59 protein-coding genes, 1 tRNA gene and 1 riboswitch (1 of these 61 cut by a window edge) are annotated in these 55,391 nt (G+C 69.3%); of the genes, 28 read left to right on the plus strand and 32 right to left on the minus strand.

Annotated elements, in window-relative coordinates; all coding sequences use genetic code 11:
- Positions 1–27 precede the first annotated feature (27 nt).
- The 6 genes from JOD54_RS10035 to JOD54_RS10060 form a co-directional block, all read right to left on the minus strand.
- The gene (locus JOD54_RS10035; RefSeq protein ID WP_204450264.1) at positions 28–735 is read right to left on the minus strand and encodes a DUF7341 domain-containing protein; all 708 of its coding nucleotides are present in this window, start codon (positions 733–735) and stop codon (positions 28–30) included.
- Positions 732–1,265: a zinc finger domain-containing protein gene (locus tag JOD54_RS10040; RefSeq protein ID WP_204450265.1), complete on the minus strand. Its 534-nt coding sequence runs from the start codon at positions 1,263–1,265 to the stop codon at positions 732–734. Before JOD54_RS10040 ends, JOD54_RS10035 begins: the two co-directional genes overlap by 4 nt.
- Positions 1,262–2,464: a hypothetical protein gene (locus JOD54_RS10045; RefSeq protein WP_204450266.1), complete on the minus strand. Its 1,203-nt coding sequence runs from the start codon at positions 2,462–2,464 to the stop codon at positions 1,262–1,264. The genes JOD54_RS10040 and JOD54_RS10045 overlap by 4 nt, the downstream gene beginning before the upstream one ends.
- A gap of 30 nt (positions 2,465–2,494) precedes the next feature.
- Positions 2,495–2,716, minus strand: a complete 222-nt coding sequence (locus JOD54_RS10050) for a hypothetical protein (RefSeq protein WP_204450267.1) — start codon at positions 2,714–2,716, stop codon at positions 2,495–2,497.
- On the minus strand, positions 2,713–3,126 hold the full coding sequence (locus JOD54_RS10055; RefSeq protein ID WP_204450268.1) for a hypothetical protein: 414 nt from the start codon (positions 3,124–3,126) through the stop codon (positions 2,713–2,715). The genes JOD54_RS10050 and JOD54_RS10055 overlap by 4 nt, the downstream gene beginning before the upstream one ends.
- A gap of 68 nt (positions 3,127–3,194) precedes the next feature.
- Positions 3,195–3,467 (minus strand): hypothetical protein, encoded by a 273-nt coding sequence (locus tag JOD54_RS10060; protein WP_204450269.1) that lies wholly within the window; start codon positions 3,465–3,467, stop codon positions 3,195–3,197.
- 589 nt (positions 3,468–4,056) lie between these two features.
- Here JOD54_RS10060 and JOD54_RS10065 point away from each other — a divergent pair.
- The 3 genes from JOD54_RS10065 to JOD54_RS10075 all read left to right on the plus strand — a co-directional run bounded on the left by JOD54_RS10065 (position 4,057) and on the right by JOD54_RS10075 (position 5,565).
- Positions 4,057–4,455 (plus strand): hypothetical protein, encoded by a 399-nt coding sequence (locus JOD54_RS10065; RefSeq protein ID WP_204450270.1) that lies wholly within the window; start codon positions 4,057–4,059, stop codon positions 4,453–4,455.
- 158 nt (positions 4,456–4,613) lie between these two features.
- Positions 4,614–4,826: a hypothetical protein gene (locus tag JOD54_RS10070; RefSeq protein ID WP_204450271.1), complete on the plus strand. Its 213-nt coding sequence runs from the start codon at positions 4,614–4,616 to the stop codon at positions 4,824–4,826.
- A 76-nt stretch (positions 4,827–4,902) separates the two neighbouring features.
- The gene (locus JOD54_RS10075) at positions 4,903–5,565 is read left to right on the plus strand and encodes an HAD family hydrolase (RefSeq protein WP_204450272.1); all 663 of its coding nucleotides are present in this window, start codon (positions 4,903–4,905) and stop codon (positions 5,563–5,565) included.
- On the opposite strand, the gene JOD54_RS10080 is transcribed toward JOD54_RS10075, so the two are convergent.
- The gene (locus JOD54_RS10080; protein WP_204450273.1) at positions 5,558–6,916 is read right to left on the minus strand and encodes a helix-turn-helix domain-containing protein; all 1,359 of its coding nucleotides are present in this window, start codon (positions 6,914–6,916) and stop codon (positions 5,558–5,560) included. The genes JOD54_RS10075 and JOD54_RS10080 overlap by 8 nt on opposite strands.
- Positions 6,917–7,342: 426 nt before the next feature.
- On the opposite strand from JOD54_RS10080, the gene JOD54_RS10085 reads away from it, so the two are divergent.
- Positions 7,343–7,684: a hypothetical protein gene (locus JOD54_RS10085; RefSeq protein WP_204450274.1), complete on the plus strand. Its 342-nt coding sequence runs from the start codon at positions 7,343–7,345 to the stop codon at positions 7,682–7,684.
- Positions 7,685–7,739: 55 nt separating this feature from the next.
- Here JOD54_RS10085 and JOD54_RS10090 read toward each other — a convergent pair whose 3' ends face one another.
- The 5 genes from JOD54_RS10090 to JOD54_RS10110 are packed head-to-tail and all read right to left on the minus strand — an operon-like array spanning position 7,740 to position 11,407.
- Positions 7,740–8,750 (minus strand): methyltransferase domain-containing protein, encoded by a 1,011-nt coding sequence (locus JOD54_RS10090; protein WP_204450275.1) that lies wholly within the window; start codon positions 8,748–8,750, stop codon positions 7,740–7,742.
- Positions 8,747–9,172, minus strand: coding sequence for a lasso peptide biosynthesis B2 protein (locus tag JOD54_RS35970; RefSeq protein ID WP_372440398.1), 426 nt, complete (start codon positions 9,170–9,172; stop codon positions 8,747–8,749). Before JOD54_RS35970 ends, JOD54_RS10090 begins: the two co-directional genes overlap by 4 nt.
- Positions 9,173–9,183: 11 nt before the next feature.
- Positions 9,184–9,450 (minus strand): PqqD family protein, encoded by a 267-nt coding sequence (locus JOD54_RS10100; RefSeq protein WP_204450277.1) that lies wholly within the window; start codon positions 9,448–9,450, stop codon positions 9,184–9,186.
- Positions 9,434–11,251, minus strand: coding sequence for an albusnodin/ikarugamycin family macrolactam cyclase (locus JOD54_RS35975; protein ID WP_372440287.1), 1,818 nt, complete (start codon positions 11,249–11,251; stop codon positions 9,434–9,436). Before JOD54_RS35975 ends, JOD54_RS10100 begins: the two co-directional genes overlap by 17 nt.
- 9 nt (positions 11,252–11,260) lie before the next feature.
- Positions 11,261–11,407, minus strand: coding sequence for a lasso RiPP family leader peptide-containing protein (locus JOD54_RS10110; RefSeq protein WP_372440288.1), 147 nt, complete (start codon positions 11,405–11,407; stop codon positions 11,261–11,263).
- Between the two features lie 483 nt (positions 11,408–11,890).
- Between JOD54_RS10110 and JOD54_RS10115 the strand changes: the two genes are divergently transcribed.
- The 6 genes from JOD54_RS10115 (at position 11,891) to JOD54_RS10140 (ending at position 16,809) form a co-directional block, all read left to right on the plus strand.
- Complete coding sequence (locus JOD54_RS10115) at positions 11,891–12,052, plus strand: hypothetical protein (protein WP_204450280.1); 162 nt, start codon at positions 11,891–11,893, stop codon at positions 12,050–12,052.
- A gap of 23 nt (positions 12,053–12,075) precedes the next feature.
- A complete protein-coding gene (locus tag JOD54_RS10120) occupies positions 12,076–12,450 on the plus strand; it encodes a type II toxin-antitoxin system death-on-curing family toxin (RefSeq protein WP_204450281.1) in 375 nt (124 codons plus the stop codon).
- 125 nt (positions 12,451–12,575) lie between these two features.
- The gene (locus JOD54_RS10125; RefSeq protein ID WP_307859923.1) at positions 12,576–13,382 is read left to right on the plus strand and encodes a M48 family metalloprotease; all 807 of its coding nucleotides are present in this window, start codon (positions 12,576–12,578) and stop codon (positions 13,380–13,382) included.
- A gap of 22 nt (positions 13,383–13,404) precedes the next feature.
- Positions 13,405–14,601 carry a glycosyltransferase 87 family protein gene (locus tag JOD54_RS10130; protein ID WP_204450282.1) on the plus strand — a complete coding sequence of 399 codons (1,197 nt, stop codon included), beginning with the start codon at positions 13,405–13,407 and terminating at the stop codon, positions 14,599–14,601.
- The gene (locus tag JOD54_RS10135; RefSeq protein ID WP_204450283.1) at positions 14,601–15,965 is read left to right on the plus strand and encodes a dihydrolipoyl dehydrogenase family protein; all 1,365 of its coding nucleotides are present in this window, start codon (positions 14,601–14,603) and stop codon (positions 15,963–15,965) included. The genes JOD54_RS10130 and JOD54_RS10135 overlap by 1 nt, the downstream gene beginning before the upstream one ends.
- A 1-nt stretch (position 15,966) precedes the next feature.
- Positions 15,967–16,809 carry a putative RNA methyltransferase gene (locus JOD54_RS10140; RefSeq protein WP_204450284.1) on the plus strand — a complete coding sequence of 281 codons (843 nt, stop codon included), beginning with the start codon at positions 15,967–15,969 and terminating at the stop codon, positions 16,807–16,809.
- Here JOD54_RS10140 and JOD54_RS10145 read toward each other — a convergent pair.
- A complete protein-coding gene (locus JOD54_RS10145; protein WP_204450285.1) occupies positions 16,766–17,332 on the minus strand; it encodes a TIGR03086 family metal-binding protein in 567 nt (188 codons plus the stop codon). The two genes, JOD54_RS10140 and JOD54_RS10145, sit on opposite strands and share 44 nt — an antisense overlap.
- A 76-nt stretch (positions 17,333–17,408) precedes the next feature.
- Here JOD54_RS10145 and JOD54_RS10150 point away from each other — a divergent pair, with 76 nt between their 5' ends.
- Both JOD54_RS10150 and trxA read left to right on the plus strand, forming a co-directional pair.
- Positions 17,409–18,008, plus strand: coding sequence for a TetR/AcrR family transcriptional regulator (locus JOD54_RS10150; protein WP_204450286.1), 600 nt, complete (start codon positions 17,409–17,411; stop codon positions 18,006–18,008).
- An 84-nt stretch (positions 18,009–18,092) separates the two neighbouring features.
- The gene (trxA, locus tag JOD54_RS10155) at positions 18,093–18,461 is read left to right on the plus strand and encodes a thioredoxin (RefSeq protein WP_204450287.1); all 369 of its coding nucleotides are present in this window, start codon (positions 18,093–18,095) and stop codon (positions 18,459–18,461) included.
- A 59-nt stretch (positions 18,462–18,520) separates the two neighbouring features.
- Here the strand turns inward: trxA and JOD54_RS10160 are convergent, their stop codons facing one another.
- On the minus strand, positions 18,521–18,730 hold the full coding sequence (locus JOD54_RS10160) for a hypothetical protein (protein ID WP_204450288.1): 210 nt from the start codon (positions 18,728–18,730) through the stop codon (positions 18,521–18,523).
- 86 nt (positions 18,731–18,816) lie between these two features.
- The gene (locus tag JOD54_RS10165; RefSeq protein ID WP_204450289.1) at positions 18,817–19,029 is read right to left on the minus strand and encodes a KTSC domain-containing protein; all 213 of its coding nucleotides are present in this window, start codon (positions 19,027–19,029) and stop codon (positions 18,817–18,819) included.
- Between the two features lie 244 nt (positions 19,030–19,273).
- On the opposite strand from JOD54_RS10165, the gene JOD54_RS10170 reads away from it, so the two are divergent.
- The gene (locus JOD54_RS10170) at positions 19,274–21,163 is read left to right on the plus strand and encodes a serine/threonine-protein kinase (RefSeq protein ID WP_307859924.1); all 1,890 of its coding nucleotides are present in this window, start codon (positions 19,274–19,276) and stop codon (positions 21,161–21,163) included.
- Between the two features lie 637 nt (positions 21,164–21,800).
- On the opposite strand, the gene JOD54_RS10175 is transcribed toward JOD54_RS10170, so the two are convergent.
- Positions 21,801–22,751: a GlxA family transcriptional regulator gene (locus tag JOD54_RS10175; protein ID WP_204450290.1), complete on the minus strand. Its 951-nt coding sequence runs from the start codon at positions 22,749–22,751 to the stop codon at positions 21,801–21,803.
- Positions 22,752–22,837: 86 nt separating this feature from the next.
- Between JOD54_RS10175 and JOD54_RS10180 the strand changes: the two genes are divergently transcribed.
- The gene (locus JOD54_RS10180; RefSeq protein WP_204450291.1) at positions 22,838–23,074 is read left to right on the plus strand and encodes a hypothetical protein; all 237 of its coding nucleotides are present in this window, start codon (positions 22,838–22,840) and stop codon (positions 23,072–23,074) included.
- On the opposite strand, the gene JOD54_RS10185 is transcribed toward JOD54_RS10180, so the two are convergent.
- On the minus strand, positions 23,025–24,593 hold the full coding sequence (locus tag JOD54_RS10185; protein ID WP_372440289.1) for a dolichyl-phosphate-mannose--protein mannosyltransferase: 1,569 nt from the start codon (positions 24,591–24,593) through the stop codon (positions 23,025–23,027). The genes JOD54_RS10180 and JOD54_RS10185 overlap by 50 nt on opposite strands.
- A gap of 186 nt (positions 24,594–24,779) precedes the next feature.
- Between JOD54_RS10185 and JOD54_RS10190 the strand changes: the two genes are divergently transcribed.
- The 10 genes from JOD54_RS10190 to JOD54_RS10235 all read left to right on the plus strand — a co-directional run bounded on the left by JOD54_RS10190 (position 24,780) and on the right by JOD54_RS10235 (position 36,627).
- Positions 24,780–25,634, plus strand: coding sequence for a helix-turn-helix domain-containing protein (locus JOD54_RS10190; RefSeq protein WP_204450292.1), 855 nt, complete (start codon positions 24,780–24,782; stop codon positions 25,632–25,634).
- A 30-nt stretch (positions 25,635–25,664) separates the two neighbouring features.
- On the plus strand, positions 25,665–26,066 hold the full coding sequence (locus tag JOD54_RS10195; RefSeq protein ID WP_204450293.1) for a hypothetical protein: 402 nt from the start codon (positions 25,665–25,667) through the stop codon (positions 26,064–26,066).
- On the plus strand, positions 26,063–26,890 hold the full coding sequence (gene rsmI / locus JOD54_RS10200) for a 16S rRNA (cytidine(1402)-2'-O)-methyltransferase (protein ID WP_204450294.1): 828 nt from the start codon (positions 26,063–26,065) through the stop codon (positions 26,888–26,890). The genes JOD54_RS10195 and rsmI overlap by 4 nt, the downstream gene beginning before the upstream one ends.
- Positions 26,887–27,864, plus strand: coding sequence for a glycoside hydrolase family 183 protein (locus JOD54_RS10205; RefSeq protein ID WP_204450295.1), 978 nt, complete (start codon positions 26,887–26,889; stop codon positions 27,862–27,864). The genes rsmI and JOD54_RS10205 overlap by 4 nt, the downstream gene beginning before the upstream one ends.
- Before the next feature lie 77 nt (positions 27,865–27,941).
- Positions 27,942–29,729 carry a methionine--tRNA ligase gene (gene metG / locus JOD54_RS10210; RefSeq protein WP_204450296.1) on the plus strand — a complete coding sequence of 596 codons (1,788 nt, stop codon included), beginning with the start codon at positions 27,942–27,944 and terminating at the stop codon, positions 29,727–29,729.
- A complete protein-coding gene (locus JOD54_RS10215) occupies positions 29,726–30,586 on the plus strand; it encodes a TatD family hydrolase (protein ID WP_204450297.1) in 861 nt (286 codons plus the stop codon). Before metG ends, JOD54_RS10215 begins: the two co-directional genes overlap by 4 nt.
- A 307-nt stretch (positions 30,587–30,893) precedes the next feature.
- Positions 30,894–32,441: a resuscitation-promoting factor gene (locus JOD54_RS10220; RefSeq protein ID WP_307859925.1), complete on the plus strand. Its 1,548-nt coding sequence runs from the start codon at positions 30,894–30,896 to the stop codon at positions 32,439–32,441.
- A gap of 98 nt (positions 32,442–32,539) precedes the next feature.
- Positions 32,540–33,397 (plus strand): 16S rRNA (adenine(1518)-N(6)/adenine(1519)-N(6))-dimethyltransferase RsmA, encoded by an 858-nt coding sequence (gene rsmA / locus JOD54_RS10225; protein WP_204450298.1) that lies wholly within the window; start codon positions 32,540–32,542, stop codon positions 33,395–33,397.
- 109 nt (positions 33,398–33,506) lie between these two features.
- A riboswitch (SAM riboswitch) is annotated at positions 33,507–33,596 on the plus strand.
- Between the two features lie 195 nt (positions 33,597–33,791).
- Positions 33,792–34,799 carry a methionine ABC transporter ATP-binding protein gene (locus JOD54_RS10230; protein ID WP_204450299.1) on the plus strand — a complete coding sequence of 336 codons (1,008 nt, stop codon included), beginning with the start codon at positions 33,792–33,794 and terminating at the stop codon, positions 34,797–34,799.
- An 862-nt stretch (positions 34,800–35,661) separates the two neighbouring features.
- Entirely contained in the window at positions 35,662–36,627 is a 966-nt protein-coding gene (locus JOD54_RS10235) for a 4-(cytidine 5'-diphospho)-2-C-methyl-D-erythritol kinase (RefSeq protein ID WP_204450300.1), read from the plus strand.
- Positions 36,628–36,785: 158 nt separating this feature from the next.
- Here JOD54_RS10235 and JOD54_RS10240 read toward each other — a convergent pair whose 3' ends face one another.
- Positions 36,786–37,310, minus strand: coding sequence for a hypothetical protein (locus JOD54_RS10240; RefSeq protein WP_204450301.1), 525 nt, complete (start codon positions 37,308–37,310; stop codon positions 36,786–36,788).
- Positions 37,311–37,553: 243 nt separating this feature from the next.
- Between JOD54_RS10240 and JOD54_RS10245 the strand changes: the two genes are divergently transcribed.
- Both JOD54_RS10245 and JOD54_RS10250 read left to right on the plus strand, forming a co-directional pair.
- Entirely contained in the window at positions 37,554–39,341 is a 1,788-nt protein-coding gene (locus JOD54_RS10245; RefSeq protein WP_204450302.1) for an ABC-F family ATP-binding cassette domain-containing protein, read from the plus strand.
- A gap of 21 nt (positions 39,342–39,362) precedes the next feature.
- Positions 39,363–41,027: a fatty acyl-AMP ligase gene (locus JOD54_RS10250; RefSeq protein ID WP_204450303.1), complete on the plus strand. Its 1,665-nt coding sequence runs from the start codon at positions 39,363–39,365 to the stop codon at positions 41,025–41,027.
- Positions 41,028–41,344: 317 nt separating this feature from the next.
- On the opposite strand, the gene JOD54_RS10255 is transcribed toward JOD54_RS10250, so the two are convergent.
- The 7 genes from JOD54_RS10255 to JOD54_RS10290 all read right to left on the minus strand — a co-directional run bounded on the left by JOD54_RS10255 (position 41,345) and on the right by JOD54_RS10290 (position 47,892).
- Entirely contained in the window at positions 41,345–41,875 is a 531-nt protein-coding gene (locus tag JOD54_RS10255; RefSeq protein ID WP_275592652.1) for a DivIVA domain-containing protein, read from the minus strand.
- Positions 41,876–41,886: 11 nt separating this feature from the next.
- Entirely contained in the window at positions 41,887–42,465 is a 579-nt protein-coding gene (gene pth, locus JOD54_RS10265) for an aminoacyl-tRNA hydrolase (RefSeq protein WP_204450304.1), read from the minus strand.
- 74 nt (positions 42,466–42,539) lie between these two features.
- Entirely contained in the window at positions 42,540–43,163 is a 624-nt protein-coding gene (locus JOD54_RS10270) for a 50S ribosomal protein L25/general stress protein Ctc (protein WP_204450305.1), read from the minus strand.
- Positions 43,164–43,392: 229 nt separating this feature from the next.
- A complete protein-coding gene (locus JOD54_RS10275; protein ID WP_204450306.1) occupies positions 43,393–44,373 on the minus strand; it encodes a ribose-phosphate diphosphokinase in 981 nt (326 codons plus the stop codon).
- On the minus strand, positions 44,370–45,854 hold the full coding sequence (gene glmU, locus JOD54_RS10280) for a bifunctional UDP-N-acetylglucosamine diphosphorylase/glucosamine-1-phosphate N-acetyltransferase GlmU (protein ID WP_204450307.1): 1,485 nt from the start codon (positions 45,852–45,854) through the stop codon (positions 44,370–44,372). Before glmU ends, JOD54_RS10275 begins: the two co-directional genes overlap by 4 nt.
- A gap of 86 nt (positions 45,855–45,940) precedes the next feature.
- Entirely contained in the window at positions 45,941–47,701 is a 1,761-nt protein-coding gene (locus JOD54_RS10285) for a GGDEF domain-containing protein (RefSeq protein WP_204450308.1), read from the minus strand.
- Positions 47,702–47,821: 120 nt separating this feature from the next.
- Positions 47,822–47,892: transfer RNA gene (locus tag JOD54_RS10290), tRNA-Gln, on the minus strand.
- A gap of 306 nt (positions 47,893–48,198) precedes the next feature.
- Here JOD54_RS10290 and JOD54_RS10295 point away from each other — a divergent pair.
- Both JOD54_RS10295 and JOD54_RS10300 read left to right on the plus strand, forming a co-directional pair.
- A complete protein-coding gene (locus JOD54_RS10295) occupies positions 48,199–49,146 on the plus strand; it encodes an acyl-CoA desaturase (protein ID WP_204450309.1) in 948 nt (315 codons plus the stop codon).
- An 89-nt stretch (positions 49,147–49,235) separates the two neighbouring features.
- The gene (locus JOD54_RS10300; RefSeq protein ID WP_204456191.1) at positions 49,236–49,835 is read left to right on the plus strand and encodes a TetR/AcrR family transcriptional regulator; all 600 of its coding nucleotides are present in this window, start codon (positions 49,236–49,238) and stop codon (positions 49,833–49,835) included.
- Between the two features lie 42 nt (positions 49,836–49,877).
- Here JOD54_RS10300 and JOD54_RS10305 read toward each other — a convergent pair whose 3' ends face one another.
- The 7 genes from JOD54_RS10305 to JOD54_RS10335 all read right to left on the minus strand — a co-directional run.
- Positions 49,878–50,726: a tachylectin-related carbohydrate-binding protein gene (locus JOD54_RS10305; RefSeq protein ID WP_204450310.1), complete on the minus strand. Its 849-nt coding sequence runs from the start codon at positions 50,724–50,726 to the stop codon at positions 49,878–49,880.
- 260 nt (positions 50,727–50,986) lie between these two features.
- On the minus strand, positions 50,987–51,832 hold the full coding sequence (locus JOD54_RS10310; RefSeq protein WP_204450311.1) for a tachylectin-related carbohydrate-binding protein: 846 nt from the start codon (positions 51,830–51,832) through the stop codon (positions 50,987–50,989).
- Between the two features lie 27 nt (positions 51,833–51,859).
- Positions 51,860–52,711 carry a tachylectin-related carbohydrate-binding protein gene (locus tag JOD54_RS10315; RefSeq protein WP_204450312.1) on the minus strand — a complete coding sequence of 284 codons (852 nt, stop codon included), beginning with the start codon at positions 52,709–52,711 and terminating at the stop codon, positions 51,860–51,862.
- Between the two features lie 32 nt (positions 52,712–52,743).
- On the minus strand, positions 52,744–53,592 hold the full coding sequence (locus JOD54_RS10320) for a tachylectin-related carbohydrate-binding protein (RefSeq protein WP_204450313.1): 849 nt from the start codon (positions 53,590–53,592) through the stop codon (positions 52,744–52,746).
- Positions 53,593–53,771: 179 nt separating this feature from the next.
- Positions 53,772–54,632, minus strand: a complete 861-nt coding sequence (locus tag JOD54_RS10325; RefSeq protein WP_204450314.1) for a tachylectin-related carbohydrate-binding protein — start codon at positions 54,630–54,632, stop codon at positions 53,772–53,774.
- Positions 54,633–54,776: 144 nt separating this feature from the next.
- Positions 54,777–54,998, minus strand: a complete 222-nt coding sequence (locus JOD54_RS10330; RefSeq protein ID WP_204450315.1) for a hypothetical protein — start codon at positions 54,996–54,998, stop codon at positions 54,777–54,779.
- A gap of 19 nt (positions 54,999–55,017) precedes the next feature.
- Positions 55,018–55,391: the final stretch of a tachylectin-related carbohydrate-binding protein gene (locus JOD54_RS10335; protein WP_204450316.1), read on the minus strand. It continues 565 nt past the right edge of the window; only the last 374 of its 939 coding nucleotides appear in the window; the start codon falls outside the window, past its right edge; it ends in the stop codon at positions 55,018–55,020.

Here is a 55,391-nt window from a genome sequence, read left to right on the forward strand (position 1 = left end):
GATCATGTGGTCAACCGATGATCCGGTCTATTCGCAGTCCAGTGCGAGCACCGGCTTGCGTTGCTGGTCGAGCAGCTGCCCCAGGCGTTCCCAATGGTCCAGTGGCCAGCGCATGTCGCAGGCGGCGCAGGCGGCTTCGATCCGGTCGGTGTCGATCCACAGCGCTGGCTGACGCACCCAGTCGGCTTCGGTGTCCGACCAGATGAGCACGGTGGTTTCCCGGCAGGTGGGGCAGGCGCGTCCGCGGAGCCGGTAGCGGGGTTGGGGTTCCACGATGGCGCGGGCGGCGGTGACCCACCGTTGGGTCTGGTCGGCGGCGTGGGCCAGGTAGTCGGGGTCCTCCAGTTGCCAGTGTTCGGCGTGGGAGGACCAGAGCCGGACCTGGTTGGACAGTGCGTAGGTGGGGCGGTGGTGGCGGGGATGGTGGCCGTGGGCTGCGAGTTGGCGGCGCATCTCGGTGCCGATCTCGGCGACCAGCTCCAGGGCGTTGAGGCTGGCGGGTGGGCGGGAGCCGGTGCCGGTGGCGCCGGTGCGTTCGCTGCCGGGTTCGGTGGCCTGCACGAGCTGGTCGAGCAGGCACGGGATCAGGGCGCGCTCGCGGGTGCCGTTCTCGCGGGTGATGGTGCCGATCCCGGGGGCGCAGAGCTGGTCCACCGCGGCATCGAAAGCGAGTCGCGCCTGGACCGGGTCAACGATCTCCATCTGGTCGTCGTGGTCGTGGAGGGTGTGGTTCATCGGGCGGTCTCCCCGGTGCGGGCGGCGTCGAGTCGGGACGGGTGCAGGCCGGTGCGCCGGTCACGGCGTTCACGGCGGCCGAGGCGGTCACGGGTCAGCGGCCCACAGCCGTGGCCCGGGTCGGCTTTGCAGAACGGACACCTCGCCCGCATCGCCTCCTCGCGGTCAGGTGAGAGCGGCCATCCCATCGCCGCGTACACCGCGACGATCCCGCGGTCCCGGGCCGCCGCGGCACGTTCTCGAGTCGTTCCGGACCGGCGCTGCGCGGGCACCACCGGCCGGTGGGTGACCGGGTGGGTTCGGGCGATGCGGATGCGGTCGATCACGTCCGCGGGGGTGATCCGGCCGTGGTGCTGGGCTTGCAGGATGGTCAGGGCGGCGTGGCATTCCCCGGCGGAGTGCCCGCGGAGCTCATGCAGCCAGGCGTCGACCTGGGCGTCGGTGGGTGGGGTGTGGCCGGTGATCCGGTAGTGGGTGAGCAGGGCGCGCACTTCGAAGCGGGTCAGCGGCGGCAGCGCGGTGGCGCTCATGCGCGCACCCGCCCCGGCTCGGTGTCGGCTGGGAACGTGGCGGCCAGGGCGTCGGCGACGAGCGCGTGCAGCGTGGCCGGGTCGGCGTGGTCGGGCAGCTCCCGCACGGCGAGCCCGACCGGGGAGCGGTCGTCGTCGGCGATGGCGTCGGTGCGCATCCGCTCGATGGACTCCGCCGCCGTGACGGCCTGGGCGCGCTGGGCTGGTGCCGCGGCCAGGAGGGCGGCGCGTTGGTGCTCGGCCACCAGCTCCGGCAGCCACGACACCGGAAGGCGTTTCCCGGACCAGGCGCGCAGTCCGGCGGCGATCACCGCGGGCTCCACGTCCTCGCGCAGCAGCTCGATCACCTCGGCGCGCAGTCGTTCCCGGACGCGGCGGGGTTGCTCGGGGGTGTGGACGGTGACGAGCCGTTCGGCCTCGGCGCGGCGGCGTTGCCGCCTCGACCCGGCGTGCTGGTCGTCGTCGGGGGTCTCACGTGCGCGCGTGTCGCGTGCGTCGCGCGTGGGGTCACCCCCTTCTTGATCAACCAACGCAAGAGGATCTACACCCGTACCCCGCTCCCTACTCCCTTCTCCCTCAGCTCGCGCAGGAGGGATCTCGGAAGGGTTCGGCGAAGGGTTCCCGGAAGTGTCCACAGGGGACTGGCGGGCCGGTTCGGCCTCGACCGGTGTGGGCGCGGGTGGCTCGGAGGTCTTGTCGGTACGGCGGGGGCGTTGGGCCATCGCGGCCATCACCGACGCGGGCAACGCGCGTGCCCCGGCCTCCAGTTCGCGGGCGGCGACCACCGGCGCGGGGCCGGTGATCTCCACCGGTAGCCGCCGCAGCTCCCGCGCCAGTGACGCGCGCAGGATCGGCGAGACGATCTCGAACGCCGTCCGCAACGCGGCACGCAGCGTGTTGGGCTGGCGCCACAGCTCATCGCGGCGCACGAAGCTCCGGACCAGAAGCTCCTCGGTGTCCTGGTCCACCACGACGAACCGCGCCGCGTCCAGCTCTGCCAGCGCCGCGCGCACACCGTCGAGACCGAGGTCCGGGTGGGACTTGGCCCAGCGGCGTACCGCGACGTCGAGCATCCCGGCGTAGGTCAACCGGCGCTGCGAGAACAGAAACAGGTACATGAGCTTGGCCGGAGTGGACAGTGCGAGGAAGTCTTCGTCGTCCCAGATATCCAGGTACAGGCGTGCGTGATCACGCGCCATCGTGTGATCTCCCCCAGGAGGTCTCGAAGGTCAACGCGCGCGGCGAGCGCGCAGGTGCAGTCGCGCCCGGATGCGGGCGGCGGTGTAGGTCGACAGGTGCAGCGCGGCGGCGGTCTCGGCGTCGGTCAGGCCCTGGGCGTGCAGGATCGCCACGGCCACCTCACGCGCGGCCGTGTCCAGTTCCTCGCCCAGCACCGTGCCCGCTATCGCTCGCCGCGCCGCGCGTTCGTCGGCGTGGCTGTAGGGGCTCACGACACCGCAGCCTCCAGCACAGCCGCGGGGTCGGGGCGGCGGACCGGGTCCAGGTTCAGCGCGTAGATCGGCTGGAGCTTGTTCCCGTTGCCGCCCTTGGCATCGGTCGATCGGGCGTAGCGGCCGGTGGCCACCAGCACCCCGGCGGCGGCGAGGCGCCGCACGGTCGCGCCCACCAACGGCGGGCGCACCCAGTGCGGCAGGTTCGACCGCCAGCGGTTCGCGGTGGTCTCCCAGAACGGGTCGGTGAGCGCGTCGCCGATCACGACTTGGACCACCGCGCGCACCTGGTCGCGGTTGCGCGGGTCACCGGCCAACAACGCCGCGACGTCCGACACCGTGTCCGGGTACTCCAGCGGCAAGGGCCGCAATGTCGCGGCCAGCTCCACCGCCGCGTCCACCGTGTCCACCGGTGCGGGTGGAACCGACCGGTCGACGGGAGCTTTCCGCCGTCGACCCGGCGAGGACCGCGGGCTCATCAGCCCAAGAGGACGAAGGTGCGGACCTCGGCGATGTCCTCGCACGCCTTCGCCACGTCCGGGTGCAGCGCACGCAGCCGTGCGATCGACACCGAGATCCGCGCCGAGCGCTTGAACGTCACCGCGGGCACTCCCCGCAGGGTGCCGACTTCCGTTTCGCCGAGCCGGTCTTTGAGCACCAGCTCCAGTGACTCCCGCAGATCGGTGTAGTAGCGCTGACGCTGCTTCACCCGCCGCAGGTACTCCAGCACGATCTCCAGATCGTCCAACACGACCGACCCCGGAATGGGGTCCGTACCCAGGTAAGTCCAACCAGTCGACATTGAGCGGGCCGCCTCCCCGACGGCCGAACCACGTAGTCTGTGCATGACGAAACGCCGCGCCACTACGGCGCGGACAGGACAGGGATCAACTCAGGAGACCGACGGCGTCAGTCGGTCGCTAGCGCACCAGAACGCACATCGCCCCCAACACGCGCGGACACCGCCGCGCACACGGGCGGGAACCCCCAGGTGTCCCGCTCCTTCACACTCACCCGAACACTCGTTCGTGTCAAGTAGAAGACGCGGCGCGTCAGCTTTTCTATCACTCTAATGGTCTAAAGTTGCCGATGTGTCCCGCACGACATCCACTCTCGGTAGATGCACCGTCGCGCATAGTTGGGCCGTTCACCGTAGTCGTAGGCGACTGACGGCCTAACACGCCGACCGGTTGCGGCAAGCGCGTGTTGCCAACCGTCGCCATGCGGAACACTTACGACCATCGAGGGGATGACGTTAAGTCAGTGGAACGTCATGATCCTCACCACGCGGCCAGGCCGCGGACCTCACCTCGACCCAGGGCAGGGCGGAGATCCCCACGATGAGCACGCCCGACGCACGCAGCCACGTGGAAGCCCTCATCCGGGCACACTGCCCCAACATCTCGATCAAGGAACTCGAACGTCGGCACGGCCTCCAGGCCGGGGCCATAGCCAACTTGATCAAACCCTCGCGAGAAGCACGGTTCCCGCGGCTGGACACCGTCGAGCGCCTGGCCGTCATCCTCGGCCTCAAAACCGCCACCGTCTTCCACGCCTTCGCCACCGACGCCGGACTAGGTGCCCCCGACCTCTCTGACGCCGAGCTCGACCTCGTCGCGCGCTTCCGCCGCCTCGACCAACAAGACCAATCCCGAGCCCTAGCCCTCATCGGCACGCTGGAGACCGTCGCCCACAACCTCCACAACCACGCACCTGCCGCCACGTCCGACCAGGTCTAACGGCAGCCGGGCGGAAACGCGACACGACCGGCACGTCCGCGTGGCTAGACTCGATCACGACACCACCCGCGGACTAAGGAAACTGGGGGGCCGGAATCCTCGCGCGGGCTGCACGCGCAGACGCACGCCCACAAGGCACGCGAGGCTCGGAGGACCCGGTGACCGATCAGCAACCCCTCATCGTCATCGCTCCACGCGACGCACTGCCTGCGCGACCCGGCGTCGAACTGTTGACCGACGAGGCAGGCCACCCGACTGGTGTCCGCATCCGCGAAGGCGTGCCCATGACCGCGACCCTTGCCGACCTCATCAACGAGGTAGCCGATCGTGGCGAGCAGGCACAGACAGGTCGAGGCCCAAACAGCGACTGATGCGCGCTCTGGAAACCTGGTAACCCGCAGCGTGGGGCGGTCCGACGCTGGGTTGAGATCGCGGAGGATGACGCACATGGCACTGATTCGAGCGGTCTTTTTCGACGTGGGTGAGACAATCATCGACGAGACGCGGGAGTACGGGACTTGGGCGGACTGGCTGGGTGTGCCGCGTCACACGTTCTCGGCGGTGTTCGGGGCGGTGATTGCCCAAGGAGGGGACTACAGGGATACGTTCCAAGTCTTCCGACCCGGGTTCGACCTCGCGATTGAACGTGAGAAGCGTGCAGCGGAGGGTATCCCCGAAGGGTTTGAGGACACGAACGTCTATCCGGATGCGCGGGCGTGCTTGGAGGAGTTGAAGGCTGCGGGCTTACTGGTCGGGCTAGCGGGCAACCAGACAGCGCGGGCTGAGCGCATCCTTCGCAGCCTGGACTTCGCGGTGGACGTGATTGGCACCTCGGACGGATGGGGAGTCGAGAAGCCCGAGTCAGACTTCTTCGACCGGGTTGTCGAAGAGGCAGGCTGCGCCAAGGAGTCGATCTTGTATGTCGGGGACAGAATCGACAACGACGTGCGTCCCGCCCAGCAAGCCGGGTTGCGGACGGCGCTGATACAGCGCGGTCCGTGGGGGTACATCCTGCGGGACCCCGCGGTCGAGGAACAGTGCCTATTCCGCCTTGCCAACCTGGCGGAGCTGCCGAACCTCGTCCGGCTGCACAACGAACCGTTCAGCTAGGTCGCGCTCCTGGGAGTGCGCGAGCCCGCTCTCGCACAACCGTTTCATAGGGACTGCCAGCCAACTGCCTAGACACGGCGGGAACGCGGTTGGCAGCAGTCGCATACCAGTCACGTTCGAGGGCAGTGAACGCGCGGTCGGCGTAGTCGGCCGCGCGTTCGGCGTCCTGCGGTGCGTGGGCGGACGCAAGATCGAACAGCAGCACCGCCTGCTGCTTGGTGTTGGACGCGGCCAGCTCGTCCAGTGCTTCGGCAAGCCGTCCTGCTGCCTCTGTCGGTCGACCCGCGACTAGCAGGCTGTACCCAGTGAAGCCTGCGAGGCGCGACGAGTCGTAGAAGTCGAGCCATTCTGGGTCGGCTCCCGAGGTGGTCAACGAGTCTTCGGCTTGGCGTACATGTCCGAGACTTGCCGACGGATCTCCGGTTCGCGCCGTGATCTCGGACGCGACGCAATGCATCCAGGAACGAAGAGCGGGACCCGATGCGTATCGAGCGTGGGCCTGCGCTGCGGCGAGACAGGTCTCCGCGCCCGCTCGATCGCCGTTGAAGCCGGGCACGAAGCTCATGTGTCCGTACACGGCAACAGCCAGAGCGTGATCGTCGGCCTGCTGGGTGGCTTCACGAGCGACCTCGAAGCACCGCTGCGCAACAGCCTCCTGCTGGAGGTCGAAGAAGGCGATACGTGCCGTGAGCAAGGCTGACTCGGCTACGGAACGGGCTAGCTCGCGTCGAAGGTCGCCTACTCCAGCACCGCGCAGAAGTTGCACGCCGAGCTGCGTGTGCGACAGCGCAGACTCCAACAGCAAGTGCGCGGGCGTGGACCAGTACAGCTCACGTTGCCGAACGCAGATCTCGGCATATGCCGCGACGGCCGGGCCATCGGGTCCCATAGACCTCGTGATCGCGTGCCCTAAGGCTTCAACGGCGCCAGCCGAAACGCCGAGTGTCGACGCGAGGGGAGCCAGCCCAGCCCCGACGATCCCACGAAGAAAGAGTGCACGATTCACTTCGATATCCGCTTGGGCTGGATTGGCCATCGTTAGCAATCTCCTTGCGACGTCGGCAGGGTATCCGTCATCGGGCCGCATCTCTAGTTCTTCCGGGGTGAGTAACCCGAGTTCCGAGGCAGTTTTCCCGAAGACTAGAACCAAATGCTTGCGGTACCGCGGGTCCGGCGACCTATCACCGGTTTCCCACCGCCGGACGGTGTTGGGGAGCAAGCCGGTGTCGACGTCGCCGTGCATCCACATGCTTGCCTTGATCTGGTCGGCCGCCTCCTCGTAGCTCCATCCTCGTTCGAGCCGTTCCCAGCTCAGCCGTCGATTTGGCTGGCGATGCCGAGCTCCGCTCATGTTGCCCCCTGGTTCGGCCGCGTTGGTCCCAGATTAGGCGCGGCGGAGGTTCACGTCACGGGGTGGTCGCTACTGGACGTCGAGCGGACGTGCAGTGGCCAGTGTTGCCCGTAGGCCGTATGGCGTTGAGTCAGTGGAGTCACGAACTTCCCGCCAGGCAGGCTTGTCGCCCCCCCACGGCCGGCCTGGCGGGTTCCCACCCCTGGCGGAGAGGACTCCGATGACGATCGTCGCGCCTCCGGCCGTCTGGGTACGTGGCTTCCTGCTCCCAGACAGGGTGCACGTTCTCAGCGCCACCGAACCCACCCAGACCCACCGTGAGTGGGGGGTGGCCGGACTTGCCATCTGCGGTGCATGGGTCGGTCATTTGCAGGTCGGGCCGACTTCACCCTTCAATCGGTGTTCCGCGTGCGAGGGGATACCTAGATGAGCATCCAGGACGCTGTCGCCCGCCTCCGTCGCAATGGTTTTGCTGTGGCGCCTGTGCCATGTCCGGTTAAAGGAATTGGGGGGTTGCACGCAGTGCGATTTACGGCAAACGGCTACGTTGACAGCGTCGTAATCGAACTCCAGGCCGCAGTTGCCATCCGCGTGCTTAATGAGTTCGATCCGGACGAGCCGCTACGGGAAATTGATCCAGTGTGGTCTCACCTGGGTGACATGAACATCGTTGTTGACAAGATGCTTGCTCAACCTACTTTGACCTTGTGGTCCTCGATCCCCGGACGGCGACTAGTCGCACATCCATTGTGCGCGCCCACCCAGTAGGTCGCCGTCCGGTTGTAGAAGGGGTGGGGGCCAGCTGGTGCTGGCCCCCACTCTGCTATTCGGCAGTCCGGAGACGAGGGCGCACTGTCCAGCCTTCCGGCGTCTCGGCCACCGCAACGTCCACGTCGGACAGGCCGGGCTCCCCTTCCTCACGCCACCGATCCCGGAGGGCGGTCAGGCGATCGGCACTGCCGGAACTCACGGCGAGCAGCTTGCGGTTACTCAGGCTGAACGCAGCCTGGTCCTCCGTTGCAAGGCCCACGCCCCATCCGAGCGGTCCTCCAGCGCTGCCCGCGGTGTCGGTTGAGGCCAGAACGTAGGCGGCGAACGAGCGCCAGTCTTCATCCGTTGAGAGGAAGTTGTCCTTTGGTTCGGCCGTGGCGAGTTGCGCGAGCAGTGTCTCCGCCGAGAGCTCAGGCGCGTCGTGGAGGGTGGTGGCACTCAACCACCAGGGCGGCCCGTCGCCGTTCCCGCGAACGGCATCTACGAAGCGGATGGGGAGAGCGAAGTTCGTGATCACCTCCGGTGCCATCTCGATGAAGCTGCCCTCGTGCAGTCCGACTTGGTGCACTCCGTCGTCGATGACGCAACGGACTACCGCGTTGGTTCCAGCCAGGTCGGCGATCTTGACGGGGGTGACCATCAGTGCCCCAGGCCGGGCCTGCTCGACCCACGACTGCGGAATGACATGCGGTGTGACCCAAGCGACGACCCGATCGTAGGGCGCGTCCGCGGGCCAGCCTGCGAAACCGTCGGTGGCGTGGACTGCGACGTTCGTGTGTCCGGCCTCCTGGTGCAGCAGTCCGGCGCGTGCGACCAGGTCCGGGTCGATGTCCAGTGAGGTGACGTGTCCTGCGGCGCCCACGATTCTCGACACGAGGGCGCCCGAGTAGCCCGACCCGGTGCCGATCTCCAGGACACGCATACCGGGTTTCAGGTCGAGCAGTTCCAGCATGGCGTAGATGGTCAAGTCGGTGGTCGTCTGTGGCAGCAAGGACCCGTCGTCGGTCCTGGTCCACCTGTCCTGCTCGACAGCGGCGGCTGCCGCTGCGACTGGCTTGGTCACGTCACGCTCCGGTGCGAAATGGTCATCAACGTTTGATAGGTGAAGGTAGAATCTGGCTCGCCAAGGGGGTTCCCGGAAGTATCAACAAGCCAGGCATGTACTGCAATCGGGGGTGTCCGGACGCCTGTGCGCCACACCACGGTTCTTCCGCAGAGGGCGAGTATCAGGACCCCCGACAAGGAGCGTTCCAGACACGCCAAGCGGACTGGCATCCATCGGCCTGCCGCATCGAGCGCATCGAGGACTCTGATCACCTGACGGTCGGTCGCTGGTCGGTCAGACTGGTTGACCAGCCAGGTCGTGATTGCGTGGACCCGGTTGAGCGGAATCGCTTTCACAACAGCTCGCACGAGCAGGGCGACGAGTAGCGCGCCCGCTGTTGACCAGGTGCCAACGCGACGGCCAAGCGGAGGATGCGCCATGGGGGTGCTCACTACTCTGCCCTCACTATGCCGAGGTCGACAAGTTCGTCCAGCCAGGTGAGCAGGTCTCGGCGCGCTCGATCTGCGTCGATACCAAACATCGCGGCTACTTCACGGCTCACCGCGGTCTCGTCGCCGTTCAGCTCCACCAAGGCTTGCCACATTCTTCCTGCGGTCGAGTTGCCCTGGTACATGGTCCCGGATCGGGATTCGATGAGGATGAGCTCGCCGGAGTCGAGGGTGGTCGCCTGAACCCACGGCTCAGGGTAAAAGTGCACGATTCACCCCGCCATCAGCAGCCGCACGAAGCCACAGTTCCGCGCCAATTAGAGCATCAAGTGCTCCCAGGTTGATCCGAACCCCACTGGCGCCTCGATGCAGAGCAGTTCGGGCAGCACGGGCGTCCACCAGGCCCAACGCAGCAAGCGTCGACGAACTCAACAAGTCGTCAATGTCCTTCACGTTGAGCTTGAGCCCTCGGTAGCCGACTTGTGAATAGTCGCCCTTGGTGCGCCGATTGACGATCTCAGGTGGGAGTAAGTTGCTAGTCGTGGCTCGGAGAATTGGCTTCAGGCTAGCTGGCGTTGTCCGAACCCATGGCGGAATCGACCAGCAGATCCGAATGATCTCATCGTCCAGGTACGGAGAATGCAAATCGACGCCATCCTCCAATGCCAGACTGACGTCAGCCCGGCGTGTCCGCGAGTAAGTGTTCAACGAGCTCCACGCCAGGGAATCGCCGATGCCGAATACTCCGGGCGTTGGTGGGACGCGGTGAGTCGCGGCATGAGCGCCAAGTCGTTGCGCCGCTATCCGCGACGCCTGCGGTGTGGCCCAGTCACCCATGCCTTGCGCGTAGACCCGAGATATCCAGTGCGCCCAACCGGAGGGAGTCGTTTGGAGACCTTGAACATCGTCGGCCGCACGGACGAGCGCATCCCGGTAGGAGGTGAGATGAACTCTGATAGCCGCACGAATCAGTGCTAGGGCCGGTTGGTGTCGCAGGCGTGCCCAGCCATTGGCGTGCTGCCACAGAGCGCCGAGAGTGCGGGGCGTTGCAAGATCGGCCAGGTAGGCCGGGACCGAGAGCAGCACGCCGTCTCCACCATCACCACAGAGATGCACATCAGACCCGTTCGCGGCCACAGCTTGACGCCACCACCGACCCCAAGCGTGCGTCACGGAGTAGGTCGATGGCTCATCTGCGAACGGAGCACCGCCGAGGTCTGAGTATGGTAGGACCTCGTCTGGCACGTGCAGCTCTTGATGGTCCAATCCCGCGATGGCCTTAGCGATCTCTCTCGCTGCTACGCGGTCATCGACACCGTCTACGACAAGCGTAGTGGCGCGAACCGGAGCATCTAGTGCGGCGAGAGCTGCCACTGTTGACGAGTCGAGCCCTCCGCTTAGGTCTGCTGTGACCAGGCTCGATTGGACTACGCGAGATCGTGTGGCACGTCTCAAGGCAGCATCCAGGCGTTGACTTCCTTCTGCCAGGCTCAGCCGCGGTTTGTCCAGAACAAGCCACCTGTCCGTCGACACTCGTTTGCCAGCGGCAATGCGCAGAAGCCACCCAGGCCGGACCGCTCGAACGTGCCGCCAGGGTGAGCCCTCCCACCAGACATCAGAGGCCGAGGACAACTGAAGTCGAGCGATCAACCACTCGTAGTCGACCTCAGTCCTGACCTTGCTGGCGGCGTGGCCAGCTTCCGACGAAACAATGACCTCGTCATCGCCGATCGCATAGAAGACAGGCAGCTGGCCTGCGAGGTCGCCAGCGACGAGCACTTCATCCTGTAGGACCGCGAACACCACACGGCTACCGTCGAGCGAACCCAGCGCCTGTACCTCACCCTTGGCTAGGCGGCGTGCAATACCTGCCAGCTCCCGCTCGGGCGTCGTGACGACCCCAACGAGGAAGAGTTGGCAGCCAGGAACCTCAACGTGAGTGACCTGGCGAGCAGGGCCGGGCTGGCCGTGCCAGAGCCGGAGACGACCGGCATCGCGCACTGACCAACCCGACCTGACGCCTGAGTCGTGCGGCGCTCGACGGTCAGCCACAGTGGCTGACCACCTCATCAGCAGCCGTCACCAGTACCGGGCGGTCTGCATGTCCGCCGTGTCGTGCTCGGCGGTCCCCCGTGTGAGCTCCACCACGTTGCCGACCGCGAACAGCGTCGGAGGCATGTACGAGATGGAAGCCTGTGTCTGCTCGGGCACTTCGGTCGTGACCACAACGGTCCCTTTCCTGCGCGCCCACCCAGCGATAGATCATGTCGGGACAACCAGGTACGCACAAGGAAGCGGCACGAGCTGACGGGAACCCGCCACCTTGCTCGTGGCTCTGGTGCTGCGACCTGCGCTCCCTTAGAACGGTCCAGTTGGTCGGAAGATCCACTTGACATCGGACGACCGGGGTACCGCCGTGCAACTACTGTCTGTGACTTTCCGTGCTGGGAGCTGGCCCGGCTTGTTGCCCTACGAGCGCGACCTGCAACTCAGGCCCCTGAGCCACTACAGAGTGGTTCTCATGCATTGACGTTAGCTCCACGCACAGGTGGTCCGCGTCCGCGAAGGGCGCGGACCGTTTGCGTTTCGCGATCACATTGGGGGTGCAACCCCCAAACCCCGCTCGGGGGCAGGCCCCCGAACCCCCGACCATGGTCGCGTTCGGTGGACGGGTGTGGCGGGGCTGCGAGTGGGTTGGAGGTGAGGCGAGTGGACGCTTCGTTTATTGAGGGTCAGGCGCAGGAAGTGCGCGGGTTGCTGCCCGCCCCTGATTTCAGTCAGCCTGGGCCGAGCGCGATGTCCCTCGAAGACGCCATGGACAAGATCGATGGTGAGTACGGCGACGCCCTGGAATTGCTGGGGAGGATCTGACCCGTTCGCAGTACGCTGTCTGGGTGCGAGCGTGGAGATACCTCACGGCCGATGAGCTGGTCGAACAGGGGCGGCGGTACAAGCTGGGGGCCGTTCGGGACTACGGGGCGCTTGAAGCGTGCGTGCACTCACCCTCGCGGACCTTCGACGGGGTGGATCTCCATCTCGAGGTGGTGGACAAAGCCGCCGTGATGTGTTTCAACATTGCGCGCACCTACCACCCATTTGTCGATGGCAATAAGCGGGCCGCATCGATTGCCTTGCTGGCGACGTGTTACATGAACGGCTTTGTTCCCATGATCACCCAATCGGAGCTCGTGGCGCTCATCCTGACGGTGGTGCAGGCCGAGGTGACGAAGGATGATCTCGCTGGCTTCCTCCGTGAGAGGTTGACCTAGTCCCCTCGGCGGGGGGTAGACAGGGGGAGGGGGGAGAGACGATCTTGGGGGGTGTGCGGGAGCGGGGGGTTGGGCGCGTTGATGCCTCGGTGGTCATGGGGGCGGTGTTCGGGGTCCCGGGGTTCGTGAGCAGCTTCGTGGTGGTCGCGCTGGTGGCGGGGGTGATCTCGGCCACGGCGTGGGTTGTGTGGGTGGTGGTGGGGGTCTGGGTGCTCTCGGGGGGCATCACGTTCTTGCCCGCGGTGGAGTCGGGGCTGGCCAGGCTCATGTTCGACATGCGGGTGCCGACGGCGGTGGAGTTGGGGCGGGTTCGGCCGCTGTGGGAGTCCGTGTGCGCGGCGGCCGGGGTGGACAGTGCGCGGTACACGCTGTGGGTGGAGCAGTCGAAGGAGCTCAACGCGTTCGCGGCGGGTGGGCGGACGGTCGCGATCACCCGGCGGGCGCTGGACCTGCCGCCCAGGTCGCTGGAGGCGATCCTGGCGCACGAGTTGGGGCACCACCTGTCCGGGCACTCGCGGGCGTCGCTGCTGGCCTGGTGGTACGAACTGCCCGCTCAAGCCGCCATTTGGCTGGTGGGCATGGCCATGCGGGTGGTGTTGGTGGTCGCGTCCGCCTTCGCCCGGTTCGGTAGCGCCGCCGGGGCCCTCGCGGGCGTCCTGCTGGCGCTGACCCTGCTGGTCGGCCTCATCGCGTTGAACCCGTGGCTGCTGCTGATGCCGCTGCTGAGCCCGCTCCTGGCCTGGTCACGGCGCCTGGGCGAGTACCGGGCGGACGCCACCGCGGCCCGGTTCGGCTACGGCCCCGATCTGGTGAACGTGCTCTCCGGCTGGCTCTCGGCCGAGCACGGGGTCCGCCGGTCGTTCCGGGTGCGGATGCTGTCCAACCACCCCGCGACCGCGGACCGGATACGGCGACTGCGTGCGGGGCGCTGAGTTGCGCCATTAGTGTGACCGCATGGGGGTTGTGCGGCGGCGGGTGCCTTACGCGGCGGCAGTGGTCGCGGTCGGGCTGGTCGTGTTGGCGGTCAGTTGCTGGTTCATGGGGCGGGGCCTGGGGGTCGACAGCTCCGTCTACCGGGCCGGGGCGTTGACGCTCCTGCGCGGAGACTCCCTCTATGCGCCGCTGACCACGGGTGAGCCGTGGGCGCCTCCGCTGCCGTTCACCTATCCGCCCATCGCGGGCCTGCTGTTCCTCCCGCTGACGACGCTGCCGTCGCAGCTCGGGTGGGGTGTGCTTGCCGCGTTGTCCGCGCTCGCGTTGGGCTTCGTGCTGCGGGAGAGCCTGCCGTCCAAGTTCCGGGCTGGTTGGCCGTTCGGTGCGCTCCTACTGTCGACACTGCTGCTAGAGCCGGTGTGGCGGACCCTTGGCCTGGGGCAGGTCAACCTGTTGCTCATGGCGATGGTGGTCGCGGACGTGCTCCTGCTAAGAGGCCGTAAGGGGTCCGGGGTCCTCATAGGGATCGCTGCTGCCGTCAAGCTGACCCCGCTGATTTTCGTTGCTCACCTCGCGCTCACCCGCCGGTGGGCGGACGCGATCCGGGCCCTGGTCACGTTCGCTGCTCTTAACCTCTTCGCCGCGTTTGTCCTGCCACGCGACACGGTGCAGTTCTGGACCGAGGCTTTGGTGGACGGCAATGACGCCACTACGAACTCGTGGATCGGTAACCAGTCGCTCAACGGGATCTTCCAGCGCCTTACTGGTGAGGACAGCACCGCGCTGGTCCTGTTCGCCACGACCGCGCTCTTCACCCTCGTACTTGCCGCTGTCGTCGTGCGCCGCCTACACATCAAAGGCGACAACCTCGGGGCGCTGCTCGTCACCGCTGCCGCTGGGTTGATGGTCAGTCCGGTCTCTTGGACCCACCACTGGGTCTGGGTGGTCCCGCTCGCCGGCTACCTGATCGCGAGGAACATGCAGTGGAGTCTGCTGGCGCTGGTCGTAGTGTTCACCGGTTGGCAGTTCCGGATGGTGCCAAGCGGTGCTAAGACCGAGTTGAGTTGGACTGCCGCTGACGTGCTCCTAGGCAACTCTTACCTTCTTGCGGCCCTAGTGGCCCTACCGATCGTGGTCCTGTTGGCTGGGGGAGACCCGGCGCTGCGTGGTCAGGTGAGCCGTGTTGAGCTTGCGCCAGGCGAGGAACTGAGGAGCTGATGGACGTGGCTGAGCTGGTTGTGGACGTCGCCGTGGTGGGTCTTGGCCCCGGCGGGGAGGCTGTGGCCACCAAGCTCGCCCAGGCAGGGCTGTCCGTCGCGGGCATCGAGTCTCGCCTAGTAGGCGGCGAGTGCCCCTACTACGCCTGCGTGCCGACCAAGGGCATGATCCGCGCTGCTGACGTCCTCGCCGAGGCTCGCAGGGTGCCGGAGTTCGCCGGGACCGCGCAGATCACCCCCGACTGGGGCAAGGTCGCGGCTCGAGTGCGCGATGAGATCACCGCCGACTGGAACGACCAGGCCGCTGTCGACCGCCTAGAGGCTGCCGGTGTCCAGGTAGTGCGCGGCCTGGCCCGGATCACCGAGCCAGGCGTTCTCGCCGTGGGCGACCAGGTCGTGCGGGCCAGGCGCGGCATCGTGCTCAACCCCGGCACGGACCCCGCCGTTCCGCCGATCCCGGGGCTGGCCGGGACGCCGCTGTGGACCAACCGGGACGCGGTCCGCGCGACGGCTGTGCCCGAGTCGCTGATCGTCATCGGCGGCGGCCCGGTGGGCTGCGAGTTCGCCCAGGTCTTCGCCAGGTTCGGCGCCGACGTGACCCTGTTGCAGGCCAACGACCGGCTGCTCCCGCTCGATGAGCCGGAGGCCAGCGCGCTGCTCGCCGAGCGGTTCGCCGCCGAGCGCATCGCGGTCAAGACCGGCGCGAAGATCACGTCCGCTCGCCACGACGGGCAGTTGTTCACCCTGGAACTCGACGGTGCCGAGCCGGTCAGCGCGGCCCAGGTCCTGGTCGCCGCGGGTCGCAAGTCCGACATGACCGAGCTGGGGATCGGTGCCTACGGGCTCGACGAGTCCGCGCGCGGGGTCACCGTCGACGACCACATGCGTGCGGCCGACGGGTTGTGGGCGATCGGCGACATCACCGGCAAGGGCGCGTTCACGCACATGTCGATGTACCAGTCGGCGATCGTCGCGTCCGACATCCTCGGCGAGGCCGGGCCCGGCGCGGAGTACCACGCGGTTCCTCGGGTTACCTTCACGGACCCGGAAATCGGGTCCGTGGGCCTCACTGAGGCCGCAGCGCGTGCGGCCGGGATCAACGTACGAGTCGGGGTTGCTCAGCTGTCGTCGTCTACGCGCGGGTTCCTGCACAAGGCCGAGGGCCTGATCAAGGTTGTAGAGGATGCCGACACGGGGGTCCTCGTCGGCGCTACCTCTGCCGGGCCGACCGGGGGTGAAGTGCTGGGCGCGTTGGTCGTCGCGGTGCACGCCAAGGTTCCGGTCGACCAGCTCCGCCGCATGATCTACGCCTACCCGACCTTCCATAGGGCCATCGAATCGGCTCTTGCCGACTTGCGTGCCTAAGGTGCTCGTCGACACGCTGCCGTTCTTGGCCTGCCCGCACTGCGGTGACAGCCTGGAACTCTCCGACACTTCGCTGCGATGCCCCAACCGGCATACCTTCGACATCGCCCGGCAGGGCTATGTGAGTCTGCTGCGCGCGCCTACGACGTTCACCGGTGACACTGCCGCGATGATCGAGGCGCGGGCTGCGTTCCTAAGAGCGGGCCACTACGCCCCGATCATTCGCGAGCTTCTTACCGTGGAACCCGGACCCGGCTGCATTACCGACGTAGGCGCGGGCATCGGGCACTACCTGGCTGCGGTGCTGGACGCATCCCCCGAGCGGATCGGCATTGCCATTGACGCCGCCAAACCGGCCTTGAAGAAGGCGGCACGGGCACACCCGCGCCTGGGGGCGGTTCTATGTGATGCGTGGCAACCGTTGCCGATCCGGACGGGTTCCACCGGCTTGGTTCTTAACGTGTTCGCCCCACGCAACCCGTCGGAGTTGCACCGGATCCTGCATCCGTCAGGCAAGCTCGTCGTAGTGGCGCCAACAGAGAGGCACCTTCGCGAGCTCGTGTCTGCTGTGGACATGTTGACTGTCGCGGCGGACAAGGGGGACCAGGTCACTTCGCGGCTGGCTCCGTACTTCGCCCAGGAGCGCAGAGTCTTGTGCGAGTTCTCGATGGCCTTACCGCACCGCGATGCCGTAGCCCTGGTTGGTATGGGCCCAACTGCGTTTCACACCAGCGTTGACGCTATAGGCGAACGGGTGGCCGCATTGCCGGAGCCGGTGGTAGTTACCGCGTCCGTGACAGTCACGACGTACCTACCGGCGTCCACTGTGGAGACCGACCGGTAATCGCCAGCAGCCGCTCTTGCGGCGAAGCGTCCTCCGAGACCGGGAGCTTCTCGCCGAAGAGGCCACCCGGACCCCAGATCGTGCCGTCTTCCGGCCAGCGGGAGATGCCCTTGACCGCGACCGCGGCGAGGTCTTCCGGCAGCTCCACGTCGCGGCCCATAGCGACCCCGATGTCCCAGCCGTGAACAAGGGTGTCAGCGAAGTCCACGAACAGGGCCGTTGCGGCGTTGTACTGGGTGCCCAGCAACTCGTATGGCGTCTCGAGCAGCGCGTCGTCCGCGAAAGCGGTGATCAGGGCCTCGGTGGTGGTGCGGAAACCGGTCCGCAGGTCGGCTTCGGGCGCGGGTGTGCCGCCGGTGAGGTTGTTGAGCAGCCGGTTCCTGTTGTCGACCAGGTGCGCGATGACCTCGCGCACCCGCCACTGGGAGCAGGGGGTGAGCAGGTTGAGTTGGTCGTCGCTGAGCGCGTCGATGAGGTGCCCGGTGTGGTCGGTGGCGCGGCGGTACAGGGGCCTGACGTCCACTTATGTCCTCCAGAAAGTTATACGAACGATCGGTCAGATAGTGTCAGATACCCGAACGACCGTCTAGATTGTTTTCATGGACGGACGCCACGCCCGCGGCGCGCACACCCGCCGCGTCACCCTCGCCCGCGCGGTGGACATCGCCACCGTCGACGGGCTCGACGGGTTGACCCTGGGCAGGCTCGCCGCGGAGCTGCAGCTGAGCAAGAGCGGCATCTTCGCCCACTTCGGCTCCAAGGAGGAGCTGCAGCTGGCCACCATCTCGTTCGCCGAAGAGGTCTTCACCGAGCACGTCCTGAGGCCCGCGTTCCAGGCACCCCGGGGCAAGCAGCGCCTCTTACGCCTGTTCGAGCGGTGGATGGACTTCTCGCGCGCCCGGGTCTTCGCGGGAGGCTGCTTCTTCTCCACTGTGATGGCCGAGTTCGACGCGCGTGAGGGACGCGTGCGCGACGTAGTGGTCCGGTGGCGCACTACGTGGAGCGAGCTGCTGGTGCGTTTGGTGGAAGAGGCGGTCGAGGAAGGGCACCTCGACCGGGAACTCGACGTCGACCAGCTGGTGTTCGAGCTGACCGCGTTCGGCAGGGCCGCCAACCACGACAGCCTCCTGACGGGGGACGACGCCCACTACGATCGGGCGCTCACCGCGCTCCGGGCTCGACTGGGGGAGCCCGGCTGAGGAGCTTGCCCCGGAATGTTTGCCCGGGCAGGCTCGTTGGTAGGGCTGTAACGCGGAACGCGAAACCCGGATCGAGGAGGCCACGTGGCTACCGTGGAACTGACCGCCGAGAACTTCGACGAGGTCGTGGGCGGTGGCGGAACCGTGCTGGTCGACTTCTGGGCGGCCTGGTGCGGCCCCTGCCGCCAGTTCGCCCCGGTCTTCGACGCCGCGTCGGAGAAGTACGGCGACATCGTCTTCGCGAAGGTGGACACCGAGGCGCAGCAGCAGCTCGCCCAGGCGTTCAACATCTCCTCCATCCCCACCATCATGGCCGTCCGCGACGGCGTGGTGCTCTACGCCCAGCCCGGCGCGCTGCCCGCTCCCGCGCTGGAGGACCTGATCACCCAGGTGCAGGCCGTGGACATGGACGAGGTCCGCGCCCAGGTCGCCGCCGCGCAGACCGAGGCGTAACCAGCTCCACCGCGGGCCCGGCGACACCCGTCGCCGGGCCCGCGGTCGCGAACGGCCTCCTAGCGGAGGTACCACCATGCCGTGGGGTTGTCGCCCAGAAGCGGGAACAACATGAGGGGCAACGCACTCAGCAGGGCGAGGAGGAATAGACCCGCTGCCGAGCGGGTGGTCCGCCTCGCGAAGTCGTAGGGCTCGAGGTGCCCGCGTCTCGCGGGCACGGTCACGTGGTTGTGCACGGTGAGCCAGCCGTTGAGGGTTACGACCTGCACTACCGGGCCTTTGTCGCCCGACGCGACATTCAACGATGCGGGCGCACTCGGCGATGCCGATTCGTGGTCGGGAGCGTCCATGAACTTCAGTCGACCTCGCGCGCGGGGTAGTTGTCCTTGATCTCGTGGTTGAGGAAGCGTCCCATGCTCGGTGCCGAGGCGAACTGCCAGTAGACCTTCTTGGGGACGTCGAGGTACTGGTAGACGCCGCCGTTGTGGAACTCGACCTCGAGGATCCGGCGGTCGGCGTCGTAGCCGATCGCCGCGATGCTGGTGGACGCGACCGGTCTGCGCTCCATCCCCCGCCCTCCGCTCGCCCGGCTCTGCGCTCAACCATGCCACCCGCGGCGCCGCTGAGCTCCTTTCCGCCACCGATGGCGCACACCGGCCCCGATAGAATGGCCCTCGGTGTGTGGCGTGGGCACGGCCACCACAACCTCAGCACCGCCTGTGGCGTCCTGTGGATGAACCCGACCGTCACCGTCGCGGCCGATCTACCCTGGAAGGCGTCGACCGGGGACCGGCCGAAACAGAGAGGAGCTGGTGGACGCGGTGCTGGAGCTCGCAGCGTCACTGCTGTCCTTCGCGCACAGCATCTTCGGCCCGGGGATCTGCCCCGGTGACTGGGTGTGGGCGACCAGCACGGCAGGCGCGTTGATCGCGTTCTTGCCGGTGCTGGGCACGGTGGTGATCGCGCTGGTCCGCAAGTTCACCGGCAACACCTACAACCCGGTCACCCTGGGCGTGTTCGGTGTCGTCGGCGCTGTGTCGGCGTTCCTGCTGCCGTGGCTGCTGTTCAACGGCGTCGGCAGCGTCTACCGCAGCGTCTTCACCGGGGACGGCGAGGTCGCCTTCAGCGCCGAGGAGATGCGCTCCTTCCAGGAGGGCACCTGCTGGGTCGGCCCGCAGAACTCGTACCTCGGCGGCCGGTCCACCGGGTACGAGGTCCTCTTCCACCCGTACGAAACCTGGCCCATGTACCTGCTGCGCGTCGGCGGCCTCGTCGTCGTGCCCGCGGTGTGCTTGCTGTTCGTGATCCTGCAGGCACGCGCCGCGATGCGCAGGGGGCCGAAGTGGCCGAGCAGGCTGGTGTGGATCCCGTTCGCGCTCATGGCTCTGTTGAGCCTGCCGGTCGAGGCGAACACCGCGGCGCACCTGTGGCTCGGTTTCCTGCCGATCAGCATCTTGGGGTTGGTACCTGTGTACGTGATCGGACCGCCGAGTTGGTCCACGGTCGAGCGCAACTACCAGAAGCCGGAGGCAGGTGGACCGCCGCCGCCCGCGCAGGCACAGGCACAGGCGCACAACCCGCCGCCTAAGCCCCAGCAGCCGCCGCCTTATGTGCCGCCGCCGCCCGTACCCAAGTACGTCCCGCAGGGTCCTGGGCAGCCCCAACAGCCTTCGCTGCGGCAGCCACCACCGCAGTACGCACCGCTGCCCCCGCCGAACCCGACGCTGCGTGAACCGGAGCCCGACCGCGCGGCGCTGGGCAAGCTCGCCGCAGACCCCGGTCCGCTGCCGTTCACGCCGCGCGGCGCCACCCCGCCGCCACCGCCGGTGAAGCCGTCGGGCAGCCGCTTCCGCAAGGTCCGCGCCCTGGGCCACGGCGGCTTCGGCACGGTCTGGCTCGCCGTCGACACCCAGCTCGACCGCACCGTCGCGGTGAAGATGGCGCACGCGCCGGACGCCGAGACCGAGGAGCGGATGCTGCGCGAGGCCCGCGCCCTCGCCGCCGTGCACCACCCGAACTGCGTCCGCGTCTACGACATCGTCGCCGAACCGGACGGCCTCGGCCTGGTCATGGAGTACATCGAGGGCCAGCCACTGGCCGACCGCGTCGCCAAGGGCGGCCCCCTCGACGACGTCGCCGTGGCCCGCCTCTGGATCACCATGGCCGGTGCCCTCTCCGCCGCCCACGCCAAGGGCGTCCTGCACCGGGACGTGAAACCGTCCAACATCATCATCGACCCGAACGGCAACGCCCACCTGATCGACTTCGGCATCGCCCGCTCCAAGGGCGACTCCACCCTGACCGCCACCGGCATGATGGTCGGCACCCCGGACTTCCTGGCCTCGGAGACCGCGGCGGGCGCCAACGCCACCCCCGCCTCGGACGCCTGGCAACTGGCGGCGACCGTGAGCTTCGCCCTCACCGGCAAACCCCCACGCGGAACCCGCGACAACGCGATGGCAGCCCTCATGGCAGCAGCCAAGGGCGACCCCCTCTCCGAACTCCCCGTCCGAAGCGCCCACCGACGGCTGCTGTTCGCGTCGCTGGATACTGAGCCTGCTCGCAGGCCTACGTTGAACGCGGTGGCTCGTGAGCTGAGCGACTGGTTGGGGCGTGAGGGGCACACGGAGACGGGGCCGGTGACGCAGATCGTTCGGCGCAGCGCGATTGAAGGGGTGGATCGGACGCGGCCCATGCGGTGATGCGCGCGGGTCTCTTGTTTCGGCTTCGCCGTCGGATCCACGCCTCGCCTGCGGCATCGGGCCCGGTCGCGATTTAAGTGCAGGCTCGATGCGGTGGACCTGTTTTGCGTGGGGCCCCTGCGCCGCCCGTGGCAGGACCGCAAAGCTGGGGCCGAAAAGCATGGCCCTGCAGCGCACAACGCTACGGACGACGCCACCCCACACAAAACAGGTCCACCCCATCGAGCATCTGGCACCAGCGACTTCCGAGTGTCCAGTGGTTGGGTTGGGCGGGTTGACTCCTTCGCTGCCCAGGGTCAGCGCATGGGGCGGGTTCGAACCCGCCGAGCCAACCCCGCCAGCCCAACCACCCGACTCCGACGGCATTGCCAGCCACTGGACACTCGGAGTCGCTGGTGCCAACTGCTCGATGGGGTGGACCTGTTTTGTGTGGGGGAGCGGCACCCGTAGCCTTGCTCGGCGGCTGGCTGGGCCGTCCCTTTGGCCCCCAGCTTTTAGGCCCAGCACGGGTGTCGCAGGGGCCCCACGCAAAACAGGTCCACCACGTCGAGCCTGCACTCAAATCGCGGATCCAGCGCAAGGCGCGAAGCGACGAGCCGAGCGCTCCGATGCAATGCCGCAGGCGAGCCGAGACCCGCTACTGCCCCGCAAACGTCCGCCGATAGTCCTTCGGCGCCACCCCAACCAGCCGCTGAAAGTGGTGCCTCAACAGCGCCGCACTCCCGAACCCACACTCCTGCGCCACTTCATCCACCGACATAGGCGTCTGCTCCAAGAGCCGCCGCGCATGCAGCACGCGCTGCGTGGAGAGCCACTTATGCGGCGTAGTACCGGTTTCGGCCACGAAGTGGCGGGCGAAGCTGCGTTCGGACATGCGGGCTCTGGTTGCCAAGCCCGCAACAGTGTGGTCTTCGGTGAGGTTTTCGAGCATCCAGGTCAGGACGGGTTGGAGGCTGTCGCTGGTGCACTGGGGGATGGGGAGGTCGACGTATTGGCGTTGGCCGCCGTCGCGTTGTGGGGGGACGACCATGCGGCGGGCTATGGCTGTGGCGGCGGCTGAGCCGAGTTCGCGGCGGACGACGTGGAGGCAGGCGTCGATGCCGGAGGCGGTGCCCGCGCTGGTGACGATGTCGCCGTCGTCGACGAAGAGGACGTCGGGGTTGAGGTTGGCGCGGGGGAAGCGGGTGGCGAACTCGTCGGCGTGGCGCCAGTGGGTGGTGCAGGAGCGGTCGTCGAGCAGGCCCGCCGCGCCGAGGACGAAGGCGCCGCTGCACTCGGACAGCAGCGTGCCGCCGCGGCCGTTGGCGCCGCGGAGGGCCTCCAGGACGGCGGGCGGGTAGCCGTCGCGGATGGTGGTGGCGGGGACGGCCACGAGGTCGGCGCCGTCGAGGGCTTCCAAGCCCAGTTGCGGGATGATCGGGACGCCGACGCTGGTGCGGACCGGGGTGCCCGCGTGTTCGCCGCACACCCGGAACTCGATCGGCGGCACCCCGTCCTCGCTGCGGTCGACGCCGAACACCTCGCACAGCACGCCGAACTCGAACGGGGCAACGCCGTCGATGAGCACGGCGGTCACGGTCCTGAGCATGCCGCCAGAGTAACTGGCAGGATTTTGTGGCACAAGGTCAGAACTGCCACTGGTGGCAGGAAATCTGCCATCGCAAACTTAGTGCCATGACAATCGCGTTTGTGCTGGTCACACTGCTGGCCCTGCTGGTGCTGGGGCTCGACCGCAACCACGTCCGCACCACGGTTCCCGGCTCCAGGCTGGCCGGGAGCACCGATGTCGTCGACCGCGACCTCGCTAGGGTCACCGCCGAACTGGCGGTGACCGAGGCCGGGCCGGCCGAGCGGCGCGCGCCTAGCGCCAGGACGGCAGCCAGAGTTCGGCCTGCCAGCGCCACTCGGTGATGGAGTCGCCGTTGAGGATCGGCCACAGCCAGGCGAAGTTCGCCACGACGAGGCCGACGTAGAGGGCGAGGGCGAGCAGGCCGGTACTGCGGCGTTCCGGCCCATCGCCCGACTTCCCCAACAGGTGCCCGAGGGCGAGCGTTATGCCGAGAACCAGGAACGCCGCCATCGGGGTGGCGTAGAAGAAGTACATCTGCCGGTCGAGGTTCAGGAACCAGGGCAGGTACCCGGCCAGGTAGGCGCCCACGACCGCGCCGTAGCGCCAGTCGAACTTGCTGAACATCCGCCAGAGGCCCCACGCCAGCATCGGCAGCGACAGCCACCACAGCGCGGGTGTACCGATCAGCATCGTCGCGGACACGCACTTGGACTCGCCGCAGGCGGTGGTGTTGCCCTCGTAGTAGTAGAGCATCGGCCGCAGGCTCATCGGCCACACCCACGGCTTGGACTCCCACGGGTGCTGGGACTCGGACTTGGTCACCAGTCCTTCGTGGAACTTCAGCACGTGCTCGTGGTACTGCCCCAGCGACGACAACGCGTGGGTGATGACCGACAACGGCCCGCTACCGGTTCCGTCGCCCAGGTGCCGGTCGATGCTGGTCTCGCTGGAGAACCACGGCGCCCAGGTGGCCAGGTAGGCCAGTATCGCGACACCGACGAAGGCCCACAGCGCGGGCGCCAGGTCGCGCAGGATCGTGCCCCACCAGGGGTTGCGCACCCCGGCCGCGCGCCGGGCCGTCAGGTCGAAGATGATCGTGAGCAGGCCGAACGCGGCCATGAAGTACAGGCCCGACCACTTGACGCCGCAGGCGAGACCGAGCAGGACGCCGCCGGAGATCCGCCACCAGCGCACCCCCAGCCGCGGGCCGAACGGCGACTCGGTGGCCCAGCCGCCCTCGACCGCGACCGCCAGCCGGTTGCGCACCAGGTCCCGGTCGAGCAGCAGGCAGGCGAACGCGGCGAGCACGAAGAACGCCAGGAAGATGTCGAGCATGCCCATCCGCGACTGCAGGTGCGACACCCCGTCGGCGATGAGCAGCACACCCGCGACCCCGCCCAGCAGCGACGACCGGGTCAGCCTGCGGGCGATCCGCACGACCAGCACCACCATCAGCACGCCAGCCAGCGCCGCGGTGAACCGCCAGCCCCAGCCGTTGTAGCCGAAGATGTACTCGCCGATCGAGATGAGCGTCTTGCCGAACGGCGGGTGGACGGTCAGCTCGTAGCCCGGGTTGTCCTCGACGCCGCCGTTGCGCAGCATCTGCCACGCCTGCGGCACGTAGTGCTTCTCGTCGAACACCGGCGTGCCCTGGTCGGTGGGCCAGCCCAGGTTCTGGAAGCGGACGATGCCCGCCAGCAGCCCCACGAAGGCCGTCACCAGCCAGCCGCGCAGGCGGTCGGCGGGCATGGGCGTGCCCAGCAGCCGGGCGCGCGTGACCTCGGTGGGGTCGGCGGCCGGGGTCACCACATCGGGTGACGGTGTCCGGCTGGCCTCGTCGTCGGCAACCAGGGCGCTCACGGGGGGAGATCGTAGGCGCCCCGGTGTGCGATCCGCGTCGGAAGTTCCTCGAACGGGTGGACCCGGTGTCGCCCCGTGATCTGCGGATCAACTGATCGTGTAATTGTTTGCCCAGTTCAGAGGGGGTACAAGAGGATCATCAGCCGTTGTCGTACGGGGACGCTGGCGTGACGGACGGGGTACACGGTGCCTCCTGGACGGCCGACCATCAGGTCGCGACAGGTCGCTGGTGAGCTGCGGAGGCTGCGCAAGCAGGCCGGGCTCACCACCGGCGAGGTGGGCCAGCGGCTGGGGTTGTCGCAGGCCAAGGTCAGCCGGGTGGAGACCGGCACCAGCGGGCTGCGCCTGGGCGACGTGCAGGCCATGCTCGGGCTCTACCGGGTGCCGGAGCCGCGCCAGGCCGAGATCCTCGACCTGGTCCGCCGGGCCGCCGAGCCGGGGTGGCTGCAGGTGCACGGGCGCGGCCTGCCCGAGCAGTGGCAGACCCTGATCGACTGGGAGTCCAAGGCGGTCGCGCTGCGCGCCTTCCACGGCGACCTGGTGCCCGGCCTGCTGCAGACCGCCGATTACGCCAGGGCCGCCATCCGCGACACCGCCGCCGAGCCGCCCGCCGAGGCCGAGCTGGACGTCAAGGTCGGCGCCAGGCTGGCCAGGCAGGGCATCCTCAGCCGCGAGCACCCGCCGCCGCTGCACGCCCTCATCGGCGAGACAGCGCTGCGGGTCCCGGTCGGTGGCCACGCGATCGCCTCCGCCCAGCTGCGCCACCTCGCCGAGGCCATCCGCAGGCCGCACGTGGTGGTGCGGGTGGTGCCGCACGCGGCGGGCGCGCACCCCGGGATGGAGGGGCCGTTCGTGCTGATGGACTTCGACACCGACCGCTCGCTGGCCTACACCGACCACCGCTCCCGCACCCTGTTCCTCGACGACGAGGCCGCGGTGGCCGCGCACCGGCGGGCCTGGGACCGGATCGCCGAGGTCGCGCTGTCCGAGGAGGAATCGGCCGAGATGATCACCCTCCTGTCCGCGGTCGCGGCCCCCTGACCCGGCCGGGGCGGTCGGTACCCTGCACCGGTGCCCACTACACACCGCCCGCGCTGGGTGATCGTCTTGGCCGTGGCGCTGATGGCCGGGCTGGTGGCGGCGGCGGTGCGCTTCGCCGTCGACCGCGCCGCCGATGGCCACCTGGTGGTCGCCGCGATCATCCCGATGGTCATCGGCGGGCTGCTGCTGCGGTCCCGCAGGATGGTGGTCAGCGACGAGCTCTGCGTGGTGGAGCTGGGCGGCATCAGGGTGAGCTACCGGTGGGCCGATCTGGTCGGGCGCAGGGCGGGGACCCTGTACTTCGCCACCGGCCTCGTCGTGCACAACGATGACCTCCTCTCCCGCTACGGGGCCAAGAGGGTTCGGTGGCGCGTCCCGGCCTTCCTGTTCGTGCGCGACTGGCGCGCGCTGCCGATCGGGGTCGCGCGGTGAGCGGGCGGTTGGTGTTGGCGGCCACGCCGCTGGGGGAGATCGGGGACGCGTCGGCGAGGTTGGTTGATGCGCTGGGTAGTGCGGACGTCATCGCTGCTGAGGACACGCGGCGGGCGCGGGCGCTTGCGGCGGCTCTTGGCGTGACGCTGACGGGGCGGGTGGTGAGCTTCTACGACGCGGTGGAGGCCAGTCGTGCGCCTGGGCTTGTTGAGGCTGTCCGGGACGGGCAGACGGTTTTGCTCATCACCGATGCGGGGATGCCCAGCGTTTCCGACCCGGGCTACCGGATGGTCGCGGCCTGCGTAGAGGCTGATCTGCCCATCACCTGCCTGCCCGGTCCTTCGGCGGTCACAACGGCGTTGGCGTTGTCCGGGCTCCCTTGCGACCGGTTCTGCTTCGAGGGCTTCGCGCCGCGTAAGGCGGGTGAGCGGCGCAAGTGGCTGGCTGCGTACGCGGAGGAGCCGAGGACCACGGTGTTCTTCGAGGCACCCCACCGCATTGACGGCCTACTCGCAGACGCAGTCGACGTGCTCGGAGGCGATCGCCGCGCCGCGGTGTGCCGGGAGCTGACCAAGTCCTATGAAGAGGTCAAGCGCGGGACGCTCGCGGAGTTGGCCGAGTGGGCGCGCGACGGCGTACGCGGGGAGATCACCGTGGTGCTGGCCGGTGCCGAGCCCCGCACGTTGGACTTGGACACCCTGGTCGAGCGGGTCAGGGCGTTGGCGGCTGAGGGGACCCGGCTCAAGGACGCGGCAGCCGAGGTGTCCGCAGCGACCGGCGTGAGCAAGAAGGTCCTCTATGACGCGGCCGTGAGTCGCGCGTGAGAACGACCCTCATCAGCAAGGTCACCGGGCTCGACTCGGCCAATGACACCGCGCGCCGTCATGGCATCTACGGCACTGACCTGGGGATCATGTGGGACGACGCCGCGGGGCGCACGTTCGTCCTCTTCGGCGACACCTACGGCCAGGGCTGGTGCGGCAACGGTGCCGGTCCACGGGAGGCCGACTGGCGGTGCAACGTCCTCGCCGTCTCCACCAACCGCGACCTCGACAACGGCCTACGCCTCGACTCCGTCTTCGCCCGCCCTGACGGCCACGCGCGGCAGGTGATCGACCGCGACCCGCGCGTTGACGAAGAAACCATCATCCCGTGCTCAGGCGTGTCTATAGGCGACGCGCACTACGTGCACTACATGTCCGTGCACAAGTGGGGCTCGCAAGGACGCTGGTCCACCAACTACAGCGGGATCGCCGTCTCTGCCGATGGAGGCGAGACGTGGGCCAAGCCCGCTGGCGCGCGGTGGATCAACCGGGCCGAGCGAGACCACCCGTTCCAGATGGGGGCGTTCGCGCTCGGCGAGGACTACCTCTACCTCCTAGGCACACCCAACGGCCGCTGGGCCGGTGCCAGCCTGGCCAGAGTGGGTAAGAGCGACGTCCTGGACACCCGCGCCTACGACTACTGGAACGGCTATGGCTGGTACCCGCGTGACGAGTTCCGCGCGGTACCGGTCATGCGCGGCAACGTCGCCGAGTTGTCGGTCATCTATTCGACGCACCTCGGCCGCTGGCTCGCGATCCACCTGGACGAAGCCCTAGGCGCTCTTGTCCTGCGCAGTGCGGAGGCGCTGACCGGGCCCTGGAGCGACGCCAACGTGCTCGTCACGAGCCGCGACTACCCGGGCCTCTATGGTGGCTTCATCCACCCGGCTTCGGCACGCGGTTCGGCCCTCTACTTCGCGATGTCGCTCTGGCCCTCTTACAACGTCTACCTGATGCGCACCGACCTGCCGTAGCGCCGCCTACCCCCGGGTAGGCACGCTGGTGTAACCCGATGGCTCTGGTGTGTAGCGGCTCCGTAGGCTAATGACCCATGAGCGCCCCCGTGTTGACCGCGGTGGCCTGGCCTTACGCCAACGGCCCCCGCCATATCGGTCACGTGTCCGGATTCGGTGTCCCTTCGGACGTTTTCTCCCGCTACATGCGCATGTCCGGCCACCGCGTGCTCATGGTCAGCGGCACCGACGAGCACGGCACCCCGATCCTCGTCCAAGCCGAGAAGGAGGGCCTGACCACCCGCCAGCTGGTCGACAAGTACAACCGGGTGATCGCCGAGGACCTCCAGGGCCTCGGCCTGTCCTACGACCTGTTCACCCGCACCACGACCGGCAACCACTACCAGGTCGTGCAGGACCTCTTCCTCGCCCTGTGGCGCAACGGCTACGTGCAGTCCAAGACCCAGATGGGCGCGATCAGCCCGTCCACCGGTCGCACCCTGCCCGACCGCTACATCGAGGGCACCTGCCCGATCTGCGGCTACGACGGCGCCCGCGGCGACCAGTGCGACAACTGCGGCAACCAGCTCGACCCGGCCGACCTGAAGAACCCGCGGTCGCGGATCAACGGCGAGGTCCCGAAGTTCATCGAGACCGAGCACCTGTTCCTCGACCTGCCCTCGTTCGCCGAGTCGCTGGGCTCGTGGCTGTCCACCCGCACCGAGTGGCGCCCGAACGTGCTCAAGTTCAGCCAGAACCTGATCGAGGACATGCGGCCCCGGCCGATCACCCGCGACCTGGACTGGGGCATCCCGGTCCCGCTCGACGGCTGGCGCGACGCCCCGATGAAGCGGTTCTACGTCTGGTTCGACGCGGTCATCGGCTACCTGTCGGCCAGCGTCGAGTGGGCGCGCCGCACCGGCGACGCCGACGCCTGGAAGCAGTTCTGGACCGACCCGGCCCAGGCGTACTACTTCATGGGCAAGGACAACATCGTCTTCCACTCGCTGATCTGGCCGTCGCTGCTGCTCGGGCAGAACGGCGCTGGCGACAAGGGCGGCACGCCCGGCCGGTTCGACACGCTGAACCTGCCGACCGAGGTGGTCTCCAGCGAGTTCCTGACCATGAGCGGCTCGAAGTTCTCCACCTCGCGCGGCACGGTGATCTACGTGGGGGACTTCCTCAAGGAGTTCGGCCCCGACGCGCTGCGCTACTTCATCTCCGTCGCCGGTCCCGAGAACCAGGACACCGACTTCACCTGGGACGAGTTCGTCCGCCGGACCAACTTCGAGCTGGCCAACGAGTGGGGCAACCTGGTCAACCGGTCGGTCTCGATGGCGCACAAGAACGTCGGCGCCGTGCCAGCGCCGACCGCGCCGACCGCGGCCGACGCCGAGCTCAAGGCGCTGGCCAAGGCGGCGTTCGCGACCGTCGGCGACAACCTGCGCCGGTCGCGGTTCAAGGCGGCGGCGACCGAGGCGATGCGGGTCGTCGGCGCGGCGAACAAGTACCTGTCCGACGAGGAGCCGTGGAAGCGCAAGGACGACCCGGCGCGGCGGGACACCATCCTGCACACCGCGCTGCAGGTCGTCTCCGATGCCAACACGCTGCTCACCCCGTTCCTGCCGCACTCGGCCCAGCAGGTGCACGAGCTGCTCGGCGGCAAGGGCGTGTGGGCGGCCCAGCCGGAGATCCGCGAGGTCGACGACCTCGACGACCCGTCGATCAGCTACCCGGTGCTCACCGGTGACTACGCGGGCGAGCAGGCCCGCTGGGAGTCGGTGGACATCGAGGTCGGCAAGCCGCTGGTGAAGCCGGAGCCGCTGTTCACCAAGCTCGACCCGAAGCTCGGCGAGACCGGGCCCGAGTGGGCGCCGATCGCGTGACACCGCGCAAGGGTGAGCGACCGCCGGTGCCGGAGCCACTCCCGGCACCGGCGGTCGACGCCCACACCCACCTGGACGCGTGCGGTGCGAAGGATGCCGCCGATGTGTCCACAATGCTCGACCGCGCCGAGAGCGCGGGGATCGATCGGGTCATCACCGTGGCCGACGACCTCGCCTCGGCGCAGTGGGCCGTTGAAGCGTCTACGTGGGACGAGCGCGTCTACGCCGCTGTCGCCATCCACCCGACCCGGACCGCGGGGTTCTCGGACGCGGACAAAGCCGAGATCGAGCGGTTGGCCCAAGAGCCTCGGGTTGTCGCAGTAGGCGAAACCGGGCTGGACTACTACTGGGACTACAGCCCGCCAGAGGCGCAACACGAGGCGTTCCGTTGGCACATCGACCTCGCTAAGAGGGTTGGTAAGCCGTTGATGATCCATGACCGGGACGCGCACGCGGACATCCTCAAGGTTCTTACCGAGGAGGGTGCCCCTGAGCAGGTCGTGTTCCACTGCTTCTCGGGGGACCTGGAGTTCGCGAAGGCGTGCGTGGACCGCGGGTTCGTCTTGTCCTTCGCCGGCCCGGTCACCTTTCGCAACGCGGCCCCCTTACGCGAAGCGGCCGCGTTCGTACCCGCCGAGCAGATGCTCGTCGAGACCGATGCCCCGTTCCTAACGCCCCACCCGTTCCGCGGTAGGCCCAACGAGCCCTACTGCGCCGCCTACACGCTCAGGGACCTCGCGGCGCTGCGCGGGGACGATGTCGCCGAGTTGGCGAGCGCGGTGTCCGCGACCGCGGATCGCGTGTTTCGGTTGCGCACCGTGACATCGGACCTTGCGAACGGTGAAGGATTGCGATGATCGGGGGATGGTCAAACGCCGCCGGGGGTGTGACAGGGCTCACGAGATCGCTGGATGTGTTTGCGCAACCCCCCGGTCCTCGTTACTGTCCCGTGACCGTACGACTAGGGGCACCAGCCCCGAGTCGGCCCGGAGCACGCCGAAGCACTGTTGCTGACCGTCGGGGTTGGCTGGCTGCGGGTCGTCGGACACACACGAGGCGCGAGAGCGGCCGAGCACGCGAGGGAGTGGACGTCGGTGGCCAGACGATGCCGACATCCGCGGCGGAGCGCGACCGGATCTGGTGCCCGCTGGAGGAAACGACCCTGTGAGCGGTAAACAGACCGGCGGTTCCGACCGCCCTGGGCACGACAGCTTCTCCGCCGACACCGACTGGTTCACCCCGGTCACGGCGGTCAGCACCGCCACGCACGAGGACGACTTCACCGCGTGGCAGTCGGAGTTCCCGAGTCTCCCCACCTTCCCCGATGGTCAGTCCACTGGTTTCTACGACGTCAGCCGCGAGTTCGACGAGGGTTACTCGTCCTCGCTGGCCATCACCGACCACGACGTCCGCCACGCCCTCGGCCCGCAGGCCGACGAGATCATGGCCACCGCCGGTGTCGACGTCGACGAGCTCATCCGGCTCATCAACGCCGAGACCACCGTCCTGCCGGTCATCCCGGACGAGCTCTCCGCCGCCCCGCAGCCGCTGAAGGTCGGCGAGGCCGACGCCCCGGCCCCCGGCCTCCTCGCCGCGGTCAAGCGCTGGAAGGGCACCTTCCTCAAGGCCACCATCGCGGCCGTGCTGGTCACCCTCATCGGTGGCGGCGGCGCGGCGATCGCGATGAACAACACCGTGACCGTCGAGGTCGACGGGCAGAGCAAGCAGATCAACACCTACTCCGACACCGTCGGGGAGGTGCTCGCCGAGGAGGGCATCTCCGTCGGCGCGCACGACTCGCTGAGCCCCTCGCCCAGCGCCGAGATCGGCGACGACGGCAAGATCGTGCTCCAGCGCGGTCGGGCGCTGCAGCTGACCGTCGACGGCGAGCAGCGCGAGGTCTGGGTCCGCGCGACCACCGTCGGCGAGGCGCTGCGCCAGGCGGGCGCCCCGGTCGCCGGGTCGTGGGTCTCGGTCGGCGGCGACGCCTCGGTGCCGCTCGAGGGCATCGCGGTCGAGATCAAGACCGCCAAGGACATCACCCTCTTCGACGGCGGCAACGCCCCCTCGCCGGTCCGCACGACCGCGGTGACCGTCGGCGAGCTGCTCAGCGAGCGCGGCTTGACCCTCGGCCCGCAGGACGCGATCGCGCCGGGCGCCGACCTCAAGCTGACCTCCGGCGCCGAGATCAAGATCAGCCGCACCGGCGTGACCGTGATCAACCAGGCCGAGCCGGTCGCGCCGCCGGTGCAGAAGGTCGACGACCCCGAGCTCGACAAGGGCAAGGAGACCGTCGTCGAGCCCGGCGCGCCGGGCGAGCGCATGGTCACCTACCGGATCACCGAGAAGAACGGCAAGGTGGTCAAGCGCGAGGAGATCGGCGCCAAGGTCCTCACCGAGGCCAAGCCGAAGGTCGTCAAGGTCGGCACCAAGAAGCCGCCGCAGCCGGTGATCACCGACGGCTCCGCTTGGGACCGGCTCGCGCAGTGCGAGGCCACCGGCAACTGGGCCATCAACACCGGCAACGGCTACTACGGCGGCCTGCAGTTCGACAAGCGCACCTGGGACTCCAACGGCGGCGGCGCCTACGCCGCCTACCCGCACCAGGCCACCCGCGAGCAGCAGATCGCCATCGCGACCAAGGTCCGCGACGCCCGCGGCGGCTACAGCGCGTGGCCCGCCTGCGCCCGCAAGCTCGGCCTGCCCACCTGATCTGAAATCGTCGGCAAAGGCCCTCTTCGGAGGGCCTTTGCCATTTCCGGAAATGGGCCGCACCAGCGCGGTCCGAGCGCCCGAGTAGCATTGCGGGAATGACCGGTTCGGCGTTGCTCAGCCCGGTGGACGTGCGCAGGCTCGCCGCCGAACTCGGGGTGCGGCCGACCAAGAAACTCGGCCAGAACTTCGTGCACGACCCCAACACCGTCCGTCGCATCGCGACCACCGCGGGCCTGACCCCCGACGACGTCGTGCTCGAGGTCGGGCCGGGACTCGGCTCGCTCACCCTGGCGCTGCTGCCCGAGTGCGCCTCGGTCGTCGCGGTCGAGATCGACCCGGTGCTGGCCGACCGGCTACCCGGGACGGTCGCCGACCGCGCCCCCGAGCTCGCCGACCGGCTGCGCGTCGTGCTCGGCGACGCGATGCGGGTGACCGCGGCCCAGCTCGGCGCTGAGCCGACCGCGCTGGTGGCCAACCTGCCCTACAACGTGGCCGTGCCGGTGGTGCTGCACCTGCTCGCGGAGCTGCCGAGCCTGCGCACCGTGCTGGTGATGGTGCAGGCCGAGGTCGCCGACCGGATGGCCGCGCCGCCGGGCAGCAAGGTCTACGGGGTGCCCAGCGTCAAGATCGCGTGGTACGCCGAGGCGCGCCGGGTGGCGACGGTGTCGCGGACGGTGTTCTGGCCGGTTCCCAACGTGGACTCGGCGTTGGTTCTTCTCACCCGGCGGGCGAGTCCGGTCGGTGTTGACCGCGACGCGGTGTTCGCCGCCGTCGACGCCGCCTTCGCGCAAAGGCGAAAGACCTTGCGCGCCGCACTGTCCGATTGGGCCGGTTCGCCACCTGCGGCCGAAGCGGTGCTCGTCGCGGCGGGGGTCGACCCGTCCCTGCGGGGTGAGCAGTTGTCGGTAGGCGACTTCGTCCGGATAGCCCAGGCGTTCGCTCGACCGCAGTAGCGCAGGCAGGCATCGATTACTCCCCAGGTGTGATGTATCGAACCCGGGGCCCTCATCTTGACCTCACGCGCTTGCGTTTGGTGGTCGTGGTCGGGTCTACTCTGTGGGCATTCCATCCTGAGCGGCCGAGAGACCTGGCTCGATGACGCCGCAGCAACCACCCACCGCGGGCAGGTGCTACCGCCAGGAGCGATGGAGGAGTGAGAAACGGATGCCGATCCTCACCACACGCCGGGTCATCGACCAGTGCAGGCGTTCCGTGACGGCGTGTCGACCGATGTGCGCAACCCGCTGATTACCGCGTAGCAGCACGTCTTCGTCACCCCCTCTTACTGGCACCGGACTGTCCTCTGAGGACTTCTGGTGTGCCGTCGCGCCCGCTTGGAGTAGCACCGTGATCACCGTCGAGAACCTCAGCAAGTCCTTCTGGGGCAACACCGGCCCCGTCGTCGCCCTCGAGGACGTCAGCCTGGACGTGCCGACCGGCACCATCACCGGCGTCGTCGGCCCCGCCGGTTCCGGCAAGTCCACCCTCGCCCGCCTCGTCGCGCTGCAGGAACGCCCCGACAGCGGCGTGATCAGGGTCGACGGCTTCAACACCGCCGCGCTCGACCCGCGCAGACTCCGCGCCGCCCGCCGCCGCATCGGCGTCGTCACCCAGGGCGACCTGCTGCCGCAGCGCACCGCCGCTGGCAACATCGCCCTGCCCCTCGAGCAGGCGGGCGTCGACGGCCCGCAGCGGCGGGAGAAGGTCGGCAAGCTGCTCGACCTGATCGGCCTCACCGACAAGGCCGCCCGCTACCCCGACACGCTCAGCCCCGGCCAGCGCGCCCGCGTCGAGGTCGCCCGCGCCCTCGTTGGCGAACCCGGCCTGCTGCTCGCCGACGACCCCACCAGGTCCCTCGACGCCGACGCCGCGGCCGGTGTGCTGACCGTCCTCGACCGCGCCAGGGCCGAACTCGGCGCCACCGTCCTCGTCGTCACCAGCGACGCAGGCGTGGTCCGCCGCATCGCCGACGACGTCGCCCTCCTGTCCGACGGCCGCGTCGCCGAGGCCGGCAACCTGCTCTCGCTCGTGCAGGACTCCACCAGCCAGGTCGCCCAGTCCCTGCTCCCGTCCATCGACGTCGCCAAGGGCGCCACCGCGGGCTACGACCGGGTCGCCGAAACCATCCTCATCGGCTTCGCCGCCGTCGGCGCCCTGCTGCCCGAGGCCACGGCCCGCTTCGACACCACCATCTCCGTCATCGGCGGCGGCCTCACCCGCATCGGCGAAACCCCGGTGGCCCGCTTCCTCCTCGGCCTCAACGGGCTCCGAGCCGACCAGGCACTGGGCTGGATCACCGAACGGGGCGGCGTGGTTCGCCCGCAGGTCGGCATCGCTCGGCCCATCGCTGCCTAGTCGGCTTTCCGGTCTCTTACGTTCGGCTCGCCTTCGGCATTGCATCGGATCCGTCGGCTCGCCTGCGGCATCGCGCGCCGATCCGCGATTTGAGTGAAGGCTCGATGCGGTGGACCTGTTTTGCGTGGGGCCCCTACGACAGCCGTGGCAGGACCGCAAAGCAGGGGCCGAAAAGCGTGGCCCTGTCCGCGCAGGAACGCTACGACTGCCGCTCCCCCACACAAAACAGGTCCACCCCATCGAGCAGTTGGCACCAGCGACTCCCGGGAGCGGTGGCCGGGCTGGCGGGGCTGACTCGGTGGGTTGGCTTGGGTGGGCTGACTCGGTGGGCTGGGTTCGGTGGGCCGACTCGGTGGGCTGTTTGGTGCCAGAGCAACCCCCCGAGCCGTCCCACCCAAGCCGACTACCGCTCCTCGGAAGCCGCCCACCTAAATGCTCGATGGGGCGGACTTGGTTTGTGTGGGGTGGCGGTATCCGTAGCGTTGTGCGCGGACAGGGCCATGCTTTTCGGCCCCAGCTTTGCGGTCCTGCCACGGGTGGCGCAGGGGCCCCGCGCAAACCAAGTTCGCCCCATCGAGCACACCCCACCCACCACGATCCAGCGCAATGCCGAAGGCGAGCCGACACCGCCCCACCGAGCCCACCGCCCCACGACGGGTCCGGGTCGCGAGCCCGCCCCACCGAGCCCACCGCCCCACGACGGGTCCGGGTCGCGAGCCCGCCCCACCGAGCCCACCGCACCACCACGGGTCCGGGGTGCGAGCCCCATCAAACCCACCGCACCACGGGTCCGCGCCCGAGGCCGCAGCCAAGGCGAGCAGGGGATTCCTGCCAACCGTCCGCGTCCCCGTAGGCTGGTTGGGTGCTCGCTGTCGTGCCTGCCCCGGTGACCGTCCGGGTGCCTTCGAAGGTCAACCTGCACCTTGCCGTCGGGGATCTCCGGGCGGACGGGTACCACGACCTGGCCACTGTGTTCCAGGCGTTGTCGTTGACCGATGAGGTCACCGTCGCCGTTGCTGATGAGCCGGGGGTGGAGGTGCACGGGGAGGGGGCCGATTCGGTTCCGACCGGTGCCAGCAACCTGGCGTGGCGGGCGGTGCAGGAGTTGGCCAGGCACGTGGGTCGGGATGTGGATGAGCCGAAGGTGCGGGTTGTCATCCGCAAGGGCATCCCGGTGTCCGGCGGCATGGCGGGCGGGAGTGCGGACGCCGCGGCGACGTTGGTGGGGTTGGCGGCGTTGTGGCGGTTGGAGATCGGGCGCGACGAGTTGGCCAAGGTCGCTGCGAAGTTGGGCAGTGATGTGCCGTTCGTCCTGCACGGCGGTACCGCATTGGGGACAGGCCGCGGTGAGCAGTTGGTGCCGGTGCTGACCAGGCACACCTACCACTGGGTCCTGGCCTTCGACCGCCGTGGCCTGTCGACCCCCAAGGTCTACGGCGAGCTCGACCGGCTGCGCGCGGAGGGCGACCCGCCGCGCATCGGTGGGGTCGAGCCCGTCCTGGAAGCCCTGGCCACGGGCGACCCCCGGCAGCTCGCCCTCCTGCTGGGCAACGACCTCCAGGCGGCGTCCGTGTCGCTGCGACCCGGCCTCCGCCGGACCCTCCGCGCGGGCGTCAACGCCGGAGCCCTCGCGGGCACGGTGTCCGGCTCCGGCCCCACCTGCGCCTTCCTGTGCGAAGACGCCGACGCGGCGCTAAGGGTAGCCGCGGAGCTCTCCGGCGCGGGCGTCTGCCGCACTGTCCGCGTGGCCCATGGCCCGGTCCCCGGCGCCCGGGTCACGCCAACCGAAGACCCGTCGCGGCCCGTCCCACCCGAGGCCCACGCCTAGTGGCTCGACCCAGATGGTTGGTGGGGTATCGGCCTGCCCACGGCGTTCCTGGCAAGGCGCCGGAACGGCCTCGTACTGGGCGTACTCGGTCGTTTCGGCAACGCAGCCAGGGACGTCGTGGGCAGGTCGAGATCCCGTCAACCTTCTGGGTCGGGCCACTAGAACTCCCAGTGCCACCCGGTGACGTCGTTGGGGAGGTTGTGCGGCTTGTAGGTCAGGGTGCCGTGCACGCTCGACGAGTCGATCAGGACGACGCCGTAGTAGCCGGAGTCGGAGAGGTAGAAGTCGTCGGGCAGGTAGCGGTGCTCGGGCAGGCAGGACGTCACGATGCCCTTGCCGGTGGCCTTGCCGTCCTTGTCCTCGGTGGCGAAGTCGGCCGCGCTCATCCACCAGCCGGAGTCCGGCTGGTACTGCTCGGAGGTCTGCAGCACGATCGTGGCGGCCAGGTAGTGCCCGTTGTTGGGCGGGAGGCTGCCCGGTTCGGTGCAGTCGACGGCCACCACGCTGTCGAGCCAGAGGGTGGCCAGGGTGGGGCTGCCGCTGGAGCGGATCTCGATCTGGCGACCCAGGCGGGCCGACGTGGTCCCGTCCGGCGAGGGTTGCTCGCTGGAACAGGCGGCGAGCAGCAGTCCCGCGGCGGCGATGGCGACCGGGAACCGCGCCCACCGGCGCGCGTACGACATTTGACCTCCAGACGAACTCCTATGTCGTAATTAGTCGAATTTTGTTACCACGTCAAAAGAATCACACGGAGCGTGTCCGAACGGTTGCGGGGAATGCGGACCGCTCACCCGGGGTCGTCGACCGAACGCGCTGGATATTCGGTAAATCTGGGAAAGTGACGGCGAGCACCATCCGGTCCCCGGCCGGGGACTGGATACGCTCAGTGGGCAGAGTCGGCGGCGAGCGGTGGGAGTGCGGGCCCGATGGCCAACCTGGTCAACCTGGAGAACGTGAGCAAGAGCTTCGGCGTGCGGCCGTTGCTCGACAAGGTGTCCCTGGGTGTTGGCGGCGGTGACCGCATCGGCGTCGTCGGGCTCAACGGCGGCGGGAAGACGACCCTGCTGGAGGTCCTCGCCGGGCTCGAGCCAGCCGACGAGGGCAGGGTGAGCCGGGCGAGGGACCTGCGGATGGCCGTGGTGACCCAGCGCACCGAGCTCGCCAAGGGGTCCACCGTGCGCAACGCCGTGTTGGACCCGCTGGGGATCACCGAGGACCACCAGTGGGCCGCCGACGCGCGGGCGCGGTCGATCCTGGAGGGCCTGGAGATCACCACGCTCGGCCTCGACAGCCCGGTCGACACCATGTCCGGTGGCGAGCGCCGCCGGGTGGCGCTGGCCGCGGCGCTGGTGCGGGAACTGGACCTGGTGGTGCTCGACGAGCCGACCAACCACCTCGACGTCGAGGGGGTGCGCTGGCTGGCCGAGCACCTGCTGGCCCGCGGCACCGCGCTCGTCGTCGTCACGCACGACCGCTGGTTCCTCGACACCGTCTGCACCCGCACCTGGGAGGTGGTCGGCGGTCGGGTCGAGCAGTACGAGGGCGGCTACGCCGACTGGATCTACGCCAGGGCCGAGCGCGCGCGGCTGGCCGACACCCTCGAGGAGAAGCGCCGCAACCTCGCCCGCAAGGAACTGGCCTGGCTGCGCCGGGGCGCCCCCGCGAGGACGTCCAAGCCGCGCTACCGGATCGAGGCGGCGGAGGCGCTGATCTCCGACGTGCCCCCGCCGCGCGACAACGTCGAGCTCCTCGCGTTCGCCAAGCGCCGCCTGGGCAAGACGGTCGTCGAGCTCGAGGACGTCTCGATCAGCGCGGGTGACAAGCCGATCCTCGACGCCGAGACGTGGCGGATCGGTCCCGGTGACCGCGTGGCCCTGGTCGGTGTCAACGGTTCCGGCAAGACCACCGTGCTCCGGCTGCTCGCCGGGGACAGCGAACCCCTTGCGGGCAAACGGATCCAGGGCCAGACCGTGCGGTTGGCGCACCTGACGCAGGAGTTGCGCGAGCTCCCGCCGCAGCAGCGGGTCCTGGAGGCCGTGGAGGAGATCGCCCGGCGGGTGACGCTGGGCAAGCAGGACCTGTCCGCGTCGCAACTGGCCGAGCGGTTCGGGTTCCCGGCGAACAAGCAGTGGACCCCCATCGGCGACCTGTCCGGTGGCGAGCGCCGCAGGCTCCAGTTGGCCCGCCTGCTCATGGCCGAGCCCAACGTCCTGCTGCTCGACGAGCCCACCAACGACCTCGACATCGACACCCTGCAGCAGCTGGAGGACCTGCTCGACTCCTGGCCGGGCACCATCGTCGTCGTCTCGCACGACCGCTACCTGGTCGAACGCGTCTGCGACCACGTGGTCGCCCTCTTCGGCGACGGCAAGGTCACCCGGTTGGTCGGCGGCATCGAGGAGTATCTGACCCGCCGCACCGCGATGCTGGCCGCCCCGCCCGCCGCCAAGCAGGCCAACCAGGCCAAGCCGCAGGCGCCGACCGCGGCCAAGGTCAGCGCGGCCGACCAGCGCGCCGCGCGCAAGGAGCTGGCCAGGATCGAGCGCCAGGTCGAGAACCTGTCCAAGAAAGAGGCCCAGCTGCACGCCGCGCTGGCCGAGGCCGCGACCGACGCCGCCAAGCTGCTCGAACTCGACGCGGAGCTGCGCTCGGTGGTCTCGGCCAAGGACGACCTCGAGCTGCAATGGCTCGAACTGGCCGATACCGCGGAGTAACTCTGATCTAGGCTGAGCGTTATGAGCCGGTTCGTCGACAAGCTGCTGGACACCGCGCGCACCAGGGGGGAGCACCAGGGGATCACCACGGGTGAGCCCAAGGAGCCCGTCCGCCACACCTGGGCGCAGGTGCACGAAAGCGCACTCCGGATGGCTGGTGCGCTGGTCGCCGGGGGTCTGCGCCGCCAAGGGGCGGTCGCGGTGCTGGCCGCGGAGCCGGTCGCCATCGCCCCGGCGGTGCAGGCCGTCTGGCTGGCGGGCGGCAGCGTGACCATGCTGCACCAGCCGACCGCGCGCACCGACCTGGCCGAGTGGGCGCACGACACCGTCCGCGTGCTGAACATGATCGACTCCAAGCTGGTGCTGCTCGGCGCCCCGTTCGACCAGTTGGCCCCGCTGCTCGACGAGCACGGCATCGGCTACCTGCGGCTCGACCAGCTCGCCGAGGGGCAGCCGCTGGCCGAGGTCGTCGAGGTGGACGAGGACGCGCCCGCGCTGCTGCAGCTCACCAGCGGCTCCACCGCCGAGCCCAAGGCCGTGCGGATCACCCACGGCAACCTGTTCTCCAACCTGACCGCCATGGTCGACACCGCCGAGATCGACACCGAGGTCGACGTGATGGTGTCGTGGCTGCCGCTGTTCCACGACATGGGCATGGTCGGCTTCCTGACCGTGCCGATGACCGCGGGCATCGAGCTGATCAAGGTCACCCCGGTCGAGTTCCTCGGCGGCCCGCTGATCTGGGCCGACCTGATCTCCCGCTACGGCGGCACCATCACCGCCGCGCCCAACTTCGCCTACGCGCTGCTCGGCCGTCGACTGTCCGGAGTGGACGAAGAGGGCAAGTACGACCTGTCCTCGCTGCGGTTGGCGCTCAACGGCGCCGAGCCGATCGACGAGAAGGCGGTGCGCGCCTTCACCGACGAGGGCGCGCGGTTCGGTCTGCGCGCGGAGTGCGTGTTCCCCGCATACGGCATGGCCGAGGCGACGCTGGCGGTGTCGTTCGCGCCGCTGTTCACCGGCCTGACCCTCGACCACGTGGACGCAGACAAGCTGGAGTCCGACAACTACGCCGAACCCGCCGGTCCGGAGTCGGGCCGCGCGTTCGCCGTGCTGGGCAAGCCCTTGCGCGGCATCGAGGCCCAGATCGTGTCCGACGCGGGCGAGGTCCTCGGCGAACGCCAGGTCGGCGAGATCCGACTGCGCGGCGAAGCCGTGACCCCCGGCTACCTGACCGTCAACGGCCCCGTCCCCACCCAGGACGCCGACGGCTGGCTCGCCACCGGCGACATCGGCTACCTCGTCGACGGCCAGATCGTCATCTGCGGCAGGCGCAAGGACGTGATCATCCTCGCAGGCCGCAACATCTACCCCACCGACATCGAACGCGCCGCCCAAACCGTCGAGGGCGTCCGCGCGGGCAACGCCGTCGCCGTGCGCATCGACGCCGGCTCCCGCCGCGAACGCTTCGCGGTCGTCGTGGAGTCCCGCCTGGCGGAAGACGAGGCCGCCGTCAAGGTCCTGCGCAAGGACATCGGCGCCCGAGTCTTCGAAGCCGTCAACGCCCGCCCCGTGGCGGTCGTGGTGCTCAAGCCCGGCTCCCTCCCCAAAACCCCCTCCGGCAAACTCCGCCGAGCGGCTGCCGGCGAGCAGATCTCAGCCTCGGTCAAGGCAGCCGAAGGCTGAGAATCAATGCCGAGAGGCCACAGGAGACAGTCCTAGGCGGACTCAAAGCCAGCAACCCCGGCCGACCCGCCTAGTCACCCCGGTTCCTGCTCGATGGGGCGAACTTGTTTTGCGTGGGGGAGCGCCACCCGTAGCGTTACCAGCTGCAGGGCCACGCTTTTCGGCCCCTGCTTTGCGGACCTGCCACGGGTGGTGCAGGGGCCCCGCGCAAAACAAGTTCGCCCCATCGAGCCCCACCACCCAGCCCGCCTCCAGCAACCCGCCCCAGCGAACCGCCCAGCGAACCGCGCCAGCGGACCCGGCCCAACCCAAGCGAGTCAGCGCCGCCGCAGCACCGCCAGCCAAGCGTCCTTGATCGCGTCCACCGCCTCCGGGTGGTACCCCTGTCCCGGATAAGCCGACAGCCCCAGCCGCAGCCCCTCCACCTGCTCCGCCGTAGGCCCCGCCCCGTGCTCATTGGCCGCTCGATCGAGCAAGTGCGCCAGCCGCTCAACGTCCGTCGGGTGGTAGCCGCGCGTGCCCGGCGGGGCAGGCGGCAGCGGCAGGTACGGGGCCTCCGAGTTGGCCGGGATGACCTTGAGCGCGTCCTCGACCGCTCGCGCCTGCAGCTCCGCGGCCACCGAGTCCAGGAACTCGTCCACCTGGTCCTCGTTGTACCCGCGCTTGACCCTGGGGGCGGCGTCGAAGGCGATCTCGCGGACCTCGGCCACGGTCAGCGCGATCCGGCCGGACAGGGCGGCCTCCACCCGGTCGAGGAAGTCGTCGACCTGGTCCTCGTGGTAGCCGCGCTTGCCGAACGGGGCCTTGTCGAAGGTCACCTCGCGCACGGCCTCGGGGGTGAGGGACAACGTGGCCTCCGTCAGCTCGCGTGGTAGGTGTTCTGCGCCGCCTCGATGCCCTGCGACACCAGTGCGGTCACCGCGTCGGCGCAGGTGTCCACCTCGAGCGCCAGGTCCTTGCGCTCGGCGGCCGAGAAGTCCCGCAGCACGTAGTCGGCCGGGTCCATCCGGCCGGGTGGGCGGCCGATGCCGAAGCGGACCCGATAGTAGTCCTTGGTGCCCAGCGACTTGGTGATCGAACGCAGTCCGTTGTGGCCGTTCTCGCCGCCGCCGAGCTTGAGCCGGAGGGTGCCGAAGGGCAGGTCCAGCTCGTCGTGCACCACCGCGATCCGGTCCGGGCCCGCCTTGAAGAACTTGGCCGTGCCCACCACGGGACCGCCGGAGAGGTTCATGAACGCGCGCGGTTTCACCAGCACCACCCGCTGGTCGGCGAGCCTGCCCTCGACCACCTCGGCGCCCGCCTTGTGCGCCTTGAACCGGCCGCCGAGCCGGCCGGCGAGCTCGTCGAGGACCAGGAACCCGATGTTGTGCCGGTTGCCCTCGTAGCGCGGGCCGGGGTTGCCCAGCCCGACCAGCACCATCGGCGCGTCGTCAGCCATTGCACCGCTCCCCGTGACGTGCGTCTGCCCCGGCCCGAGTGGATCCGGGACCGGGGCAGCAGCGGAAGATCAGATCAGCCCGCGTTCTCCGAGGACTTGGGCTCCTCGACCACACCGGCGCCCTCGGTGTCCTGGGTCGCCTCGAGCTGCGCGGCCGTCGGCGCCGGGTTGACCGCCAGCACCAGGGCCTCCGGGTCGGTGACCAGGGAGGCGCCGCGGGGCAGCTCGACCTGGGCGGCGGTGATGTGCGTGCCCGCCTCGACGCCCTGGATGCTGAGCTCGACCTGCTCGGGGATGTGCAGGGCCTCGACCTCGATCTGCAGCGAGGTCAGGTCCTGGGTGACCAGGGTGGCCGCGGCGGCGTCGCCGGTGACCACGATCGGCACCTCGACGGTGACCTTCTCGCCGCGCTTCACCAGCAGCAGGTCGACGTGCTCGATGTAGTTCTTCAGCGGGTGGGTGGTGACCGTCTTGGTCAGCGCCAGCTCGGTGTCCGAGCCGATGTTGAGGGTCAGCACCGCGTTCTGGCCGTGCTCGCGCACGACGCGGGCGAACTCCAGGCCGGGCAGGGCCAGGTGCTTGGGGTCGGAACCGTGTCCGTAGAGCACGGCGGGGATCTTGCCCGCGCGGCGGGTGCGGCGCGCGGCGCCCTTGCCGAACTCGGTGCGCTGTTCGGCGGCCAGACGTACCTCGGACACGGTGGTGCTCTCCTTGCGATCAGCAGTGCGGCGGGGGCGCGACTTCACAGTCGGGGCGGGTGGCCTGCGGCAAGGGGCACGGGAGGCAGTGAGACGCCACGGTTCGAAAGAACCGAACCGCCACGTCGATCACGCCAGGCGCGATGCCCGCCTCGCCGAGGCAACTCGAATAGTTTACGCAGGCGTCACCGGTGGGGCGAACCCGGGGTCGCCCCACCGAGCGGTGCGCTCAGGCGTCGCCGTCGAACAGCGACGTGACCGACCCGTCCTCGAACACCTGCTGGATGGCGCGGGCGAGCAGCGGGGCGATCGAGAGCACGGTCATCCCGGGGTAGCGCTTCTCGTCCGGGATCGGCAGCGTGTTGGTGAAGATGACCTCCCTGGCGCCGCTGTCGGCGAGCCGGTCGCGGGCCGGGCCGGACAGCACGCCGTGGGTGGCGGCCATGACCACGTCGGAGGCGCCCTCGTCGAGCAGTTGGCGCACCGCCTTGGCGATCGTGCCGCCGGTGTCGACCATGTCGTCGATGACGACGCACAGCTTGCCCTCGACCTCGCCGACCACCCGGTTGGCGACCACCTCGTTGGGTCGCAGCGGGTCGCGGGTCTTGTGGATGAACGCGATCGGCACGCCGCCGAGGTCGTCGGCCCACTTCTCGGCCAGCTTGGTGCGGCCCGCGTCCGGGGAGACCACCACGATGTTGTCGGTGGGGTAGTTGTCCTTGATGTAGCGGGCCAGGATGCTCTGCGCGAACAGGTGGTCGACCGGGCCGTCGAAGAAGCCCTGGATCTGCGCGGTGTGCAGGTCCACGGTCATGATCCGGTCGGCACCGGCCACCTTGAACACGTCGGCGATCAGCCGCGCGGAGATCGGCTCGCGGCCCTTGTGCTTCTTGTCCTGCCGCGCGTACGGGTAGAACGGCATGATCACCGTGATCCGCTTGGCGCTGGCCCGCTTGAGCGCGTCGACCATGAGCAGCTGCTCCATGATCCACTGGTTGATCGGCGCGGTCGCGCTCTGCATCACGAACGCGTCGCAGCCGCGCACCGACTCCTCGAACCGGACGAAGATCTCGCCGTTGGCGAAGTCGTAGGCCGACTGCGGGGTGATGGTGGTGTTGAGGTGCTTGGCGACTTCCTCGGCGAGCTCGGGGTGGGCCCGGCCGGAGAACAGCATCAGGTTCTTCTTCGGGGTCCCGGGTTTGGTGCTCATCCGTTGTCCTCGCTGGTTCGGTCGGCGGGGCGAGCCCGCTCCGCCGCCTCGGCGGCTGGCGTGCCCGGGCGGTGGCGGACCACCCAGTTCTCGATGGTGCGCTGGGGACCGCCGGACACCGCGAGCGCGCCGGGCGGCACGTCGCGGCGCAGGACCGTGCCAGCGCCGCTGTAGGCACCGTCACCGATGGTGACGGGTGCTACGTACATGTTGTCCGATCCCATGCGCACGTGGGAGCCGACAACTGTGTGGTGTTTGTTCACCCCGTCGTAGTTGACGAACACGCTAGCCGCACCGATGTTGCTGTGCTCACCAATCGTGGCGTCACCCACATAGGACAGGTGCGGGACCTTCGACCCCACCCCGATGTCGGCGTTCTTCGTCTCCACGAAGGTGCCGATCTTGCCCTTGGCGCCCAGGCGGGTCCCCGCGCGCAGGTAGGAGAAGGGACCGACGCTCGCGCCGTCGCCGATCTCGGCCGAGGAGCCGTGCGTGCGCACCACCTGCGCGCCCGCGCCCACCACGACGTCGGTCAGCGTGGTGTCCGGGCCCACTGTGGCGCCCTCACCCACGGTGGTCGTGCCGCGCAGTTGGGTGTTGGGCTCGATGAGCACGTCGCGGGCCAGCACCACCCCCTGGTCCACCCAGGTGGTGGCCGGGTCGACCACGGTCACCCCGGCGCGCATCCACGCCTCGACCGTGCGCCGGTTGAGCTCGGCGCCCAGCTTCGCCAGCTGCACCCGGTCGTTGACCCCCTCGACCAGCCAGGGGTCCGCGCAGACCAGGGCGCCGACCCGGCGGCCGTCGGCGCGGGCGGTGCCCAGCACGTCGGTCAGGTACAGCTCGCCCTGGGAGTTGTCGGTCTTGAGCCGCGACAGGCCGTCGACGAGCACGGCGGCGTCGAAGGCGTAGACCCCGGAGTTGACCTCATCGATGGCGTGCTGGGCCTCGGTGGCGTCCTTGTGCTCGACGATCCGCTCCACGGTGCCGTCCTCGGCCCGCAGGATGCGGCCGTAGCCGGTCGGGTCGGGCACCCTGGCGGTGAGCACGGTGACGGCGTTGCCCTGCTCGGCGTGCTCGGCCAGCAGCGCGGTCAGGGTGGCGGTGTCCAGCAGCGGGACGTCGCCGTAGGTGACCAGGACGGTGCCGGTGACCGCGCCGAGCGGGGCGAGCCCGCAGGCGACCGCGTGCCCGGTCCCGTCCTGGGTCTCCTGCACCGCGGTGGTCACCTCCCGGTCCAGCGCGGTGGCGACCCCGGACAGGTGCGCGCCGACCGCGTCGCGGCCGTGCCCGAGCACCACGACCAGGTGGTCGGGGCCCAGGCCCGCCGCGGCCCGGACGGCGTGCTCGACCAGCGGCCTGCCCGCGACCGGGTGCAGCACCTTGGGGGTCGTCGACCGCATCCGGGTGCCTTCCCCCGCGGCCAGGATGACGGAGGTGACCTGACCCAGGCTTGCACGATCGGGGGAGGTTGTAGACATCGCGCTCCCTAGCATTGGCGAAACGGTGCGGAAGGGAGGTCCGCCCGAGGCGGGATACGCGCGCGACGGGCGACCGGTCGCCGATCCTACGTGGTCTCCGGGAGCACCCACGCCGGGTCCAACCGGGCGCCACCGGCGGCTTCGTCGTCCGATTTGTCCTCTTCGGCCGCGCCGTCCCCGTCCGCGCCGGAGGGCACCGCGACGATGTCGTTGCCGCCGCCGCGCTTGGCCTGGTACATCGCCGCGTCCGCCCTGGCGAGCGCGCGCACCGCGGTCTCCTGCGGGCGCAACGACACCACGCCGATCGACAGCGTCACCCCGTGCGACAGGTCGTGCGGCAGGCCCGCGATCGCGCTCAACGCCCGGCGCAGGGCGGCCTCCGCCGCCGACAACGGCGCGCCGGGCAGCAATACGATGAATTCGTCACCGCCGTAGCGCGCGACCATGTCGCTGCCGCGCAAGGCGTCCCGCAGCGTGCTGGCGACGACCCGCAGCACGTCGTCGCCCTCGGCGTGCGACATCCGGTCGTTGACGCCCTTGAAACCGTCCAGGTCCACCAGCGCGACCGCCAGCGGGTGGTTGGCGGGGGCGCTGGCCAGCACGTCGAGCCGCTCGTCGAGCGCGCGCCGGTTCGGCAGGCCGGTGAGCGGGTCCTGCAGCGCCTGCAACGCGATCGCGCCGTGCATCCGCGACAGCCGCTCGTGCTCCCGCCGGGTGTTGAGGGTGGCGATCCGCGACTCGCGCATGTCCCACAGTTGGGCTTCCAACTCGGTCGCGTAGTGCTCGAGCGCGCCGATCGTGCGTTCGCTGCCGCTGGCGCCCGACAGCCGCGCGTACTCGCGGATCAGGCACAGCCGCAGGGTCGGTTCGGCCGCCTCGTGGTACATCCGCGACCGCGCCTCACCGAGCACGTCGACCGCCTCGTCGTCGCGGCCCTCGTGCTCCAGGCAGCGGGCCAGCGCGATCGCCACGATCACCAGTTCGCGCGGGTAGCGCATGGACGCCGAGAGCCGCTGCAGCCGGTTGATGTGCGCGCCGGAGGGGTGCGCCAGCGCCAGCGCGGAGCCGATGACCGGGTTCTGGTCGGCGGCGAGCAGGCTCGGGTCGCGCGGGAACAGCGACTCGCGGAACGGCGCCTCGACCGCCACCGCGATCGCAGCGGCGGTGGCGAACCGCTCGGCGGCGCGCTCGTCCTCGCCGATGCGCTCCAGCCGCAGTCCCCAGCCGACCAGCAGCCGGGCCCGGTTGATCAGGTGCACCGAGATCAGGTGCGGGCCCGCGCTGGCCCGGATGCACTTGTTGGCCCTGGTCATCACCTGGTCGGCGACCTCGTAGACGCCCAGTTCGGTGAGCACGGTGCCGATGTCCATCAGCGTGCCCGCCATGATCATGTCCCAGTTGCGGCCGCCGAGCAGCATGTCCGGGGTGATGTCCTCGTCGAGCATGGCCAGCGCCACGGCCGCCTCGGTCAGCGCGGCGTCCTCGGCGCCCGCCAGCAGCAGCCTGCGCCCGCGCAGCGCGTGCGCGTCGGCCTGCAGCACGACCAGGCCGTGCCTGCGGGTGTGCGCGAGCAGTTCGTCCAGCAGCGGCTCGGCCGAGTCGGCCATGTCGTTGTTGACCACCCGCACCGCGACGGCCGAGCGCAGCAGTTGCGCGACCATCCTGGGCTCGCCGCGGTGCTGCGCCTCGGCCAGCAACCGGTCGACCTCGTTGGTGTGCCGCAGCCGCTCGGCCGCGGGCGAGACCTGGATGACCGCGAGCAGTTCCCGCGCGCGCCCGACCAGCCAGGCGTCGGAGCGCTCCTCCAACGCGGGCAGCTCACCCGGGTCCCGCTGCTCGTCGTCCACGTGCGGCGCGGCACCCCCTCGTACGCGTCTGCTTCGGTGGGTTGAGATCTGGAAAGGCGCGGTGCGGGGGTCGGCCCGGCCCGCACGGCCATGGCGCGTGATTCCCGCGCTACCCGCTTGCTCCGCCGCCAGGATTCGAACCTGAACCATTGGAACCAAAATCCAAGGTGCTGCCTTTACACCACGGCGGATCGCGAGCGGTGTTCGCTCACAGTGGGGAACATCGTGGCACGAGGGTACCCACCGGGGCAGCCCTACCCGGACGATTGGGCCCCGCTCGCGTCCGAACGGGTGTTATCGGTGTCACAAGGTCCGGGACGGGGTCACCGAACGGGTCGGTATGGGTGCGCACCGTTGTTTGCCTGGTCAACCGAACCCGTGCTCCCCCGCGTGGCGTCGACCTCGGGCACTGGCGCGCGGCCGGGATCGTTCCTTACGCTGTCGTAGGTTACGGCACCGTAGGTGAGCCTGACCCCGGTCGCAGAGAGGGACATCGCATGACGAGCACGCTCGACGCCACGACGGAGCAGTCGCCGAAGGGGCCGAAACCGATCATCGAGGGCAAGCGGAACCTGGCCACCCGGATCGCGGTCTACATCTTCATCCTGGTCCCGTTCGCCGCCCTGGTCGCCGCCGTCCCGTTCGCGTGGGGCTGGGGCCTCGGCTGGGTCGATGTCGCGCTCGCGGTGTTCTTCTTCTACTTCTCCGGTCTCGGCGTCACCGTCGGCTACCACCGGCTGTTCACCCACGGCTCCTTCAAGGCCAACCGCCCGCTCAAGATCGTGCTCGCCGTGATGGGCAGCATGGCCGTGCAGAGCCCGCCGGTCACCTGGGTCGCCGACCACCGCCGCCACCACGCCTTCTCCGACCGCGAGGGCGACCCGCACTCCCCGTGGCTGTTCGGCACCTCGCCAGCCGCGCTGGCCAAGGGCTTCTGGCACGCGCACATGGGCTGGATCTTCGACCACGACGTCACCAACAAGCAGCGCTTCGCCCCCGACCTGTTGGCGGACAAGGACATCGTCCGGGTCAACAAGCTGTTCCCGGTCCTCACCGGACTGACCCTGGCGCTGCCCGCCCTGCTCGGCGGCCTGATCAGCTGGTCGTGGTGGGGCGCGTTCACCGCGTTCTTCTGGGCCGGTCTGGTCCGCGTCGCGGTGCTGCACCACGTCACCTGGTCGACCAACTCGATCTGCCACATGATCGGCGAGCGCCCCTTCGCCAGCCGGGACAAGGCCGCCAACTTCTGGCCGCTGGCCATCCTGAGCTTCGGCGAGTCGTGGCACAACCTGCACCACGCCGACCCCACCTGCGCCCGCCACGGCGTGCAGCGCGGCCAGATCGACACCTCCGCGCGGCTGATCTGGATCTTCGAGAAGTTCGGCTGGGTCACCGACGTGCGCTGGCCGTCCGAGGCGCGGCTGGCCAAGCTCAGCGTCCGCTGACCAGCACTGGCCCCGTCGCCGCGCGCCCCAGCCCCTAGGCTGGGGCGGTGGCGAGAAGGAACGAGGCGCAGCAGGCGACCCGGGTGCGCATGACCGGCAAGGAGCGCAGGCAACAGCTCCTCGACGTCGCCCGCGCCCTGTTCGCCGACAAGGGCTTCGACGGCACCTCGGTGGAGGAGATCGCCAACCGGGCGGGTGTCAGCAAACCGGTGGTCTACGAGCACTTCGGCGGCAAGGAAGGCATCTACGCCGTTGTCGTGGACCGCGAGACCCGCGCCCTGCTCGACGGCATGACCGACGCCCTCTCCGACGAGGCGCACCCCAGGGTCCTGCTCGAGCGCGCCGCCGCCTCGCTGCTGGACTACGTGGAGAACAGCACCGACGGCTTCCGCATCCTGGTCCGCGACTCCCCGGTGGCCGCCTCGACCGGCACCTTCTCCAGCCTGCTCAACGACATCGCCAGCCAGGTCGAGCACATCCTCGGTGTCCAGTTCGCCCGCCGCGGCTACGCGCCGTCGCTGGCGGGCCTCTACAGCCAGGCCCTGGTCGGCATGGTCGCCCTCACCGGGCAGTGGTGGCTCGAAGCGCGCGACCCGCACAAGGACGAGGTGGTCGCGCACCTGGTCAACCTGGCGTGGAACGGGTTGTCGCACCTGGAGGGTGAACCGACGCTGGCCGAACACCCGTGACCGCGGTGGTCCGCCCCAGCGGGCGGACCACCACAAGACGGGTCAGTCGGTGCAGGTGCTGGGATCGATCAGCACCTGCTGCAGGTCGCCCCAACCCTGGCCGATCCACTGCGGCAGGCCGGAGTTGTCCCACGCGGTGCCGCTGGAGTCGTAGTGGTACCAGTACAGGTTCCCGTTGAAGCCGACCGCGTAGAGCGCGCCGCCGCCGGAGGACACGTTCGTGTCGAACCACCAGCCCTCGCCGATCGCGTCGGTCTCCGGCCAGGTGCCGTTGCTGTCGTCGAAGCGGTAGCGGTAGAGGTCGTTGTCCCAGGTGCGCCGGTAGACGACCCCGTCGTCGCCCGCGACGATGGCGTACGTGGGGCTCCAGCCGTTGCCGATGTAGGCGCCGCCCTCGGTGCCGGTTTCCCAGCCCTGGGTGTTGGCGTCCCAGGCGTAGTACCGCATGTAGCCAGCGCCGTCGATGCCGAAGAAGTGGCCGGTGCTGTCCACGGTGAGGTGGGGCGCGAACATGGCGAAACCGTGGCCGATCACCTGGTACTGCCACCCGCCGAAGCTGTCCCAGCCCATGCCGTTCCAGCGGTAGCGGCGCAGGGTGTCGGTGGCGTAGTCGATGTGGAAGAACACCCCGTCACCGGAGGCCATCGTGTAGCCACCCGCCCAGCCGGAGCCGATGTAGGTCTTGGAACTCCAGTCGGCCATGCCGGTCGACGGCGCGAGGTGCCGGTAGACGAACAACCGCCCGTCCGCCTCCACCCCGAACACGTCGGCCGTCGAGTTGCAGGTCAGTCCGGGCGCCGCCGCGGCGGCCGCGGTCGCCGTCGTGATCGGCAGGCCCGCGACCGCGGTCACCGCGGCCAGGACAGCCGCGGCCTTCTTGAAGGTCTTCATGTGGTCCCTCCCTGGGTTCGGTGCGCCCGAGGGGTGGTGGGGCTTGGCCGCCACTCAGGCCCGCAACCCACTAAACAGGACCACCGCCGCGCGGCAACCCGGCCCGACGACAGCGCGACGGCCCACCTGCGGTCGAAATCACTGGTGTGCTGGGCTTTCGGCGGTGTCGCGCGGTGGATCCGATTCGTACAGCCTGCCCGTGTGGGTGACATCCGAGGGCGGTCGGCGCCCGGGGCACGGGCACCGACCGTCCACTTGCGTCAGGACCGGCAGGCAGTCACGTCGCCGAGGACGCCGGTGTTGGTCCAGCCGTTGCCGATCCGGGTGCCGCTGTTGGCCGCCCAGGTGTTGGTGGCCGGGTCGAACCGGTACCAGCGCAGGTCGCCGCCGTAGGAGTTGGCGTAGACGGTGTCGCCGCCCACCGAGGTGATCGACTGCATGCCGTCCCAGCCGGTGCCCACGGGCTGGAAGCGCTGGGCCCAGCTGCCCGAGCGGTACACCGACCGGGTGAGCGCGCCGTTGCCGCCCCTGGCGTAGAACACGCCGTCACCGGCGGCGGTGAAGATCCCGACACCCGCCCAGCCGGTGTCGATGACCGGACCGTTGCGGGTGTCCGAGGTGAACTCGCCGCGGGCCTTGTCCCAGGCGTAGACGCGGAGCTTGTCGAAGTCGGTGAAGTAGAGGCGCTCCGCCGAGTCGATGGCCCCGATGAAGCCGTGCGCACCGGTGTACTGGTTGAACCCGGTGCCGACGACGCGGTACTGCTGACCGCCGTCGAAGGTGTCCCACCCGTTGCCGTTCCAGCGGTAGCGGCGCAGTTCCCCGGTGAACGCCACGGTGTAGAACACGCCGTCCGGCCCGACCAGTGTGGTGCCCTTCGACCACCCGGTGCCGATGTACCGCTTGGCACCCCAGTTCGCCGCCCCCGACTCCGGCGTGGTGTGCGGGTAGACGAACAGGTCCCCGTCCGGCTCGAAGCCGAACACGTTGGCCTCCGGCGCGCACACCGGCGGTGCCGCGGCCGCGGGCGTCGCCGTGGTGACGGCGAACCCGGCCGAGATGCTCAGCGCGGCCGCGACAGCCGCGATGTGCTTGGTGAACTTCATCGTTCGATCCCCCTGCGGTAGTTGTTGCTAGCGGGTGAAGCAGGCGCTGGGGTCGGCCTGGAGCGAGATCCCCGCCCAGCCGTGACCGATGCGGCTGCCCTTGTCGTTGAGCCACTTGTGGCTCACGGGGTTGTAGCGGTACTCGTAGAGGTCACCGCTGTTGGCGAACGTGGCGTAGAGGATGTCCGCCCCGGGCGAGGCGATCGACCCCATGACGTCCCAGCCGGTTCCGACGCGCTCGAAGCTCGTGACCCACCTGCGCGCCGCAGAGTCGTACTGGGATCGGTAGAGGCCTCCGGCCAGGCTGGCGTACACCACCCCGGAGCCTGCCCCGACGATCTTGTCGACGCCAGTCCACCCGCTGCCGATCACCGGACCCTCGGCGGTCTCCGGGGTGAACCGGTTCTGGCTCAGGCTCCACGCGTACAACCGCAGGAGGTCCCCGTCGCGGACGTACAACTGGAACGAGGAGTCGAACGCCGCCACGATCCCGCCGCTGTGCACGTACCGGGCGAACCCGCGGCCGACCACCTCGTACTGGCGGCCGTAGGCGAAGGTCTGCCAGCGGTCGCCGGTCCACTGGTATCGGCGTAGCTCGTCGGACAGGACGTCGATGGTGAAGAAGGTCCCGTCGGGCCCGGCCACCGTGTAGTCCTCGTGCCAGCCGGTGCCGATGTAGCGCTTCGCGCCCCAGCTCGAAGTGCCCTCGAGCGGCGTCTTGTGCGGGTAGGTGAACAGGTCCCCGTCCGCCTCGAACCCGAACACGTCGGCCTGGCTCTCGCACAGGACGGACCCGGGCTGCGCGGCGGCGGTGAGGGTGAGGCCGGAGGCGAGGGTGAGCGCGGTCAGCAGGGTGGCCGCGTACTTGGTCACAGACATGGTTGTTCCCCGGGGTTCGTTCGGATTGGTGATCAGGGCCAGAGCACGCACGAGCGCGGGTCGGCGAGGGTGGTGACGGCGTTCCAGCCGTGGCCGATCAACCTGCCCTGGTCGCTGACCCACTTGCCGGTCGCGGAGTCGTAGCGGTACCAGAAGAGGCCGCCGGAGAAGTCGGTGGCGTAGATCGTGTCAGCGCCCGCTGAGGTGATCGACGACATCCGCTGCCAGCCGGTTCCGACCGGCAGGAAGCGCTGCGTCCAGCTGTTGTCCGACCCGGTGTAGACCGAGCGGGTGAGCGTGCCCGCCCTGCGGCCGTAGATCACACCGGAGCCACCGCCGACGATCTTGTCCACTCCGGACCAGCCGTTGCCGATCACCGGGCCGCGCGCGGTCGACGGGGTCCAGCCGCCGTCGTCGGCGCTCCACCGGTACAGGCGCAGGGTGTCGCCTTCGACGAAGTACAGCCCGTAGTCCGCGTCGAAGGTCGCGATCACCGCGCCGTTGCGCAGGTAGCGGTCGAACCCGTGGCCGACGACCTGGTACTGGGCGCCGCCCGCGTAGGTCTGCCAGTGGTCGCCGTTCCACTGGTACCGGCGGAGTTCGCCGGACGAGGTGATGGTGAAGATCGCGCCATCCGGTGCCACCAGCGAGTTCGCCTGGCTCCAGTGGGTGCCGATGTACCGCTTCGCCCCCCAGTTCACGGAGCCGGTGAGCGGGCCGTTGTGTGGGTAGGTGAACAGGTCCCCGTCCGCCTCGAACCCGAACACGTCGGCCTGGCTCTCGCACAGGACGGACCCGGGCTGCGCGGCGGCGGTGAGGGTGAGGCCGGAGGCGAGGGTGAGCGCGGTCAGCAGGGTGGCCGCGTACTTGGTCACAGACATGGTGATTCCCCCAGGTGGTGCGTTCGGGAGTCGGCCGAGTGTCCTTTTCAGACGCTCGGTGGTCGGTCCCGGTGGCTGGTCACCTGGATCACGCCGGTGGTCCTGGGATGGTTGCCTCGGATTCCGGCGGGAACCGTGGTGGGGCTACCGGTCACCCGGATGGCCCCACCACGGGGGGTTCAGCGCCCGGTGGGGGTGCAGGCGGCCGGGTCGGCGGTGACGTGGGCCAGGGCGCTCCAGCCCCAGCCGATCACCTGGCCGGTGCCGCGGTTGGACCACGCGCTCGCCGCGGCGTCGTAGTGGTAGGCGACCAGGGCGCCGTTGGGGCGGACGCCGTAAAGGGTGTCGCCGCCGACGGAGAAGACCGTGGTGAACACGCCCCAGCCCGCGCCGACGAGCTTGTCGAATTCCAGCCAGGTGCCGGTGGCGAAGTCGTAGCGGAAGCGGAACAGCTTGCCGGAGGAGGATTCCCTGGCGTAGACGACGCCGTCGCCCGCGGCCACGATGCGGTCGAAACGGGCCCAGGTGGGTGGCGCCTCGGCGGCTTGGGCGGCGGGCGTGGTGGTGGGCGAAGACGTGGTCCACTCGCGGACCTCGAGGTTGCCCGCGGAGGTGATCGAGTAGACCTTGCCAGCCGGGTCGACGGTGACCTTCCCGGTGTTGCCGGGTTGGGTGTAGTAGGCCCAGCCGGTCGACACGGTCTGGAACTGGCCGCCGCCCGCGAAGGTGGACCAGCCGCCGCCGGTCCACTGGTAGCGGCGCAGATCGCCGCCCGCGACGAGGTAGAAGACGCCGCCTGGGCCCGCCAGGACCAGGCCCGCGTTCCAGCCGGTGCCGATGTAGCGCTTGGCGCCCCAGTCGGCACCGCCGGTCTCCGGTTCGTTGTGCGGGTAGACGAACAGCCGTCCGTCCGACTCGACGCCGAAGACGTTGGCGGCGGGCGCGCACCGCGGCGGTCCGGCGGCCGCTGTGGTGGGCTGGGTCAGTGCCAGGAGTGCGGCAACGATCAGCAGGGTAGTGCCGTACTTGGTGAGAGACATCCGTTCCCCCGGGTGTGGGAAGTGCTCGAATCCCCCTAGCGTGCGCCACTTCGAGCCCCGGGTGAAGACCCTGTCGGCAGACGGACGGGCTGATCGGATGGGGGGATGGTCACCCCGATCCGATCAGCCCGTCCGGTACTCGATTCAGCCGTAGGCGGCCGGGTCGCCGACGACCCGGCTCCGGGACCACGGCTCCACCGCGGCCGCCGCTTCGCCGGGGTACCCGTAGCCGCTGCCGAGCACCTCGTACTGCTGGCCGTTGGCCTCGGCTTGGCAGGCCGGAACGGGCGTCGCCGCCGCGGAAACCGCGGCGGCGACGGGGATCCCGGCGGAGGCAACGATCGCGGCCGTGCGCTTGAACCGCATTCGTCGCCCCTCAGGGGGATTAGGAGAAGCAGGCACCCGGGTTGCCCAGGACGCGGGCGAGGCCGTTCCAGCCGCTGCCCACGAGCTTGCCCTGGCCGTTGTTCGCCCACACGCCCGCGGTGGCGTCGTAGTGGTACTCCCAGAAGCCGTAGTTGGTGGAGCCGTACAGGGTGTCGCCGCCGACCGTGGTCAGGTGGGTGAAGACGTTCCAGCCGGAGCCGATCGGCGTCTGGAAGGCGACGGTGGTGCCGTTCACCAGGTCGAACTCGGACCGCTTGAGCTCGTTGGTGGCCGAGTGGCGGGTGTAGAGCACGCCGTTGCCCGCCGAGACGATGTAGTCGATGCCCAGCCAGTCGCCGGGGGCGGCGACGGAGGCCTTGGTCTGCTTGCCGT

The sequence above is a fragment of the Actinokineospora baliensis genome (assembly GCF_016907695.1).
Taxonomy (GTDB): Bacteria; Actinomycetota; Actinomycetes; order Mycobacteriales; family Pseudonocardiaceae; genus Actinokineospora; species Actinokineospora baliensis.

What these genes read in the sequence shown, in the direction of transcription:
- JOD54_RS10035 (WP_204450264.1), bottom strand. Translation starts at nt 735, where the DNA reads ATGAACCACACCCTCCACGACCACGACGACCAGATGGAGATCGTTGAC.
- glmU (WP_204450307.1), bottom strand. Translation starts at nt 45,854, where the DNA reads ATGTCTACAACCTCCCCCGATCGTGCAAGCCTGGGTCAGGTCACCTCC.
- metG (WP_204450296.1), top strand. Translation starts at nt 27,942, where the DNA reads ATGAGCGCCCCCGTGTTGACCGCGGTGGCCTGGCCTTACGCCAACGGC.
- JOD54_RS10180 (WP_204450291.1), top strand. Translation starts at nt 22,838, where the DNA reads ATGACAATCGCGTTTGTGCTGGTCACACTGCTGGCCCTGCTGGTGCTG.
- JOD54_RS10245 (WP_204450302.1), top strand. Translation starts at nt 37,554, where the DNA reads ATGGCCAACCTGGTCAACCTGGAGAACGTGAGCAAGAGCTTCGGCGTG.
- JOD54_RS10135 (WP_204450283.1), top strand. Translation starts at nt 14,601, where the DNA reads ATGGACGTGGCTGAGCTGGTTGTGGACGTCGCCGTGGTGGGTCTTGGC.
- JOD54_RS10315 (WP_204450312.1), bottom strand. Translation starts at nt 52,711, where the DNA reads ATGTCTGTGACCAAGTACGCGGCCACCCTGCTGACCGCGCTCACCCTC.
- pth (WP_204450304.1), bottom strand. Translation starts at nt 42,465, where the DNA reads ATGGCTGACGACGCGCCGATGGTGCTGGTCGGGCTGGGCAACCCCGGC.
- JOD54_RS10175 (WP_204450290.1), bottom strand. Translation starts at nt 22,751, where the DNA reads ATGCTCAGGACCGTGACCGCCGTGCTCATCGACGGCGTTGCCCCGTTC.
- JOD54_RS10065 (WP_204450270.1), top strand. Translation starts at nt 4,057, where the DNA reads ATGAGCACGCCCGACGCACGCAGCCACGTGGAAGCCCTCATCCGGGCA.
- JOD54_RS10320 (WP_204450313.1), bottom strand. Translation starts at nt 53,592, where the DNA reads ATGTCTGTGACCAAGTACGCGGCCACCCTGCTGACCGCGCTCACCCTC.
- JOD54_RS10075 (WP_204450272.1), top strand. Translation starts at nt 4,903, where the DNA reads ATGGCACTGATTCGAGCGGTCTTTTTCGACGTGGGTGAGACAATCATC.
- JOD54_RS10045 (WP_204450266.1), bottom strand. Translation starts at nt 2,464, where the DNA reads ATGGCGCGTGATCACGCACGCCTGTACCTGGATATCTGGGACGACGAA.
- JOD54_RS35970 (WP_372440398.1), bottom strand. Translation starts at nt 9,172, where the DNA reads ATGGCGCATCCTCCGCTTGGCCGTCGCGTTGGCACCTGGTCAACAGCG.
- JOD54_RS10085 (WP_204450274.1), top strand. Translation starts at nt 7,343, where the DNA reads ATGAGCATCCAGGACGCTGTCGCCCGCCTCCGTCGCAATGGTTTTGCT.
- JOD54_RS10240 (WP_204450301.1), bottom strand. Translation starts at nt 37,310, where the DNA reads ATGTCGTACGCGCGCCGGTGGGCGCGGTTCCCGGTCGCCATCGCCGCC.
- JOD54_RS10040 (WP_204450265.1), bottom strand. Translation starts at nt 1,265, where the DNA reads ATGAGCGCCACCGCGCTGCCGCCGCTGACCCGCTTCGAAGTGCGCGCC.
- JOD54_RS10330 (WP_204450315.1), bottom strand. Translation starts at nt 54,998, where the DNA reads ATGCGGTTCAAGCGCACGGCCGCGATCGTTGCCTCCGCCGGGATCCCC.
- JOD54_RS10130 (WP_204450282.1), top strand. Translation starts at nt 13,405, where the DNA reads ATGGGGGTTGTGCGGCGGCGGGTGCCTTACGCGGCGGCAGTGGTCGCG.
- JOD54_RS10165 (WP_204450289.1), bottom strand. Translation starts at nt 19,029, where the DNA reads ATGGAGCGCAGACCGGTCGCGTCCACCAGCATCGCGGCGATCGGCTAC.
- JOD54_RS35975 (WP_372440287.1), bottom strand. Translation starts at nt 11,251, where the DNA reads ATGAGGTGGTCAGCCACTGTGGCTGACCGTCGAGCGCCGCACGACTCA.
- JOD54_RS10300 (WP_204456191.1), top strand. Translation starts at nt 49,236, where the DNA reads ATGACCGGCAAGGAGCGCAGGCAACAGCTCCTCGACGTCGCCCGCGCC.
- JOD54_RS10295 (WP_204450309.1), top strand. Translation starts at nt 48,199, where the DNA reads ATGACGAGCACGCTCGACGCCACGACGGAGCAGTCGCCGAAGGGGCCG.
- JOD54_RS10310 (WP_204450311.1), bottom strand. Translation starts at nt 51,832, where the DNA reads ATGAAGTTCACCAAGCACATCGCGGCTGTCGCGGCCGCGCTGAGCATC.
- JOD54_RS10305 (WP_204450310.1), bottom strand. Translation starts at nt 50,726, where the DNA reads ATGAAGACCTTCAAGAAGGCCGCGGCTGTCCTGGCCGCGGTGACCGCG.
- rsmA (WP_204450298.1), top strand. Translation starts at nt 32,540, where the DNA reads ATGACCGGTTCGGCGTTGCTCAGCCCGGTGGACGTGCGCAGGCTCGCC.
- JOD54_RS10150 (WP_204450286.1), top strand. Translation starts at nt 17,409, where the DNA reads ATGGACGGACGCCACGCCCGCGGCGCGCACACCCGCCGCGTCACCCTC.
- JOD54_RS10275 (WP_204450306.1), bottom strand. Translation starts at nt 44,373, where the DNA reads ATGAGCACCAAACCCGGGACCCCGAAGAAGAACCTGATGCTGTTCTCC.
- JOD54_RS10250 (WP_204450303.1), top strand. Translation starts at nt 39,363, where the DNA reads ATGAGCCGGTTCGTCGACAAGCTGCTGGACACCGCGCGCACCAGGGGG.
- JOD54_RS10325 (WP_204450314.1), bottom strand. Translation starts at nt 54,632, where the DNA reads ATGTCTCTCACCAAGTACGGCACTACCCTGCTGATCGTTGCCGCACTC.
- JOD54_RS10080 (WP_204450273.1), bottom strand. Translation starts at nt 6,916, where the DNA reads ATGAGCGGAGCTCGGCATCGCCAGCCAAATCGACGGCTGAGCTGGGAA.